Origin of the sequence: Nonomuraea sp. NPDC048901, from assembly GCF_040649695.1 — a bacterium.
Taxonomy (GTDB): Bacteria; Actinomycetota; Actinomycetes; order Streptosporangiales; family Streptosporangiaceae; genus Nonomuraea.
Map to the genome: position 1 here is coordinate 742890 of NZ_JBEZFW010000003.1, position 54985 is coordinate 797874.

Annotated in this window: 57 protein-coding genes, 1 tRNA gene and 1 riboswitch (2 of these 59 only partly in view); of the genes, 27 read left to right on the plus strand and 31 right to left on the minus strand. The window is 69.7% G+C overall.

From position 1 onward, the window contains the following. The 3 genes from AB0C30_RS12920 to AB0C30_RS12930 all read left to right on the plus strand — a co-directional run. Window positions 1-968 carry the 3' portion of an MFS transporter gene (locus AB0C30_RS12920; protein WP_357942741.1) on the plus strand. 559 nt of this gene lie to the left of the window's left edge, so only the last 968 of its 1527 coding nucleotides appear in the window; its start codon lies off the left edge, out of view; it ends in the stop codon at window positions 966-968. Window positions 969-1686: 718 nt separating this feature from the next. Beyond that, window positions 1687-2352: a hypothetical protein gene (locus AB0C30_RS12925; protein WP_357942743.1), complete on the plus strand. Its 666-nt coding sequence runs from the start codon at window positions 1687-1689 to the stop codon at window positions 2350-2352. Window positions 2353-2485: 133 nt separating this feature from the next. After that, window positions 2486-4234, plus strand: coding sequence for a DEAD/DEAH box helicase (locus AB0C30_RS12930; RefSeq protein WP_357942745.1), 1749 nt, complete (start codon window positions 2486-2488; stop codon window positions 4232-4234). Here AB0C30_RS12930 and AB0C30_RS12935 read toward each other — a convergent pair. Continuing rightward, a complete protein-coding gene (locus AB0C30_RS12935; RefSeq protein WP_357942747.1) occupies window positions 4231-4398 on the minus strand; it encodes a hypothetical protein in 168 nt (55 codons plus the stop codon). The two genes, AB0C30_RS12930 and AB0C30_RS12935, sit on opposite strands and share 4 nt — an antisense overlap. A 269-nt stretch (window positions 4399-4667) precedes the next feature. On the opposite strand from AB0C30_RS12935, the gene AB0C30_RS12940 reads away from it, so the two are divergent. Next, window positions 4668-5045: an anti-sigma factor antagonist gene (locus AB0C30_RS12940; RefSeq protein WP_357942749.1), complete on the plus strand. Its 378-nt coding sequence runs from the start codon at window positions 4668-4670 to the stop codon at window positions 5043-5045. Here AB0C30_RS12940 and AB0C30_RS12945 read toward each other — a convergent pair. The 3 genes from AB0C30_RS12945 to AB0C30_RS12955 form a co-directional block, all read right to left on the minus strand. Further along, entirely contained in the window at window positions 5035-5709 is a 675-nt protein-coding gene (locus tag AB0C30_RS12945; RefSeq protein ID WP_357942751.1) for a hypothetical protein, read from the minus strand. The genes AB0C30_RS12940 and AB0C30_RS12945 overlap by 11 nt on opposite strands. Before the next feature lie 208 nt (window positions 5710-5917). Further along, window positions 5918-6487, minus strand: a complete 570-nt coding sequence (locus AB0C30_RS12950) for a nicotinamidase (RefSeq protein ID WP_357942753.1) — start codon at window positions 6485-6487, stop codon at window positions 5918-5920. A 15-nt stretch (window positions 6488-6502) separates the two neighbouring features. Further along, the gene (locus AB0C30_RS12955) at window positions 6503-7786 is read right to left on the minus strand and encodes a nicotinate phosphoribosyltransferase (RefSeq protein ID WP_357942755.1); all 1284 of its coding nucleotides are present in this window, start codon (window positions 7784-7786) and stop codon (window positions 6503-6505) included. 37 nt (window positions 7787-7823) lie between these two features. Here AB0C30_RS12955 and clpS point away from each other — a divergent pair, with 37 nt between their 5' ends. From clpS to AB0C30_RS12980, 5 genes are all read left to right on the plus strand, one after another. Then, window positions 7824-8126 carry an ATP-dependent Clp protease adapter ClpS gene (clpS, locus tag AB0C30_RS12960; RefSeq protein ID WP_219526749.1) on the plus strand — a complete coding sequence of 101 codons (303 nt, stop codon included), beginning with the start codon at window positions 7824-7826 and terminating at the stop codon, window positions 8124-8126. Between the two features lie 10 nt (window positions 8127-8136). Then, window positions 8137-8667 carry a DUF2017 domain-containing protein gene (locus AB0C30_RS12965; RefSeq protein ID WP_357942757.1) on the plus strand — a complete coding sequence of 177 codons (531 nt, stop codon included), beginning with the start codon at window positions 8137-8139 and terminating at the stop codon, window positions 8665-8667. A gap of 10 nt (window positions 8668-8677) precedes the next feature. Then, complete coding sequence (locus AB0C30_RS12970; protein ID WP_357942759.1) at window positions 8678-9079, plus strand: M67 family metallopeptidase; 402 nt, start codon at window positions 8678-8680, stop codon at window positions 9077-9079. A gap of 140 nt (window positions 9080-9219) precedes the next feature. Further along, entirely contained in the window at window positions 9220-9492 is a 273-nt protein-coding gene (locus tag AB0C30_RS12975) for a MoaD/ThiS family protein (RefSeq protein WP_225290416.1), read from the plus strand. 1 nt (window position 9493) lies between these two features. Continuing rightward, a complete protein-coding gene (locus tag AB0C30_RS12980; RefSeq protein WP_357942761.1) occupies window positions 9494-10441 on the plus strand; it encodes a cysteine synthase in 948 nt (315 codons plus the stop codon). A gap of 85 nt (window positions 10442-10526) precedes the next feature. On the opposite strand, the gene AB0C30_RS12985 is transcribed toward AB0C30_RS12980, so the two are convergent. Next, window positions 10527-12353, minus strand: coding sequence for a DUF3352 domain-containing protein (locus tag AB0C30_RS12985; RefSeq protein ID WP_357942763.1), 1827 nt, complete (start codon window positions 12351-12353; stop codon window positions 10527-10529). Window positions 12354-12523: 170 nt separating this feature from the next. Next, window positions 12524-12847: a hypothetical protein gene (locus tag AB0C30_RS12990; RefSeq protein ID WP_357942765.1), complete on the minus strand. Its 324-nt coding sequence runs from the start codon at window positions 12845-12847 to the stop codon at window positions 12524-12526. Window positions 12848-12972: 125 nt separating this feature from the next. Between AB0C30_RS12990 and AB0C30_RS12995 the strand changes: the two genes are divergently transcribed. From AB0C30_RS12995 to AB0C30_RS13005, 3 genes are all read left to right on the plus strand, one after another. Next, window positions 12973-13764: a thioesterase family protein gene (locus AB0C30_RS12995; RefSeq protein WP_357942767.1), complete on the plus strand. Its 792-nt coding sequence runs from the start codon at window positions 12973-12975 to the stop codon at window positions 13762-13764. A 74-nt stretch (window positions 13765-13838) separates the two neighbouring features. After that, window positions 13839-14663 (plus strand): glutamate racemase, encoded by an 825-nt coding sequence (murI, locus tag AB0C30_RS13000; protein WP_357942769.1) that lies wholly within the window; start codon window positions 13839-13841, stop codon window positions 14661-14663. Then, window positions 14660-15412, plus strand: a complete 753-nt coding sequence (locus AB0C30_RS13005; protein WP_357942771.1) for an MBL fold metallo-hydrolase — start codon at window positions 14660-14662, stop codon at window positions 15410-15412. The genes murI and AB0C30_RS13005 overlap by 4 nt, the downstream gene beginning before the upstream one ends. Before the next feature lie 7 nt (window positions 15413-15419). Here the strand turns inward: AB0C30_RS13005 and AB0C30_RS13010 are convergent, their stop codons facing one another. After that, on the minus strand, window positions 15420-16673 hold the full coding sequence (locus tag AB0C30_RS13010; protein ID WP_357942773.1) for an MFS transporter: 1254 nt from the start codon (window positions 16671-16673) through the stop codon (window positions 15420-15422). Window positions 16674-16726: 53 nt separating this feature from the next. Between AB0C30_RS13010 and rph the strand changes: the two genes are divergently transcribed. The 5 genes from rph to AB0C30_RS13035 all read left to right on the plus strand — a co-directional run bounded on the left by rph (window position 16727) and on the right by AB0C30_RS13035 (window position 22430). Then, window positions 16727-17446, plus strand: coding sequence for a ribonuclease PH (gene rph / locus AB0C30_RS13015; RefSeq protein WP_225290424.1), 720 nt, complete (start codon window positions 16727-16729; stop codon window positions 17444-17446). Then, on the plus strand, window positions 17443-18033 hold the full coding sequence (gene rdgB, locus AB0C30_RS13020) for an RdgB/HAM1 family non-canonical purine NTP pyrophosphatase (protein WP_357942775.1): 591 nt from the start codon (window positions 17443-17445) through the stop codon (window positions 18031-18033). Before rph ends, rdgB begins: the two co-directional genes overlap by 4 nt. A 64-nt stretch (window positions 18034-18097) precedes the next feature. Beyond that, window positions 18098-19852 carry a molybdopterin-dependent oxidoreductase gene (locus AB0C30_RS13025; RefSeq protein WP_357942777.1) on the plus strand — a complete coding sequence of 585 codons (1755 nt, stop codon included), beginning with the start codon at window positions 18098-18100 and terminating at the stop codon, window positions 19850-19852. A 1658-nt stretch (window positions 19853-21510) separates the two neighbouring features. Next, window positions 21511-22164 carry a toxin glutamine deamidase domain-containing protein gene (locus tag AB0C30_RS13030; RefSeq protein ID WP_357942779.1) on the plus strand — a complete coding sequence of 218 codons (654 nt, stop codon included), beginning with the start codon at window positions 21511-21513 and terminating at the stop codon, window positions 22162-22164. Beyond that, a complete protein-coding gene (locus AB0C30_RS13035) occupies window positions 22161-22430 on the plus strand; it encodes a hypothetical protein (RefSeq protein ID WP_357942781.1) in 270 nt (89 codons plus the stop codon). Before AB0C30_RS13030 ends, AB0C30_RS13035 begins: the two co-directional genes overlap by 4 nt. A 125-nt stretch (window positions 22431-22555) precedes the next feature. On the opposite strand, the gene AB0C30_RS13040 is transcribed toward AB0C30_RS13035, so the two are convergent. The 4 genes from AB0C30_RS13040 to AB0C30_RS13055 all read right to left on the minus strand — a co-directional run bounded on the left by AB0C30_RS13040 (window position 22556) and on the right by AB0C30_RS13055 (window position 27748). Then, complete coding sequence (locus AB0C30_RS13040; protein WP_357942783.1) at window positions 22556-25057, minus strand: FtsX-like permease family protein; 2502 nt, start codon at window positions 25055-25057, stop codon at window positions 22556-22558. 1 nt (window position 25058) lies between these two features. Beyond that, window positions 25059-25811, minus strand: coding sequence for an ABC transporter ATP-binding protein (locus AB0C30_RS13045; RefSeq protein ID WP_357942785.1), 753 nt, complete (start codon window positions 25809-25811; stop codon window positions 25059-25061). Window positions 25812-25916: 105 nt separating this feature from the next. Next, window positions 25917-26567 carry a response regulator transcription factor gene (locus AB0C30_RS13050; RefSeq protein ID WP_357942787.1) on the minus strand — a complete coding sequence of 217 codons (651 nt, stop codon included), beginning with the start codon at window positions 26565-26567 and terminating at the stop codon, window positions 25917-25919. Beyond that, window positions 26567-27748 carry a sensor histidine kinase gene (locus tag AB0C30_RS13055; RefSeq protein WP_357942789.1) on the minus strand — a complete coding sequence of 394 codons (1182 nt, stop codon included), beginning with the start codon at window positions 27746-27748 and terminating at the stop codon, window positions 26567-26569. Before AB0C30_RS13055 ends, AB0C30_RS13050 begins: the two co-directional genes overlap by 1 nt. 146 nt (window positions 27749-27894) lie before the next feature. Between AB0C30_RS13055 and AB0C30_RS13060 the strand changes: the two genes are divergently transcribed. Next, window positions 27895-28404: a hypothetical protein gene (locus tag AB0C30_RS13060; protein ID WP_357942791.1), complete on the plus strand. Its 510-nt coding sequence runs from the start codon at window positions 27895-27897 to the stop codon at window positions 28402-28404. Here the strand turns inward: AB0C30_RS13060 and AB0C30_RS13065 are convergent. Continuing rightward, on the minus strand, window positions 28401-29423 hold the full coding sequence (locus AB0C30_RS13065; RefSeq protein ID WP_357942793.1) for a helix-turn-helix domain-containing protein: 1023 nt from the start codon (window positions 29421-29423) through the stop codon (window positions 28401-28403). The two genes, AB0C30_RS13060 and AB0C30_RS13065, sit on opposite strands and share 4 nt — an antisense overlap. 154 nt (window positions 29424-29577) lie before the next feature. Between AB0C30_RS13065 and AB0C30_RS13070 the strand changes: the two genes are divergently transcribed. Continuing rightward, window positions 29578-33375: a S8 family serine peptidase gene (locus AB0C30_RS13070; protein ID WP_357942795.1), complete on the plus strand. Its 3798-nt coding sequence runs from the start codon at window positions 29578-29580 to the stop codon at window positions 33373-33375. Between the two features lie 31 nt (window positions 33376-33406). Here AB0C30_RS13070 and AB0C30_RS13075 read toward each other — a convergent pair. Both AB0C30_RS13075 and bcp read right to left on the minus strand, forming a co-directional pair. Continuing rightward, a tRNA-Leu gene (locus tag AB0C30_RS13075) sits at window positions 33407-33489 on the minus strand. 90 nt (window positions 33490-33579) lie between these two features. Further along, complete coding sequence (bcp, locus tag AB0C30_RS13080; RefSeq protein WP_357942797.1) at window positions 33580-34053, minus strand: thioredoxin-dependent thiol peroxidase; 474 nt, start codon at window positions 34051-34053, stop codon at window positions 33580-33582. A gap of 143 nt (window positions 34054-34196) precedes the next feature. Here bcp and AB0C30_RS13085 point away from each other — a divergent pair, with 143 nt between their 5' ends. Continuing rightward, window positions 34197-34529 (plus strand): DUF3618 domain-containing protein, encoded by a 333-nt coding sequence (locus AB0C30_RS13085; protein WP_357942799.1) that lies wholly within the window; start codon window positions 34197-34199, stop codon window positions 34527-34529. A gap of 79 nt (window positions 34530-34608) precedes the next feature. Here AB0C30_RS13085 and AB0C30_RS13090 read toward each other — a convergent pair whose 3' ends face one another. Then, window positions 34609-35802: an amino acid deaminase/aldolase gene (locus tag AB0C30_RS13090; RefSeq protein ID WP_357942801.1), complete on the minus strand. Its 1194-nt coding sequence runs from the start codon at window positions 35800-35802 to the stop codon at window positions 34609-34611. Window positions 35803-35936: 134 nt separating this feature from the next. Between AB0C30_RS13090 and AB0C30_RS13095 the strand changes: the two genes are divergently transcribed. Further along, window positions 35937-36536: a DUF6286 domain-containing protein gene (locus AB0C30_RS13095; protein WP_357942803.1), complete on the plus strand. Its 600-nt coding sequence runs from the start codon at window positions 35937-35939 to the stop codon at window positions 36534-36536. A gap of 58 nt (window positions 36537-36594) precedes the next feature. Further along, entirely contained in the window at window positions 36595-37095 is a 501-nt protein-coding gene (locus tag AB0C30_RS13100) for a hypothetical protein (RefSeq protein ID WP_357942805.1), read from the plus strand. A gap of 5 nt (window positions 37096-37100) precedes the next feature. Here the strand turns inward: AB0C30_RS13100 and AB0C30_RS13105 are convergent, their stop codons facing one another. The 5 genes from AB0C30_RS13105 to AB0C30_RS13125 all read right to left on the minus strand — a co-directional run bounded on the left by AB0C30_RS13105 (window position 37101) and on the right by AB0C30_RS13125 (window position 40687). Beyond that, window positions 37101-37649 carry a MerR family transcriptional regulator gene (locus tag AB0C30_RS13105; protein WP_357942807.1) on the minus strand — a complete coding sequence of 183 codons (549 nt, stop codon included), beginning with the start codon at window positions 37647-37649 and terminating at the stop codon, window positions 37101-37103. 10 nt (window positions 37650-37659) lie between these two features. Continuing rightward, the gene (locus tag AB0C30_RS13110; protein WP_357942809.1) at window positions 37660-38532 is read right to left on the minus strand and encodes an SDR family NAD(P)-dependent oxidoreductase; all 873 of its coding nucleotides are present in this window, start codon (window positions 38530-38532) and stop codon (window positions 37660-37662) included. 78 nt (window positions 38533-38610) lie between these two features. Then, on the minus strand, window positions 38611-38868 hold the full coding sequence (locus AB0C30_RS13115) for a Txe/YoeB family addiction module toxin (protein WP_357942811.1): 258 nt from the start codon (window positions 38866-38868) through the stop codon (window positions 38611-38613). A gap of 234 nt (window positions 38869-39102) precedes the next feature. Continuing rightward, window positions 39103-39702, minus strand: a complete 600-nt coding sequence (locus tag AB0C30_RS13120; RefSeq protein WP_357943108.1) for a transposase — start codon at window positions 39700-39702, stop codon at window positions 39103-39105. A gap of 76 nt (window positions 39703-39778) precedes the next feature. Next, complete coding sequence (locus AB0C30_RS13125) at window positions 39779-40687, minus strand: SDR family NAD(P)-dependent oxidoreductase (RefSeq protein ID WP_357942813.1); 909 nt, start codon at window positions 40685-40687, stop codon at window positions 39779-39781. Window positions 40688-40774: 87 nt separating this feature from the next. Here AB0C30_RS13125 and AB0C30_RS13130 point away from each other — a divergent pair, with 87 nt between their 5' ends. Further along, a complete protein-coding gene (locus AB0C30_RS13130) occupies window positions 40775-41611 on the plus strand; it encodes a helix-turn-helix transcriptional regulator (RefSeq protein WP_357942815.1) in 837 nt (278 codons plus the stop codon). Window positions 41612-41927: 316 nt separating this feature from the next. Here AB0C30_RS13130 and AB0C30_RS13135 read toward each other — a convergent pair whose 3' ends face one another. The 8 genes from AB0C30_RS13135 to AB0C30_RS13170 all read right to left on the minus strand — a co-directional run bounded on the left by AB0C30_RS13135 (window position 41928) and on the right by AB0C30_RS13170 (window position 49618). Next, on the minus strand, window positions 41928-42128 hold the full coding sequence (locus AB0C30_RS13135; RefSeq protein WP_357942817.1) for a hypothetical protein: 201 nt from the start codon (window positions 42126-42128) through the stop codon (window positions 41928-41930). A 45-nt stretch (window positions 42129-42173) separates the two neighbouring features. After that, window positions 42174-43550 (minus strand): L-serine ammonia-lyase, encoded by a 1377-nt coding sequence (locus tag AB0C30_RS13140; RefSeq protein ID WP_357942818.1) that lies wholly within the window; start codon window positions 43548-43550, stop codon window positions 42174-42176. Between the two features lie 52 nt (window positions 43551-43602). Further along, the gene (gcvH, locus tag AB0C30_RS13145) at window positions 43603-43992 is read right to left on the minus strand and encodes a glycine cleavage system protein GcvH (RefSeq protein ID WP_357942820.1); all 390 of its coding nucleotides are present in this window, start codon (window positions 43990-43992) and stop codon (window positions 43603-43605) included. Continuing rightward, entirely contained in the window at window positions 43989-45074 is a 1086-nt protein-coding gene (gcvT, locus tag AB0C30_RS13150; RefSeq protein WP_357942822.1) for a glycine cleavage system aminomethyltransferase GcvT, read from the minus strand. Before gcvT ends, gcvH begins: the two co-directional genes overlap by 4 nt. A gap of 130 nt (window positions 45075-45204) precedes the next feature. After that, a riboswitch (glycine riboswitch) is annotated at window positions 45205-45302 on the minus strand. Window positions 45303-45394: 92 nt separating this feature from the next. Continuing rightward, window positions 45395-46084, minus strand: coding sequence for a gamma-glutamyl-gamma-aminobutyrate hydrolase family protein (locus AB0C30_RS13155; protein WP_357942824.1), 690 nt, complete (start codon window positions 46082-46084; stop codon window positions 45395-45397). Between the two features lie 38 nt (window positions 46085-46122). Next, the gene (locus AB0C30_RS13160; protein WP_357942825.1) at window positions 46123-46887 is read right to left on the minus strand and encodes a 3-oxoacyl-ACP reductase; all 765 of its coding nucleotides are present in this window, start codon (window positions 46885-46887) and stop codon (window positions 46123-46125) included. Between the two features lie 5 nt (window positions 46888-46892). Beyond that, window positions 46893-48236: an aldehyde dehydrogenase family protein gene (locus tag AB0C30_RS13165; RefSeq protein WP_357942827.1), complete on the minus strand. Its 1344-nt coding sequence runs from the start codon at window positions 48234-48236 to the stop codon at window positions 46893-46895. 5 nt (window positions 48237-48241) lie between these two features. Further along, window positions 48242-49618, minus strand: coding sequence for a glutamine synthetase family protein (locus AB0C30_RS13170; protein ID WP_357942829.1), 1377 nt, complete (start codon window positions 49616-49618; stop codon window positions 48242-48244). Window positions 49619-49726: 108 nt separating this feature from the next. Here AB0C30_RS13170 and AB0C30_RS13175 point away from each other — a divergent pair, with 108 nt between their 5' ends. Together AB0C30_RS13175 and AB0C30_RS13180 are read left to right on the plus strand one after the other, a co-directional pair. Beyond that, a complete protein-coding gene (locus tag AB0C30_RS13175) occupies window positions 49727-50431 on the plus strand; it encodes an FCD domain-containing protein (protein ID WP_357943110.1) in 705 nt (234 codons plus the stop codon). A gap of 64 nt (window positions 50432-50495) precedes the next feature. After that, window positions 50496-51251, plus strand: coding sequence for a hypothetical protein (locus AB0C30_RS13180; RefSeq protein ID WP_357942831.1), 756 nt, complete (start codon window positions 50496-50498; stop codon window positions 51249-51251). Here AB0C30_RS13180 and AB0C30_RS13185 read toward each other — a convergent pair. Next, on the minus strand, window positions 51248-51436 hold the full coding sequence (locus AB0C30_RS13185) for a hypothetical protein (RefSeq protein WP_357942834.1): 189 nt from the start codon (window positions 51434-51436) through the stop codon (window positions 51248-51250). The two genes, AB0C30_RS13180 and AB0C30_RS13185, sit on opposite strands and share 4 nt — an antisense overlap. 397 nt (window positions 51437-51833) lie before the next feature. Next, complete coding sequence (locus tag AB0C30_RS13190; RefSeq protein ID WP_357942836.1) at window positions 51834-53264, minus strand: WD40 repeat domain-containing protein; 1431 nt, start codon at window positions 53262-53264, stop codon at window positions 51834-51836. A gap of 544 nt (window positions 53265-53808) precedes the next feature. On the opposite strand from AB0C30_RS13190, the gene AB0C30_RS13195 reads away from it, so the two are divergent. Both AB0C30_RS13195 and AB0C30_RS13200 read left to right on the plus strand, forming a co-directional pair. Continuing rightward, window positions 53809-54027, plus strand: a complete 219-nt coding sequence (locus tag AB0C30_RS13195; RefSeq protein ID WP_357943112.1) for a DUF4232 domain-containing protein — start codon at window positions 53809-53811, stop codon at window positions 54025-54027. Further along, window positions 54024-54173 carry a hypothetical protein gene (locus AB0C30_RS13200; protein ID WP_357942839.1) on the plus strand — a complete coding sequence of 50 codons (150 nt, stop codon included), beginning with the start codon at window positions 54024-54026 and terminating at the stop codon, window positions 54171-54173. The genes AB0C30_RS13195 and AB0C30_RS13200 overlap by 4 nt, the downstream gene beginning before the upstream one ends. A gap of 46 nt (window positions 54174-54219) precedes the next feature. On the opposite strand, the gene AB0C30_RS13205 is transcribed toward AB0C30_RS13200, so the two are convergent. After that, window positions 54220-54985 carry the 3' portion of an FAD-dependent monooxygenase gene (locus tag AB0C30_RS13205; RefSeq protein WP_357942841.1) on the minus strand. The gene runs 449 nt beyond the window's last position, so the window shows 766 of its 1215 coding nt (coding positions 450-1215); its start codon lies off the right edge, out of view; it ends in the stop codon at window positions 54220-54222.

Consider the following 54985-nt stretch of genomic DNA (forward strand, 5'->3'; position numbering starts at 1 on the left):
TGCCTGCCCTGGTCATGCTGGTCCCCGCCCTGAACAAGCCCGCCCACGAGCCGGACGCGTCCCACGCCTCCGGGGACGCGGGCTCGGCCGACTTGCCCGGCTCGTCGGTGCCGTCCGGGTCGTCCGGGTCGTCCAGGTCATCGGGCTCGCTCGGCTCATCCGATTCGTCTGGCTCGTCTGGCGCGGGTGGTGGGTCGGTGGAGGGGGCGCGTTCCAGGCCGTTGGCGATGACCGTGGCCGCCACCGCCTCAGCAGGTGGGGCGGGCGTGTTGCTGTACGGCGTGGACAAGCTTCATGTCTCGCCGGTGCCGAGCGCCGTCGCGGTCCTGGTGGGGCTGATCTGCCTCGGGTACGGCCTGGCCAAGCTGCTGCCGCCGGGCGCTCTGCGCTTCAGCCGGGGGCTGCCGACCACGATCATGATGCGGGGCCTGTTCTCGGCGGCCTTCTTCGGCGTGAACTCCTTCATTCCCCTCGCCCTCCAGCAGGTCAAGTCGTTCGGCCCCACGGCGGCGGGCATCGCGCTCACGACCGGGGCCCTCGGCTGGTCGACCGGGTCCTACCTGCAGAGCAGGCGCTCGGTCGAGCCGCACAGGCGGATCAGGATGGGAGCCGCCTGCGTCATGACGGGGGTACTGCTCGGGCTGCTGTCGGTCCTGCCCGGGGTCACCGGCTGGGTCGCGGTGCCGGCGTGGATCGTGGCGGGGTTCGGCATGGGCATAGGAATGACCACGGTCAGCGTCACGGCGCTCAAGCAGTCGCCGGTCAACGAGCAGGGGGCCAACTCCGCCGCGCTCTCGGTGACGGACATGCTGGGGTCCGCGCTGGCGGTGGGGCTCGGCGGCGCGTTGATCAACGTCATCGGGCACAGCCCGGGGATGATCGCGCGGGGCTTCGTGGTCATCTGCTGTCTGATGTCGGCCATATCCCTCGCGGCGACCCTTCTCGCCTCTCGCACTCGTTCCGACTGACCCGGTTCAAGGGTGATTCTTGTCCCTCCTGTCACAGCGATCACGGAACGCCGGACCCGGGCGGGCAGGAGTGATAGGACAGCGGGCAGGAGGTGTCATGGAGGACGATCGCCGCGTTTGGCCGCCGAGCTCGGGAGCCAGGCACCGCCGTACACCTCCCGCACCTCCACCCGACGACCCCGAGCCCCCGCAGTCGTCCGAGCCCCAGTCCCAACGCTCATCTGACCCCCAGCCCCAGCAGCCATCTGACCCCGAGCCTCAGCGGTCATCTGGCACGGCGTCTCAGCGGCGCGAGGAGGCGCCGAGTCCGGGGCGCAGGGGCGGGGATCCGTACCCGCGGGTCGGGCGGCGGGAGCCCGTACGCGATGGCGGGTCCTCGCGGCGGGGCGCCCCGCGCGATGACGAGGCCGCGCGGAACCCTCTACGCGAGGACGGGACGGCGCGGGACCCTCTACGCGATGGCCGGGCCGCGCGGGATCCCCTGCGCGAGGGCCAGGCTTCACGGCGGGACCCCCTGGACGATGACGGTTCCTCACGGCGGGGCCCCGAGCGCGATGGCGGGGCCGCGCGGCGCGGTCCCCTGGCCGGGGGGCTCGGGTGGGTGCGGCGGGGGTCTGCAAGCGACGATGACGAGGTCGGTGGGGGGTATTCGTGGCACGGGAGGGGCGATCCCGAGGGCGAGGAGGGGGACGAGCCGGAGGATCTCTGGAATCCGCGGTTGCGGCGCACCGCCGGGCGAGGGCTCGAGCGGGACGACGGCGATCCGCAGGTGCCCTGGGAGTCCCTGCCCCCGTCCGCCCGCCACTACGGGGTGCCCGCCGATCCCGGCCTGTCAGGGCGGGTACGGGGGCGCCGGTGGCGGCGGCCTGCCGGGGCGGTGCTCACACTGCTCCTGGCCACCGGGCTGATCGCGGCGCTGGTCATGGTCGTACTGCGGCTGGTCGCCCCAACGCCCGCGACGGCGAGCCTGAGCGACTCTCGGGCGGGGGTGACGATCACGCTGCCGGCGGGGTGGCAGGAGGCCGGGGTGCCGCCTGTGACCGGATTCACTTCGGCCGCCAGGAGCGGAGGCGCGCTCGTCATGGCCAGGCCGGTCCCCGATCCCACGGCCGACGTGACGAAGGCCACAAAGGACGCGGCGGAGCTGTACTCCAGGCTGCTGCTCAAAGGCGACAAGGTCGACATCGTGGAGGACAAAGTTCTCCCGCAAGGGCACACGCGTGCGCTACGAGCGCAATACCAGGATGTGGCGAACACACCCGCCTACCTACGTGTCACACTCCTCACCCGGGACGGCAAGGCAGTGCTGCTCGTTGGCCTGCTCCAACCCGAAGAAACCACCCGAAGGCAGGCGCTCGACGCGGTGATGTCGAGCGTGCGATAAGCCCCGTACGCCCCTTAGCACGCAAGGATGAGCTTGGCCAGGATCCCCGGTGCACGGCACGTCTTGTCGGTGGGCCCGATTACTCTTGGGTCACTGTGAGACAGCGAAGCACACGAACCCCAGAGGTGATGCGGTGAGCACCTTCGCCGCATCCCACCTTTCGCCTTCCTACCCCGACCGCGCCGCATGGGGCACCGCCCCCAAGTTGCGTGCCTGGCAGCAGGAGGCGTTCGACCTGTATTTCAGGCGCGAGCCGCGTGACTTCCTCACCGTGGCGACGCCGGGCGCGGGCAAGACGACCTACGCCCTGCGCATCGCCAGCGAGCTGCTCGCCAATGGGGTGATCCGGGCGATCACCATCGTCACTCCCACCGAGCACCTCAAGCGCCAGTGGGCCGACGCCGCCAGCAAGGTCGGCATCGGCATCGACCCCGAGTTCAAGAACAGCCAGGGCGCCACCTCCCGCGACTACACCGGCGTGGCCGTGACCTACGCGCAGGTCGCCATGCACCCCGCCCTCCACAGGGCGCGCACGGAGGCCCGCAAGACGCTCATCATCTTCGACGAGATCCACCACGCGGGCGACGCCAAGTCGTGGGGCGATGGCATCCGTGAGGCGTTCGAGCCGGCCACTCGCAGGCTCCAGCTGACCGGCACGCCCTTCAGGTCCGACGACAACCCGATCCCGTTCGTCGGCTACGAGGAGGACACCGAGGGGCTCAAGCGCAGCGTCTCCGACTTCTCCTATGGCTACGGCCCGGCCCTCGACGATGGCGTCGTCCGGCCGGTCATCTTCCTGGCCTACTCCGGGGAGATGAAGTGGCGCACCCGCGCGGGCGACGAGCTCGCCGCCACGCTGGGCACGCCGCTCACCAAGGACCAGCTCTCCCAGGCCTGGCGCGCCGCGCTCGACCCCAAGGGCGACTGGATCCGCCAGGTCATGGAGGCCGCCGACCGGCGGCTGACGGAGGTGCGGCGCGGTGTCCCCGACGCCGGTGGCCTGGTCATCGCGACCGACCACGAGGCGGCCCGCGCCTACGCCCGGCACCTGCGCAACATCTCCGGCGAGGGCGCCACCGTCGTGCTCTCCGACGATCCGGGGGCGTCGAACAAGATCAAGCAGTTCGCCGCGTCCAATGATCGCTGGCTGGTGGCGGTCCGGATGGTGTCCGAAGGCGTCGACATCCCGCGGCTGTGCGTGGGCGTCTACGCCACTTCGACCTCCACGCCGCTGTTCTTCGCCCAGGCGGTCGGGCGTTTCGTGCGGGCCCGCAAGCGCGGTGAGATGGCCTCGGTGTTCCTGCCCTCGGTGCCGACCCTCATGGGCCTGGCCAACGAGATGGAGCTGGAGCGCGACCACGTGCTCAACCGCCGTCCGCCGGAGGACGGGCTGGACGACAGCCTGCTCGAACAGGCCAACAGGAAGAAGGACAATCCAGACGTCCTTGGTGACGAGCTGCCGTTCGAGATGATGGAGACCTCGGCGACGTTCGACCGGGTGCTCTACGACGGCGGCGAGTTCGGCACCGGGGCGGAGGTCGGTTCGGCGGAGGAGGAGGACTTCCTCGGCCTGCCCGGCCTGCTGGAGCCCGACCAGGTGGCCACGCTGCTGCGCAAGCGGCAGTCGGACCAGCAGGCGGCCAAGGCCAAGAAGGCCGAGAGCGCACCGCCCGCGCTGGCGCCGCACGAGCAGATCGCCGAGCTCCGGCGGGAGCTCAACGGCCTCGTGGGCGCCTGGAACCACCGCACCGGCCAACCCCACGGCGTCATCCACTCGGACCTGCGCCGGGCGTGCGGCGGGCCGCCCATCGCCCAGGCCACGGCCGCCGAGATCCAGGAGCGGATCGCCAAGATCCGCCAGTGGGCCACCCAGCGGCGCTAGCGCAGCCGCCCGGCGAGGGGGTTCCCTCCTCGCCGGGTGACCAGGCCGACGTGGTCGTCCACAGGCACGTCCTGGACCAAGCCGACCTGGTCGCCCACGTCCACGTCCTGGACCAGGCCGACGTGATTGCCCATGTCCTGGACCAGACAGACGTGATCGTTCATGTCCTGGACCAGGCGGGCGGAGATGAACCCGTCTCGCCGGGTGACCCCAAGCCGGGCGTGATAGGGATCTTCGCGATCCGGTGGCCGTGGGCCCCGAATAGTGTCACGGTTAGGACACGGCAGCGAAGAGCCTGTTCATGGCCGTGCCGGGCGCCGATCCAGAGGTGAGTAACACAGTTGGTCACATCGCGGTGGCCTTTCGGCGGACGCCCAGCCGCATCGGCTACGACCCACGATGGCTGCCTTGGATGAACAGAAGGATTTCTTCCATGTCAGCTGGGGCCACGGGTAAATCGACGTTCGTCGTCACTTCCGGCCTCTCGGGAAACGCCATCGTCACCCGGCTGAACGGCGATCTCGACGCCTCCGCGGTGCCCGTCTTCCGGGAGCACATGGAGCGCGTCTGGGCGCACCCGGCGATGCCCGTCCTGATCATGGACCTGCGGGAGATCACCTTCTGCGACTCCCTGGGGATGAACGAGCTGGTCGAAGTGCTGCAGCGGTGCGAGGCCAGGGGGACCCGGTTGCTGCTGGGCGGGGTTCAAGGGGTCATGGGGCGGGTGCTGTTCATCACAGGGCTGCGGCACGCGTTCGAGGTCTACGCCGATCTGGACGAGGCGCTGCGGCAGGGCTCCGTCATCTCATAGGACGTCGTCTGTCGGTCGCGGCTGGCACGCCAGGATGTCCGTCGGTCGCTGCTGGGGTTCCAGGATGTTCAGCTGAGGTGCCGGGACGTTCCGCGGTCCCGGCTGAGGTGCCCGGACGTTCCGCGGTCCCGGCTGAGGTGCCAGGACGGTCGTCGGTTGCGGCTGGGATGCGGTGGCCGGTGCGGCCGTCGACCGGGCTGAGCCGCGCGGGGGCCGGCGGGTCGAGCGGCACTCGCAGCGAGGCGGCGCCCCCGACAACGTGTACGGGCACCGTACGCGCCTCCTTGCCCTCGCCGACCGTCGGCCCTTCGCGGATCCAGACGCGCAGCCCGCGTCCCTTGGGGCGGAGCGTGACCTGCGCCGTCGCGCACTCGTCGGGCGCGGCGGGCCAGGACAGCGTGAGATCGTCGCGCGCGCCGCTCAGCCGGGCCGTCTGCGGCATCGGCGTACGCGCCGCGCACGCCATCGAGAACACGCTCGGTGGCGCCTCATGGGCGACGACCGCGGCTTCCCGCTCCTCGGCGGTCATCGCGACCGTGGCCGCCTCCAGCAGTGCCAGCGTCACCACGGCCCCGACCCTGGCTCCGTTGCGTCCGCGGACGAGCACCCAGAGGCTGAGCGGGGCGAGCAGCAGCCAGGCGAGGCCGAGGGAAAAGGTGAGCATGGGGAACCTCACACCAGAAAGAAGTCATATCGCTCTCCGTGGCGGGGTGGGCGCGGAGAGCGTTCGCCTTCTGGATATCACATGACCGCAGCGTCGCGCATCGCGTACTCTTCGTGGCTGACGCTCCACGCGGCCTGCGATGGGCGGCACACGAACGGCGCGCGAGAGAAAGTCGCCGCGCGAAAGAAAGTCAGCGTGCGAAAGAAAGTCAGCCCACGGACGGTGTGCCCTGCAGGACGGCGCCCGCGGCCCTCAGTTCCGCCAGCGCGCGGTCCGTGGTCTCCCGTGCCACCCCGGCCGTGAGGTCGAGCAGCACACGTACGGCCAGGCCGTGCTGGACCGCGTGGAGCGCCGTGGCGCGGACGCAGTGGTCCGTGGCGATCCCCACCACGTCCACCTCGCTCACCCCGTGCTCGTCCAGCCAGGCGGCCAGCGACACGTCGTCACCGGAGGTGCCCTCGAACCCGCTGTACGCGGCGGCGTGGGCGCCCTTGGAGAAGACCTCCTCCACCGCCGAGACGTCGAACGCCGGGTGGAAGTCCGCCCCCGGCGTGCCCGCGACGCAGTGCGCGGGCCATGTCGTCACGTAGTCGGGGGTGTCGGAGAAGTGGCCGCCCGGGTCGACGTGGTAGTCGCGGGTGGCCACCACGTGGTCATAGCCGTGGTCGTCCACGTAGCGGGTGATCGCGGCGGCCACCTCGGAACCGCCCGCCACGGGCAGACTCCCGCCCTCGCAGAAGTCGTTCTGCACGTCCACGATGATCAGCGCGGTCCCCATACGAAGCACCATACGTCAGGCGAACTCCGTGGCGATCGCCGCATACCCCCTGCCAAGGTGCAGCGCCTCCTGGGGCAGGTGTGCGATCGTCTCGGCGTGTCGCTCGCGGGCCGCGGTCAACGGCTCCCTGCCGATGACCTCGCCGTCTCGTACGAGCTGGTGCAGCAGCCGCACACCGCCCTCCGGCGCCGGCCCCGACGTGGTGATCAGCTCGGTGTCGGCGTGCCCGCTCTCGTCGAACAGGCGGTAGGACTCCTTGCGTCCCCCACGCGACGGCTTGCCGACCGACCGCTTGGCGACCGGCTCCATGACGCCCGCCGCGGTTTCGCGCGCCACCAGCTTGTACACCAGCGCGGCGGTGGGCACGCCCGAGCCCGTCACCAGCGAGGTGCCCACGCCGTAGCCGTCGACGGGGGCGGCGGCCAGGGCGGCGATGGCGTACTCGTCCAGGTCGGAGGTGACCACGATGCGCGTGTTGAAGGCGCCGAGCGCGTCGAGCTGCTCGCGTACCTCCTGCGCGGCCGCCGCCAGGTCGCCCGAGTCGATCCGCACCGCGCCCAGCTTGGCGCCGGCCAGCTCGATCGCCGTGCGGACCGCGTCGGCCACCTCGTAGGTGTCGACCAGCAGCGTGGTCTCCGGGCCGAGAGTGGCGATCTGGGCCTCGAACGCGTCCCGCTCGGAGTCGTGCAGCAGCGTGAACGCGTGCGCCGCCGTACCGGCCGTCGGTACGCCGTAGACCCGCCCGGCCATCAGATTGGAGGTGGAGGCGAACCCGGCGATGTAGGCGGCGCGGGCGGCGGCCACGGCGGCCCACTCGTGCGTACGGCGCGAGCCCATCTCGATGATCGGGCGCTTGCCCGCCGCGTTCGTCATCCGGGAGGCGGCGGAGGCGATGGCGCAGTCATGATTGAGGATGGAAAGGGTCAAAGTCTCCAGGAGTACGGCCTCCGCGAACGTTCCTTCCACCACCATGATCGGGGAGGCGGGGAAGTAGACGTCGCCCTCGCGGTAACCGTAGACGTCTCCGGAGAACCGGTAGCCGGCGAGGAAATCGAGGGTCGCCTCGTCGACCACCTCGTTCTCCCGCAGATAGGTCAGCTCTTCGTCACCGAAACGGAAGTTCTCCAGCTCGTCCAGGACACGTCCCGTCCCGGCGACAACCCCGTAGCGCCGTCCGCCCGGTAGATGCCGGGCGAACACCTCGAAAACCGCCCGCCGGTGGGCGGCGCCGCTCCGCAGTGCCGCCTGAAGCATCGTCAGTTCATAGTGATCTGTGAGCAACGCAGTGCTCATGGTCATTGCCACGACTCGAAGACTACGGCCGGGGTAGGGCAGGATGGGGGATGTGGGTAGCACTGCTCCAATGGCCGTCGAGCGTCCGTCAACGGACGTCCGGCCCGACCTGCCATGGGTGACGATCGTCTGGAACGACCCGGTCAACCTCATGTCCTACGTGACGTACGTCTTCCAGACGGTGTTCGGCTACTCCAAGGAGAAGGCCGAAAAACTCATGATGGACGTGCACAAGAAAGGCAAAGCCGTCGTGTCCAGCGGCACCCGGGAGGAGATGGAGCGCGACGTGCAGATCCTCCACTCCTACGGGCTGTGGGCGACGGTTCAGCCGGATTCGGTCAAGTGAGGCGGCACACGTGAACTCGGGGTTCTCGACGCGGGACGGCGGTGGCGTCATCGCGGAGTTCGAGGCGGCGGAGGTGTCGATCCTGCGCTCGCTGGTCACCCAGGTGCTCGGTCTGGTGGCGCCGGGCGAGACGGGCGACGACCCGCTGGAGCGGGCGCTCGGGATCGGCGTCGGGGCCGGGGCGGCGCCGTCCGATCCGGTGCTCGCCCGCCTGTTCCCCTCGGCCTACCAGGATGAGAAGGAGGCGGCGGAGTTCCGCCGCTACACCGAGGCGACGCTGCGCGACGGCAAGCGCGCCGACGCGCAGACCATGCTCGACAGCGCCAGGCCGGGCCGCAGCGAGCTGTCGCCCGAGCAGGCCCAGGCGTGGCTGCGTTCGCTCAACGACGTACGGCTGGCCCTCGGCACCAAGCTCGAGGTGACCGAGGAGATCCACGACGAGATCGCCACGATGTCCGAGGACGACCCTCGTTACCCGGCCTACGTCACCTACGACTGGCTGACCTACCTGCAGGACACCCTGGTCCGGGCCCTCTGGTAATTTCCCCGACATGCTGACCATCTCGCAGGAACTCGTGGACAAGATCATTGCCCACGCGCGGGCCGACCACCCGGACGAGGCGTGCGGCGTGATCGCGGGACGGGGCGGGGTGCCCGAGCGGTTCGTCCCGATGGAGAACGCCGAGCGCTCGCCCACCTTCTACCGCTTCGACTCGCTGGAGCAGCTGCGCGTCTGGCGCGAGATGGACGACCGCGACGAGGAGCCCGTCGTGATCTACCACTCCCACACGGCGACCGAGGCCTACCCCTCGCGGACCGACGTGACCTACGCCTCAGAGCCGGACGCCCACTACGTTCTGGTCTCGACCAGGGACGAGAACGAGACGGAGTTTCGCTCGTACCGGATCCTCGATGGGGCGATAACAGAGGAAGAGGTAAGGTTCGTACCATGATGGTCCGGCCGGTGCAGAGCTACCTCTTCGCGCATACCCCGGCTGTCGTCGTCTACGACTGTCGCTGATCAGGAATCCGTGTTCAGCCGTCGGCGTTGCTGCCGATGGGACGACGACCTGACCCGAGGAGACTGACCGCGATGGCCATCGAGGTTCGCATTCCGACCATTCTTCGTACGTACACCGCCGGCGCCAAAGCCGTCGACGCCGAGGGCGCCACCCTCGACGAGCTGATCAGCAACCTTGAGTCCCTGCACCCCGGGATCAAGGACCGCCTGGTCGACCAGGGCAACCTGCGCCGCTTCGTCAACGTCTACCTCAACGACGAGGACGTGCGCTTCCTCGGCGGCCTCGGCACGCCCGTGTCCGACGGCGACACGGTGACCGTGCTGCCCGCCGTCGCCGGCGGGTGACATGCGCTTCGAATCGTTGATCGACTCGGTCGGTCGCACGCCGCTCGTCGGCCTTCCCCGGCTCTCGCCGTCGGCCGAGGTACGCCTCTGGGCCAAGCTCGAAGACCGCAACCCGACCGGGTCGATCAAGGATCGGCCCGCGCTCTGGATGGTCGAGCAGGCCGAGAAGGACGGGCTGCTCACACCCGGCTGCACGATCCTGGAGCCCACCAGCGGCAACACCGGCATCTCCCTGGCGATGTCGGCCAAGCTCAAGGGCTACAAGCTGATCTGCGTCATGCCGGAGAACACCTCCGAGGAGCGCCGCCAGCTGCTGCGCATGTGGGGGGCGGAGATCATCTCGTCCGCAGCGGCCGGGGGCTCCAACGAGGCTGTACGGGTGGCCAAGGAGCTCGCGGCCGAGCACCCGGACTGGGTGATGCTCTACCAGTACGGCAATCCGGCCAACTGGCGCTCCCACTACAAGTCGACCGGACCCGAGATCCTTGAGGACCTGCCCACCGTGACCCACTTCGTCGCCGGGCTCGGCACGACGGGGACCCTCATGGGGGTGGGGCGCTTCCTGCGCGAGCGCGTGCCCGGCGTGCGGATCGTGGCCGCCGAGCCGCGTTACGGCGAGCTGGTCTATGGGCTGCGGAACGTGGACGAAGGGTTCATCCCGGAGCTCTACGACGAGTCCGTGCTCACCACGCGGTTCTCGGTGGGCTCGGCCGACGCGCTGCGCCGTACCCGCGAACTGCTCGCCGCGGAGGGGATCTTCGCCGGGGTGTCCACGGGGGCGGCGCTGCACGCCGCTCTGGGCGTGGCCGCCAAGGCGGTGAAGGCGGGGGAGAGCGCCGACGTCGTCTTCGTGGTCGCCGACGGTGGCTGGAAGTACCTGTCCACGGGCGCCTACGAAGGCACCCTGGACGAGGCCGAGCACCGCCTCGAAGGCCAGCTCTGGGCATGACAGCGACCGCCTGACAGCGACCGCATGACAGTGGCCGCATGACAGTGGCCGCCCCCCAGGTAGGGGGCGGCCACTCGTGTTCGTGCTAGTTGAACAGGACCCGCAGCGAGAAGGTGGCCTCGGTGGCGGTCTGCTTGCCGCTCATACCGACCGCCTTCAGAACCTGGGCGTTGGCCTTGTCGTCGCCCTCCATGCTCTGCAGGTAGTACTTCTCGACCTTGTCGAGGTCCACGAACAGGGCGAAGGTGGCATCGTCGCCGTCCGGGATCGCGGTCTTGAAGGTCTCGCTCTCGCCGAGCGTGCCCTCCCCGCCCAGAGCCTTGGCGTACTCGTCGGTGGTCGCCACCGTGAACGTGCCGTCACCCGCGACCTTGGCGAGCTGGGGAGCGGGCTGACCGCTGGACGTCATGGCCTTCTGGATCTTGTCGTAGACGGCCTGCGCCTTGGCCGGATCCGTCGTGATGCGGAGGCCGCCCTTGATCTTGTCACTGTCCAGGCCCTGGGCGTCGACCGCGAGGGTCAGGTTCTTGCCGAGGATCGTGGCCAGATCGTCGGGCAGCTGCAGGCCGTAGGTCTGCTTGGCCTGGTCGATGAACTGCTTGAACTGGGCCCCCGCCGGCGACGCCGCGACGGACTGCTCGATCTCGGCCCACTTCTTGGTGATGATCTGGTCGAGGCCCGAGTAGGACAGCGCGCCCGCGGTCGAGGCGGGAAGCGTCGACAGCTTGCTGGGCTCCAGGTCACCGTCGATCATGCCCTCGGCGCCGCTGACGATACCGGCCAGCTCGGCGTAGGAGCTGTCGAAGCGGAGCGCTCCGGCGAACCTGGCGTTCTTGACCTGCTCGAGCGCCTTGGCCTCTTCGCTCGACTTGTCGGTCACGGCCAGCTCGCCGACCTTGCCGAGGTGCGCCCAGTACGACAGCACGCCCTGCTCACCGAGCGCGTTCACGTCGTCGTTGAACTCGGCGTTGTCGGCGAGGCTGGTGGTCTCGGCGGCGTACTTGTCGGCCAGCGACTGGCTGGAGGTCACCAGCGCGTAGTCGTCACGGAAGGCCAGGCCGAACTTCTCCTTGCCCATCAGCTTGGTGATGCCCGCCTTGGCCTGCGCCTCGTCCTTGACCTGGACGGCCACGGCGTAGTCGGGCTCCTTGCCGCCCGACGGGACGATGGCCAGGCCGATCCTGCTGCCCAGCCAGGGGTCGACGTCCTTGGCGAAGTCGACCTTGGAGAAACCGCTGTCCTGCGTCAGGTCGAAGAGCGCCTGGCGCGGGTCGTCACCCTTGAAGGTGTCCTTGGTGACGGTGAACTTCCTGGCGATCTGGAACAGCGCCACCTTCTGGTTGGCCGCCGGGTCCAGGTCGAGCCGTACATAGGCGATCGAACTGGCGGGCAGCACCTCGTGCGGCTGCGTGCCGCCGCCGCCGATCGCGCCGACCGCCCAGACCGCGCCGCCGCCGAGCAGGACCACGGCCAGCGCGGAGGCGATGGCGATGATCCAGCCCTTGCGGCTCTTCTTGGCGGGCTCGGCGGGGCCGAAGCCCTCGGGGCCCTGCTGCTGCCAACCGGCCTGGCCGTACTGTTCCTGCTGGCCAAACGCCTGTTGCCCAAAGCTCTGCTGCCCGTACTGGGGGGACTGCTGCCCGTAGGACGGCTGCTGTCCTGTCGGGGCTTGCTGGCCGTACGTGGGGGCCTGCTGGCCGTACGAAGGCGGCTGCTGCCCATATTGGGGCTGTTGCTGGCCATATGGCTGCTGGCCGTATGAAGGCTGTTGCCCATACTGGGGGCCCTGCTGCCCGTAAGACGCCTGCTGCCCATAGGACGGCTGCTGCCCTGTCGGGGCTTGCTGGCCGTACTGAGGCTGCTGGTAGGACTGCTGCGGAGGATACGGCTGGCCCTGTGATGACAATGGCATTGTCGGTGGGTTCTCGGGCTGCTGCTGCTCCTGGTTCCAGCGGTATGCCGTCGTCCGATTCGGATCCTGGCCACTCGGGGGATTATTAGCAGACATCACTCAACTCACAATGTGGACTTATGACCACAGAGACGGTAGCTGATGTTGCTAGACGGACGCTTGCAATGTACTTAGACCCGTGAGAGTTCCTTTCGAGAAGTGCTGATGTGCACCTCTCCGCCGTCGTGATCGGTGACGCTCGACCATGGGACGAAAGTGGATCCCACATAAAGCACCCGCGCCAACGCCCGGGAGAACCAGCCCCAGCGGCCGTGCAAGTCGCGAGTCAGGCAGAGCAGGGGCCTGCGGTGGGCCGAGACCACCAGGCCGTAGACGGTGGCGCTCTGTTGCAGTTCGCCTTTGTGCTTGATCACGCGGATGTCGACGACGTGGCCGACCCACACCCCGTTGGGGTCCCAGACCGACTGCCCGATGAGTTCGGTAACGCTTCCCATGATCGAACTGTCTCAGCGAGAGGGCGTTTTCGCAGGTAGGCACGCTGATGGCCCGATGTTCTGGGTCTGCAATAGACTGTGTGGCTACTAGAATATAGTTCCAGATTGATTCGAGGGCGGCACCGATGACCAAGTTCGACGAGGCCACGCAGGCGATCCGGGTCGACGAGACCACCTACGACGTCTGCCTCGACCCCGGCTATGTGATCGGTGGCCCGCTCAACGGCGGCTACCTGCTGGCGGTGATCCTGCGCGCGGTCGTGGACGCGTCGCCGTTCGAGCACCCGGTGAGCACGTCCGCCCAGTTCCTCAAGGCGCCCGTGCCCGGCCCCGCCCGGGTCCGGATCGAGCAGCTCAAGGCGGGCAGGACGGCGGCCTTCACCCGGGCGACGCTCGTCCAGGACGGGGTGGCGCAGATCGAGAGCCTGATCACCACGGCCACGTTGCACGACGTCGAGCCCACTTACGCTGATAAATCCATCTATGTCATGCCGCGGCCGGAAGAATGCGCCAAGCTGCCCGAGCCCAAGCCCGAGTCCAACATGACGCTCAACGCCCGGATGGAAATGCTCTTCGACCCGCCCACGATCGGCTGGCTGACCGGCGAGCCCAGCGGCCGGCCCGAGTCCAGGGCGTACTTCAGGATGGCCGAGCCCCAGGACCCCGACCCCTACGTGCTCGCGCTGGCCGTGGACGCGCTGCCGCCCGTGGTGTTCTCGGCCGGAGCGCGGGGCTGGGCGCCCACCGTGGACCTCACCTGGCACCTGCGGGCGCTGCCCGCCCCCGGCTGGCTCACGCTGATCGGCAGCGGCCGCCTCATCTCGGACGGCTGGTTCGACGAAGAGGTCGAGGCGTGGGACTCCGAGGGCAGGCTGGTCGCCCAGTGCCGCCAGCTCGCGCGGGTGGGCCGCGGCTGACGCGCTGACTGTGAGCATTCAACTGTGAGCATTCTTACGCAGTGAGAATGTCGCAGGTCGCCTACCCTCTAAAGGTGCCGGACGCGAGCATTGGGATCTTCGACAGCGGGGTGGGCGGGCTGACGGTCGCCAGGGCGATCATCGACCAGCTGCCCCATGAATCCATCACCTATGTGGCCGACACGGCCCGCCAGCCGTACGGGCCCAAACGCCTGGCCGAGGTCCGGGCCTACGCGCTGGAGGTGATGGACCACCTCGTCGAGAACGACGTCAAGATGCTCGTGATCGCGTGCAACAGCGCCAGTGCCGCCGTGCTGCGCGACGCGCGCGAGCGTTACGACGTGCCGGTCGTCGAGGTGATCCAGCCCGCCACCCGGCGCGCGGTGCGCGCCACCCGCACCGGCAGGGTCGGTGTGATCGCCACCAGGGCGACCATCGAGTCCATGGCCTATCACGACGCCTTCACCGCGGCTCCCGACGTACAGCTCACCGGCGTGGCCGCCCCACGCCTGGTGGAGTACGTCGAACGCGGCGAGACGGCGAGCGAGGAGCTCATCGAGGTCGTGCGCGACTACCTGGCCCCCATCAGGGCGGCCGGGTGCGACACGCTGATCCTCGGCTGCACCCACTACCCGCTGCTCACCGGCGCGATCTCCTATGTCGCCGGTGACGGGGTGACGCTCGTCTCCAGCGCCGACGAGACGGCCAAGGACGTCTACCGCATCCTGCACGACCGTGACATGGCGGCAGGAAGCGAGGCCACCCCCCGGCATCGCTTCCGCGCCACAGGCGACTCCTTGCTCTTCGCCCGGCTCGGGCGACGCTTCCTCGGCCCGGAGATCGATGCGGTCGAAGTCACACCAGTGGGGGGTACTACCTCTAACGGGAGGCCCGCATGAAGGTGACCATCATCGGCTGTTCGGGGAGCTTTCCCGGCCCCGACAGCCCCTCGTCCTGCTATCTCGTCGAGGCCGAGGGCTTCAGGCTGCTCCTCGACTTCGGCAACGGGTCCCTGGGAGTGCTGCAACGCCATATCGGGCTCTACGACGTGGACGCCATCTGCCTGAGCCACCTGCACGCCGACCACTGCCTCGACATGTGCGCCTACCACGTGGCCCGGACCTACGGGCCGGCCGCGCCGTACCCCAAGGTGCCCGTCCACGCGCCCGCCGACGCGCCGCGCCGCCTGGCCGCCGCCTACGGCATGCCGGAGGAGCCGGGCATGGAGACGGCCTTCGACTTCGTACCGCTCGCACCGGGCCCGTTCGAGGTCGGGCCGTTCACGGTGGTCGCCGGTCAGGTCAACCACCCGGTCGAGGCGTACGGCTTCCGCGTCACGCACGGCGGCCGGAGCCTGGCCTACTCGGGCGACACCGGCGAGTCCGCCGAAGTGGTGCGGCTGTCCGCCGGCGTCGACCTGATGCTGTGCGAGTCGTCGTTCCTCGACCAGCCGGAGCTGCCCACTGACCTGCACATGTCGGGCCGCCAGGCCGCCGAGCACGCCGCCAAGGCCGGGGTGGGCCGGCTGGTGCTCACCCACCTCGTCCCCTGGAACGACCAGCAGCGGATCCTGGACGACGCCTGCCGGGGCGGCTACAGCGGCCCGATCGACCTGGCCCGCAGCGGGGCCGTCTACGACCTGGCCTGAGCCTGTCTCACGACTTGGCTTGAATCTGCGAGAAGTCCCGCAGCCGCGGCAGCGGCGAGAACATCAGCGGCAGGAACGACAGCAGCCGCGCGCCCATGAAGACCCACAGGGCCTCTCGCACCCCGATGTGCTGAGCCACGATGCCGCCGAGCAACGCGCCCAGCGGCATCGTGCCCCAGACGATGAACCTGACCGTCGCGTTGACCCGCCCCAGCATGCGCTCCGGCGTGACGGTCTGCCGGTAAGTGAGCTGGCCGACGTTGTAGATGATCGCGCCCCATGACAGCGCGATCGAGGCGATAGCGAAGAAGGCGACCCGCCAGTCGGCCTGCGTCATGGGCAGCAGCAGGCCGAAGGGCGAGGTGACGGCGATGGCCAGCCAGGTCACCCTCGCCGTGCCGTACCTGCTGAATAACCGGCTCCCGGTGAGGCCGCCGAGCAGCCCGCCGACCGCGCCCGACATGAGCATGACGCCGATCAGGCCGGGCGGCAGCCGGACCACGTCAGCCAGGAACAGCACGGACAGGCTGATCACACCGCTGAGACTCAGGTTCGTCGCCGCGGTCGTGACGACGATCGCCCGTAACAGCCGGTCGCGCCAGACGAACCCGAGCCCTTCGGCGATGCCCTGGCGCATCCGCGGGCGTTCCTCGGCGACCGGCGCCTGGTCGGGCGTCTTGATGGCGCTCAGGAAGACCAGGGAGCCCAACGCGGCCAGCGCGGTCGCCAGCATCGTGCGCGAGGCGCCGATCAGCTGTACGAGCGCGCCGCCCAGGCTGGGACCGGCGAGCGAGCCGCTCGACCGGACGAACTCGAGCTTGGAGTTGCCGTCGCTCAGCCGGTCTCTGCTCACCAGCTCCGGCAGGTAGGTCTGGTCGGCGACGTCGTTGAAGACCTGGGCGGTGCCGGCCAGCAGCGCGACCACGTACAGCATGCCGACCGACAGCAGCCCGAGCGCGTCGCTGACCGGGATGCTCGCCAGCAGGAGGCACCTGACCAGGTCGGAGGTCACCATCACGCGGCGCCTGCGCAATCGGTCGACCCAGACCCCCGCGGGCAGGCCGATCGCGAGGAACGCCGCCGTCTGCAGCGCAGAGAGCACGCCGACCTCAAGGGGTCCGGCGTGCAGAGCCAGCACGGCGACCAAAGGGAGCGCCACGCGGGAAATGTTGGCTCCGAGTTCGTTGGCCACGTGCGAACTGAGGAACCGGAGAAAGTCAGGGTTTCGCAACACCCCCGTTGTCATTGCGTAAGGATCCATGTGTCGGACACATTCGGTCAAGAGCGTTGCGGCGCGGAGATAGGGTGATCTGCATGTCGCGACAGGATGGCCGAAACCCCGATCAGCTCCGCCCCATCACCATTACCAGGCAATGGATTACCCATGCCGAAGGTTCGGTGCTGGTGGAGTTCGGCGGCACCCGGGTCCTGTGCGCCGCATCGGTCCAGGACAGCGTGCCGCGCTGGCGCCGGGGGAGCGGCCAGGGCTGGGTCACGGCCGAGTACGCGATGCTGCCGCGCGCCACCAACACCCGCAATGACCGCGAGTCGGTCCGCGGGAAGATCGGCGGGCGCACGCACGAGATCTCCCGGCTGATCGGCCGCTCACTGCGGGCCTGCGTCGACTACAAGGCTTTGGGCGAAAACTCCGTCCTGCTCGACTGCGACGTCCTGCAGGCCGACGGCGGCACCAGGACCGCCGCGATCACCGGCGCCTACGTGGCGCTGGCCGACGCCGTCGCGTGGATGCGCGAGCGCCGGATGTGCCCCGGCGAGCCGCTGGTCGACTCCGTGGCCGCCGTCTCGGTCGGCGTGGTCGGCTCGGTCCCGATGCTCGACCTCTGCTACACCGAGGACGTGGCGGCCGAGACCGACATGAACGTGGTGATGACCGGCGCCGGCAGCTTCGTCGAGGTGCAGGGCACCGCCGAGGGCGCGCCGTTCGACCGCGCCGCGCTCAACCAGCTCCTCGACCTGGCCGTCACCGGCTGCGAGGAGCTCACCCTGATCCAGCAGGAGGCGCTGGGAGCATGAAAATCGTCCTGGCCACCCGTAACGCGGGCAAGATCGCCGAGCTGCGCCGGATCCTGTCGGGGTTCGACATTGTCGGGCTCGAGGAGTTCCCCTCGATCGGTGAGGTGGCCGAGACCGGCGTCACCTTCGAGGAAAACGCCCTGCTCAAGGCGCACGCCGTGGCGCAGGGCTCGGGGCTGCCCGCGGTGGCCGACGACTCCGGCCTCTGCGTCGACGTGCTCAACGGCATGCCCGGGGTGTTCTCGGCGCGCTGGTCCGGGCGCCACGGTGACGACAAGGCCAACCTCGACCTGCTGCTGGCACAGATCTCCGACGTGCCCGCCGACAAGCTGGCCGCCCACTTCGCGTGCGCGGCCGCGCTGGCGCTGCCATCGGGGGAGTGGCGCGTGGTCGAGGGCACGCTGGCGGGCCACCTGGTCACGACGCCCCGCGGCACCAACGGGTTCGGCTACGACCCGATCCTGGTGCCCGAGGGCGAGACCCGCACCGCGGCAGAGCTCTCCGCCGACGAGAAGGACGCCATCAGCCACCGGGGTCGCGCCTTCCGCGCCCTCGCCCCGATCGTGCGCGACCTCATCGCGAGCTGACTGTGCGAGCTGACGTAACCATCGTGTAAGAACCACTGGCCGTCAGAGGCGTAGCGTCAGAATTGTGCAGAAGAACGATGTGATGCCGGCCTGGGCCGGGGCGCTGGCGGGAGTGGTGGCCGGGGCTGTGGCGCTCGGCGTCGCGCAGCTCGTCGCCGGGGTGCTGAAGCCCGCGGCCTTTCCCGTGGTGGCCGTGGGCAACGTGGTCGTGGACAACACGCCCGCGTGGCTCAAAGAGTTCGCCATCAGCAACTTCGGCTCGAACGACAAGACCGTGCTCATCGCGGGTGTGCTGGTGGTGCTCGCGGTGGTGGCGGCGGTCATCGGCGTGCTGGCGCGGCACCGGGTGGCGTACGGGCTGGTGGGGCTCGGGGTGTTCGGCGTCGTGGGCATCGCGGCGGTGGTGACCCGGCCAGGCGCGGGAGCGCTCGACGTGGTGCCGACCGTGGTGGGGGTCGGTGTCGGGGCTTGGGGGCTCACGTGGCTGCTGGCGCGGGGCGTGCGGGAGTCGTACGAGGGCGCGGGGGCGGCGGTCCCGGGCTCGTCCGCTTCGGGCGCTTCGGGCGCTTCGGGCGTCAGGGCGGCGGCTCGGTCGGCTTCGGGCGCGACGGCGGCTTCGGGAGTCAAGGCGCCGGCTTCGTCGGCTTCGGATGTTGAGTCTGGCAGCGGCGGATCCCCCACTGATTTTTCGGGGGCTCCCGGCGATGAGGCTGAGCGGCCTGCCGTGATGCGGACCGGGGCGGAGCCGTACTCGTTCGACCGGCGACGGCTGCTCGGCGGCGTCGCGGGCGGTGTGGTGGTCGCGGGAGCCGCCACGCTGGCCGGGCGGGTGCTCGGCGGGCGGCAGACGGCGGAGACCGCCCGGGTGGCGGTCGCGCTGCCCAGGCCCAGGGTGGCGGCCAAACCACTGCCCCAAGGAACGGATTTCGGTATACGCGGCCTTTCCCCATTCGTCACGAAAAATCAGGACTTCTATAGGGTCGATACCGCGCTCATCGTGCCGCATGTCGATCCCCGGCAGTGGACGCTGCGCATCCACGGGATGGTGGACCGGCCGGTCGAGATCACGTACGCCGACCTGTTGAAGCGCCCCCTCACCGAGTCGTACGTCACGCTGACCTGCGTGTCCAACGAGGTCGGCGGCGAGTACATCGGCAACGCCCGCTGGCTCGGCGCCCGGATGGCCGACGTGCTGCGCGATGCGGGCCTCCAGTCCGGCGCCGACATGCTGCTGTCCACCTCCGACGACGGCTTCACCGCCGGAACCCCGGTCGACGTGGTGATGGACGGGCGCGACGCGCTGTTCGCCATCGCGATGAACGGCGAGGCCCTGCCCGTCGAGCACGGCTTCCCGGTACGCCAGGTGGTGCCCGGCCTCTACGGGTACGTCTCGGCGACCAAGTGGGTGGTGGACGTCAAGGTGACCCGGTTCGACAGGGACGAGGCGTACTGGACGCCGCGCGGCTGGTCCGCCAAGGGGCCCATCAAGACGGAGTCCCGCATCGACCTGCCCAAGCCGGGCGCGTCGGTGACGGCCGGCCGTACCACGATCGCGGGGGTGGCCTGGGCGCAGCACACGGGGATCGACGCGGTGGAGGTACGCGTCGACCGGAGTGAGTGGCGGCAGGCGAAGCTGGCCCAGGTGCCGGGCCCCGACACGTGGCGTCAGTGGTCGCTCGACTGGGACCTCACTGCCGGCAAGCACACGATCGAGGTCCGGGCCACGGACGCGGCCGGCCGTACCCAGACCGAACAGCAGGCGCCGCCGGCGCCTGACGGCGCGAGCGGCTGGCACTCCATCCAGGTCAACGTCGCCTGAGCGCGGCCCTTCTCCCTGTTTGCGCAGGTACGGGGGCTGGTTGGGACCGCCAAAACTTGCTGACTTCCCCTCCTCGAGATGGCTCGTCGCCCTACGATCGGTCGTCGAGCCATGACAGGAGGCAGGACGTGTTCCGCGACCGCAAGTCCAGCGTGCGGGGGGTCCTTCCCGAGGGGCATTACGACCCTGTGGTGGGTGACGGGGTCAGGTGGCGCGACTATGAGCGCGCCGCCGACTCGGACCTACTCGCCTCCCCCCTCTCGACCCCGGCCCCGCCCTCTTCTGCCCACCCATCGCCGTCTTCCGCCCACGTATCGCCCAGCTCGCCCTCTCCCGCCCACTCATCGCCCGACCCGCTACCCGAATGGCCGGGGACTCCGTGGGGCGCCTCACTGACCGCGCTATCGGGTCCGTCCGTCGGGAGATCGGCCGCGCGATGGCCGGCCCCGCCGGAGCGGTCGGCTGTGGTTGGCGGGTCGACCGTAGCTGGGACGTCGGCTGCCCACCCACCCACGCCCTCGGCTGGTTCCGTGTCCGCATGGTCGGGGGCCTCGCGGGGCGCCTCGTCGGTCGGGCGACACGGTGCGCCTGCCATCCCCCGGCACAAGGCGTCGAGCGGTGTGCCGGGTGACACGGCACAAGTGGGGGAATCAGCTGTGGCCCCCGGGCCCGCGCCCGCGAGCGGCTCGGTCTCCGGGAGCGGCAGAGTGTCTGGGAGCGGCTCGGTCTCCGGGGGCGGCTCGGTGTCCCGCAGCGGCTCGCTGCCCGGGAGCGGAGCGGTGCCTGGGAGCGGCAGGGCGTCCGGGGGTGGCGCGGTCTTCGGGGGCGGTTCGCTGCCCGGGGGCGGCGCAGTGTCCCGGAACGGATCGGTGTCCGAGGGCGGATGGGTGGCTGATGGCGGCTCGGTCTCCGGGAATGGCCTGGCCTCCGGGAGCGGTGCCGTCTCCGGGCGTGGCTCGGTGACCGGAGGCGGCTTGGACTCCGGGGGTGGCTTGGACTCCGGGGGTGGCTTGGACTCCGGGAGTAGGCCGGGCTCAGCAGGTGGCTCGGCGTTCGTGGAGGGCGCGGGGATTACCGGCGGCGGGATCAGCGGCGGCGGGGTTAGCGGTGGTGCGGATGGGCCGGGCGCTGGGGCGACGGGTGGGGCAGGGATGTTCGGGGGGTCGGCGGCGGCCATTCTGGGGCTCCCGCCGGACAGCGTTTCGCCGGGATTGGGCGTTGCGGCGGTTGGGTCCCAAGAAGGTGGGGTTGTGGCGCCTGTTCCGCGCGGAGCCGGGGTGGGGTCGGCGGCGGCCATTCTGGGGCTCCCGCCCGACAGCGCTTCGACGCCCTCGGGCGCTGCGGCGCTTGGGCCTCAGGGAGGTGGGGTCGGGCCGGCCGCCCTGAGCGAAACCGGGGTCGGGACAACTGGGCGGCACGGGGCCGGGACCAGCGGTCCTGGTCGGCAGGAGGCCGGAACCAGAGGCTCCGGGTGGCACGGGGCCGCCAGAGGTTCTGCTCGGCAGGAGGTTGGCGCCGGAGGCTCTGGGTGGCAGGGGGACGGGGGTGCTGGTCCAAAGGAGGTTGGTGCCGGAGGCTCTGGGTGGCAGGGGGCCGGGGGCGGGGGTGCTGGTCGGCAGGAGGCCGGAAGCGGAGGCTCTGGGTGGCAGGGGAATGGGGTGGGGGCGGCTGGGCGGCAGACGGTCGCTGAGCGGGACTGGTTCGAGCGGTCGCATCGGCCGCCGAGGTTGGCCGGTTACCGGCCCTACGGGGTGCCCGGAGGGCTGGCGAAGCCCGATGCGCAGGTGGAGCACGATCTGGCGCTGGCGATTCCGCTCGGTACGCGGTTTCCCGATCCGCGTGGCACGTGGGTCAGGCTGATCAACGGTGGCGGTCCGGCCGATGACCCGTTTCGTGCGTCCAACGCCGCCGACTGCGCGCTGGCCGTACTGTCCACCTGGCACGGCGAGCCCGCTGCGGCGGCGCCGAGGGTGGCGGAGTACGACCGGATCGGGCGGCCGCAGGTCACCGGTGAGGTCGGGGGCACTGCGCGGATCGAGCGGTGGGTGGGGCAGCGGTTCCAGTACCTGGGGCAGGGGCGGCACGCCTATCCGATGGTGGCGCGGCGGCTGCTGGAGGCGGGGCACGGGGCGGCGGCCGTGATCGTGGTGCGCTGGCCCGGTGGCGGGTCTCATGCGTGGAACGCCGTCAACTCGGGCGGCGAGGTGATCTGGATCGATGCCCAGCGGGGCCACATGGCCGTCGAACCGCCCTATACAACCGTGACCGGGGTGTTCTGCGTGATCGTCGACAGGCAGGGGCAACCGCGATGAACCTCGACCAGGCCAGGGCATTGGCGGAGGAGTACTTCAACGGGGTGCGGCGGGCGGACGACTCCGTCTCGGTGGGGATTCATGGGTTCAATGAGGGTTATGTCGCTTGGGTGCGAGAGCCTGAGCTCGATGACCCGGCGACCCTGCCCAGTACGGTCGGCGGGGGCTGCATCGTGATCGACAAGGTGTCCGGTGAGGTGGTCACCCGGCCGCTTCTCGATCCGGAAACGGTCGCCGAGCTCTGGCCCGGCCGTACCCCCCGCTGATCGGCCGTACCCCTCGCTCACCAGAGGAGCGGCGGAGGCGGGGTGCGGGACGACGAGGGATGCGGCTCGCCGTCCCGCATAGTTCCTTTCCGGAAGTTGCCGTTTTTATCGTGATTTGTCGGGGTTTATCCGGTTGCTAGTGAGCCCACGATCGACGCCCGAGCCGCCCGCCGCGCAGGCAGTACCGCGGCCAGCACCCCGGCCAGCCCCGACAGCACCACGAACAGCACGATCTGCCCCACCGGCAGCACGAACCAGGCGCCGTCGATCATCGCCCGCATCGCCGCCCACCCGAACACGCCGCCGAGCACCACCCCGACCACCGCCCCGATAAGCCCGAGCACCAGCGCCTCCACCGAGAGCATCCGCCGCAGCTGTGGCCTGGTCAGCCCGAGGGCCCGCAGCAGCGCCGATTCCCTGGTCCGTTCATGTACCGACAGCGACAGCGTGTTGGCGATGCCGAGCAGCGAGATCAGGATCGCCAGGCCCAGCAGCCCGGTGATGATCATCAGCAACATGTCCAGCGTGTCGTCGAACTGCCCGCGTACCTCCGTCGCGCTCGTCACCTGGACCATCGGGTAGGCCGCCGTCGCCGCGTCCACCGCCTTGCGGGCCTGCGCGGTGGGTACGCCGTCCTTGATGTTCACCATCACCCGCGTGTCGGGTATCTGGCCGAAGTACTCGTCGAAGGGTCGTTCGGCCACGGTGAACATCGGCAGGGACGCATCGCCCGAGAGAACGGCGACCACCCGCAATGTGACGGTCCCGGCCTTGGCGGTCCGCACCGCGACCGTGCCGCCGACCCGTAGCCCGAACCGGCCGGCCGCGGGGGCGGTCACCGCGACCTGCCCCGGCTCAAGCCGGTCCATCGAACCGGACCGTACCTCCGGCTTGAAGGGTCCGTTGAAGGTGCCGACCTGCACCGAATTGCCGGAGTCGGAGATCTTGGCCTTGGCCGCGCGGATCTGTACGACCGAGGACAGCTCCGGACTGCGCCGCAGCGAGTCGGCCACCGACCGGGGGACAGCGGCGTCGCGCTCCTGGGTGGCCACCAGGTAGTCGACGGGGAACTGGTTGTCGAGCTTGGTCGTCATCGTCACCCGCGTCGAGGCGGTGACCACCGAGATCAGCGTCATGAGCGTCACGCCGATCGTCAGCGCCACGGTCGTGGTGGCGGCCCGGCGGGGGTTGCGTCCGGAGTTGTCCACGGCCAGCCGTCCCGGTACGCCGAACAGCCTGGCCGGGATCCAGCCGATCAGCGCGCTCAGCGGCTTGACCAGCACCGGTCCGAGGATCAGTACCGCCAGGAAGGTCAGCGCGCCGCCGCCCATGACGACGAAGAGCGGCACCATCTGGCCCGGCTCCATCACCAGCGCCCCGTAGCCGGCCGTGCCGAGCCCGGCGACGAGGAAGAGCGTGGCGAGCAGCACGCGTACGACGCCGGTACGGAACGTCTGCTCCTCCACCTGCGTGCGCAGCGCCGCGATCGGCGCGACCCGGGTGGCGGCCCGCGCGGGCAGCAGCGCCGCCCCCACGGTGACCAGCAGGCCGAGGCCCAGCCCGCTGAGCATCGTGACCGGCGTCAGCGCGATGGCCGCGTTCGTGGGCAGCGGGGCGTCGAGCGCGCCGAGTACGGCCAGCGTGGCCGCGCCGAGGCCGTAGCCCGCGAGCAGGCCGAGCGCGGACGACAGGAGGCCGACGGCGGTGGACTCCAGGATGATCGAGCCGAACACCTGCCCGCGAGTGGCGCCGATGCAGCGCAGCAGCGCCATCTCCCTGGCCCGCTGTGCGACGAGGATGTTGAAGGTGTTGTAGATGACCAGCGCGGCCACGAGCATGGCCACCAGGCCGAACAGCAGCAGGCCGGTGGTCAGCGACTCCATCTGGATGCCGGACTCGGCCGCCAGGCCCTTGGCGAGCTCCGCGCCCGTCTTGACCACCGCTCCCGCTCCGGCGGCGGAGGCGGCGGAGGTGACCGCCTGCTTGAGCGCCGCGCCGTCGCCCGCGATGTCGATCTCGGCGAAGCCCTTGGCGCCGGTCATCCGCTGAGCCGTGGCCGGGGTGAAGCCGATCGCGCCGGTGTAGGCCAGCATCTGGTCCAGGCCGGTGTCCATGATGCCGACCAGCCTGAACCGCTGCTCGCGGTGCCGGGAGTCGAGCACGGTGATCGTGTCGCCGAGCTTGAGGCCCTGGGCCTTGGCGGTGTTCTTGTCGAGCACCGCCACCTGGTCGTCGGATCCGGGGCCGGTGCCGCTGATTATGGTGGTGCGGTCGAGGCGGCCGGTCACGATCGAGACGGCCGTGGTCGGCGCGTTCCCGACCACCTTGCCGTCCTTGCCCAGCAATGGCGCGCTGCCGCGGATCAGTCCTTGCGCCTCCAGTACGCCGGGCAGGCCGCGTACCTGGTCGAGCAGGTGTTCCGGTAGAACCGCCTCGCGGTCCTCGGGCAGTACGGCCAGGCCGACCTTGTCCGCCTCGGCCGTGGCCTGCTGCGACAGGCCGGCTTTCATGGTGTCGGTCAGCACGAACGTACCGGCGATGAAGCCGACCCCCAGCGTGATCGCCAGTGAGGTGAGCAGCAGCCGCAGTTTGTGCGCGCGCAGCCCGGCCAGAGTCGTCCTCAGCAACTCAGGCCTCCAGCTTCATCAGCGTGTCGAGCACCGACTGCGGTGAGGGCGCGTTGATCTCGCTGACCAGTTCGCCGTCGCGCAGGAAGACCACGCGGTCGGCGTACGCCGCGGCCACCGGGTCGTGCGTGACCATGACGATGGTCTGGCCGAGCTCGCGTACGGAGGTGCGCAGGAACGACAGCACCTCGGCGCCGCTTCGCGAGTCGAGGTTGCCCGTCGGCTCGTCGGCGAAGATCACCTGTGGCTTGCTGATCAGCGCCCTGGCCACGGCGACGCGCTGCTGCTGGCCGCCGGACAGTTCGGTCGGCTTGTGGGCGAGCCGGTCGCGCAGCCCGACGGTCTCGATGACGCGGTCGAAGAGCAGCCGGTCCGGCTGGCGGGCGGAGATCTCCAGGGGCAGGCGGATGTTCTGCTCGGCGGTCAGCGTCGGCAGCAGGTTGAACGCCTGGAAGATGAAGCCGATCCGCTCGCGGCGCAGCAGCGTGAGCTGTTTGTCGTTGAGCCCGGTGAGCTCCACGTCGCCGATGTGCACGGTGCCGGAGGTCGCGGTGTCGAGCCCGGCCAGGCAGTGCATCAGCGTGGACTTGCCGGAACCGGACGGGCCCATGATCGCGGTGAACGCGCCCGTCGCGAAGGCGACGTCCACGCCGCGAAGGGCGTGGACCCGCGCGTCGCCTTGGCCGTACACCTTGGTCAGCGCTTTGGCCACCACCGCCTCAGGGGCCTGTCGCCGGATATCGGTGAGGGTCACGTTCACTCCTTGTCGTCTGCGGGAACGTGACCAACCTAGAAGCGGAAAATGCAGGAAATATGGGCCCCGAGGAGGGGTTTCGTGTAGGTCCTGAGATGACCCGGGTCAGCCTTTCGGCTGACGTGACGGGACCACCAGGCCCGCCTCGTACGCGTAGACCACCACCTGGGCGCGGTCGCGCAGCCCCAGCTTGGCCAGCACCCGGCCCAGGTGGGTCTTGACCGTGGCCTCCGCCACCTCCAGCTCGGTGGCGATCTCCAGGTTGGACAGGCCGCGGGCCACCATGAGCAGCACCTCGCGCTCGCGTGGCGTCAGCTCCGACGCGGCCGCGAGCTCCTCCGTCGGCAGTTGCGCGGCGAACTTGGCGAGCATCCGCTTGAGCGTGCTCGGCGCCACCACGGCGTCGCCCGCGTGCACCGACCTGATCGCGGTCAGCAGGTCGGCCGGCGGCACGTCCTTGAGCAGGAAGCCCGAGGCGCCCGCCTTGACCGCCGCGAAGGCGTACTCGTCGAGGTCGAAGGTGGTCAGGATGAGCACCTTGGGGCCGTCGATGCGCCGGGTCGCCTCCACGCCGTCCATCCTCGGCATGCGTACGTCCATGAGCACCACGTCCACCTCGACCTCGCGCAGCACCTCCAGCGCCCGCACCCCGTCACCGGCCTCGGCGACCACCTCGATGTCGGGCTGGGCGCCCAGCACCATCCGGAACCCGGCGCGCAGCAACTCCTGGTCATCGACCAGCATCACCCGGATCATCAGGCCGCCCTCGTGCCCGGCACCGGCAGCCTGGCCAGCACCTCGAACCCGCCACCCGATCTCGGCCCGGCCGCCACCTCTCCGCCGTACATGCCGACCCGCTCGCGCATCCCCACCAGCCCGTGCCCGTCGGGGCTGCGTGGTGCCGCCGCGCCCCTGCCGTCGTCGGTCACCCGCACGACCAGCTCGCGCCCGGCGTACCGTAGCTCGACCAGCGCGCGGACGCCGGGGCCGCCGTGCTTGAGCGCGTTCGTCAGCGCCTCCTGCACGATGCGGTAGACCGCGAGCTGCTGCCCCTCGGGCAGCTCGCCCGGTGGGCCCCCGATCCGCAGCCGCGCGGGCACGCCCGCGCCGCGCACCAGCTCCTCCAGCTGGGCGAGGCCCGGCTGCGGGGTGTAGTCCGTCCCGTCGGACCCGTCTTCCCGCAGGACGCCGACCAGCCTGCGCATCTCGGCGAGCGCCTCGCGTCCGGTCTTGGAGATCGCGTGTACGGCCTGCCGCGCCTGGTCGGGGTCGCTGTCGATGGCGTACCCGGCCCCGTCGGCCTGGACCACCATCACGCTGACGTTGTGGGCCACCACGTCGTGCAGCTCCCTGGCGATCCTGGTGCGCTCGGCGGCGGCCGCCATCCGGGCCTGCTGGTCGCGCTCGCGCTCGGCCCGTTCCGCCCGCTCCTCCAGGCTCTCCAGATAGCGGCTGCGGGTCCTGGCGTACAGGCCGGTCAGCCAGACCGTCACGACGAGGATCGAGCCGCTGAAGAAGAGGCTGAACGTCGGCGCCTGCCAGTGCACCATGACCAGCAGCACGCCGACCTCGGCCACCGCGCCCGCGGCGACCGCCCACGGGAACCTGCACCGGAAGGCCACCGAGTAGAGCGCCACCAGCACCGCGATGTTGGCCGGCATCGGATCGATCTTGGCCAGCCACTGCCCGAAACAGGCCAGTGAGAGGATCGCGAAGACGGTCAGTGGCCGGTCCCGCCGCCACAGCAGCGGGACGATCAGCACCGCGCAGAGCCCGAGGTAGCCGGCCACCCCTATGTACAGGTTGCCGTTGTCGAACGGGCCGTTCTGCCCGTACGGCACGGCCATGAACAGGCAGAACACCGCCAGCGGCGCCACCCGGAGGGCGTCCATGAGCCTGCCATGGCGTCCCGACCATCCCATTACCCTGCCGAACACATCATTACGATACGGAGGCTTCGGCATGGGTTTGTCAGTCTGTAGGGGGAGGTTTGGGTACGACTCAGGTCTTACATCAGCCTTACGGGACGTAGGGCACTCTTGTCTTTGGGAGCGCCCTGAGGGGCGAGTAAAGGGAGATCGTGATGGCGGATCATGATCGTGACGCCGGGTCGCGTGGCGAAGAGGAAGCGCCACGCGACCCGACCCCTGGAGACCGGCCCGCCGCTCCCCCCGAAGCGGAAGCGGCGACCACCCGAGTCTCGGGTCCGCCGCCCGGAGGCAGTTGGGCGACAACGGCTCCACATCCGCGCTCTGACAGCTTCCACGACTTCTTCCGGCTGAAGCCCACGCAGATCATCGGTGCGGGCCTGATCGGGCTGATCATCGGCGGCGTGCTCGGGGGCGGCGCCGTGGCGGTGATCAGCGGCATGGTCCACCGAGGCGACACCGCCCGCGTCTACTGGCAGGACTGGGAGCGCTATCCCGGCTACCAGGACTGTCGTCCGGGCCCTGGCGGGAGTTACTGCCGGCGGCTGCCGCCGTACCCCGGCCCGTATCAGATGCCCGCGACTCCGTATCCGTTGCCCACGGCGGTGCCTACGATGATGCCCCCCAGCGTCATGCCCACGCCGATGCCCACCAAGACCGGTTAAGGCGCCCGCAGGCCAGGCCCGCGATCCAGGACCAGCAGATCGTGCTGCGCGGCCAGGAACCCGGCGTGAAACCGCGTACGGGCCCCCAGCCGCTCGCACAGCTCCTGCACCCGCCGCTGCACCGTACGCGGGCTGAGACCGAGCTGCCGCGCGATCGCGTCGTCCTTCATCCCCACCGCCAGCAGGGCGAGGACTTCGGTGTCGCCCGGCTGTGGCCACACGTCCCGTTCGATGTGCGCGGCCGGGTCCGCTGACAGCCGCAGTGGCACGGCCGCCTGCCACAGCACCTCGAACAGCCCGACGAGCGCGTCGAGAAGCGCCGACGGATGGACGACCAGCGCGCTCTCCACCGCCCGGTCCTCGTCGGACACCAGCGGCAACATGGCCGTGCGGCCGTCGGCGATGGCCAGCTTGACGGGCACCTGCCCCAGCCGGGCCTGCTCGCCGTCGGCGATGGCCTGCCGCGTGTGCTCCAGCATGCCGGGCTCCTCGAACGCCAGCGGCCCGTAGATGCCCCGGACGACCGGGCCCTGGTGGGCGGCGCGCTGCTGGTTCTCCTGATCGTCCAGGATGTCGACCGCGTACGGCGGGCGCACCAGCACGAGCATCTCGGCCGTGACGCTGCGTTCGAGCTGGAGGTAGCGGCGGGCGACGGCGTAACGGCCGGTCACCACCTCCAGCACCTCCTCCGGATGCGGTCCGGTGCGGTCGGCCACCTCGGTGGCGAGCAGTGCCGCGGCGGCCCGGCTGTGCGTGATCTCCTCCTGGCGGCGGGCCACCAGCACGTCGATGGCGATGTTCGGCGGCGTGGCGATCAGCCGCAGGGGCCGGCCGGCCACCCGGGAGATCAGCCCGAGGTCCTCCAGCCGGGGCAGCATCCGGCGGATGGCGGCGGTGGACGTGCCGGTCTCGGTGGCCAGCTGGCTCAGCGTCGCGGGCCCGTGGCGGAGCAGCGCACGGTAGGCCGTCTCCTCGGCGACGCTGACACCGAGGCCCTCCAGTAACCGCCGTTGCGCCATGCCAGCCCCCCGCTGTCCTGTCGTCTCGAACGCGAGCGTAGCCCAGGCGGGTTTACGACAAGTCGGGATCTCGCCAGACGAGACCTATGGACCGGAACGCCCCCAGATCACTAGGAATTGGGTCGGCACATTTCTCGCCTTCTGGAGGTGGCCGATGAGGCCCAGGCGTTGGACAGCGGTGGCCGCCTCCCTGGCGGTGGCCGCGGTCACCACGATCACCGGTACGGGCGCGCGGGCGGACGCTCCGGCGCTCGCGCGGACCGACCGCGCTCCGGCTCTGGCGCCGGACCCCGCCAAGCACGGCTACGACATCACGCTGATCACCGGCGACCAGGTGCACGTCGCCGTCGCCGCCGACGGCCGCCAGAAAGCGAGCGTCACCGCCGCCCCGCGCGGGGACGGCCCGCCGGCCCGTTTCCGGATCACCGAGGACGCCGGGCAACTCACCGTGCTGCCCAGCGACGTGGAGGGGCTGGTCCCCGGCCGCCTCGACCCCGAGCTCTTCAACGTGACCGCCCTGGCTGCGCAGGGCTACACCGACGAGCGGTCGGACGCCATCTCCCTCATCGTCACGTACGGGAAACAGAGCGCGATGCCGGCCGTCCCCGCGCTGAAGGCGGTCCGCACGCTGGAGAGCATCGGCGGTTCGGGCGTCCGGTTGGCCAAGAGCGCGGCGCGGGGCTTCGGCGGTGAGCTGTCCGCGCTTGCCACGGGCCGTACGAAGAGCCCGCTCGACGGCGTCACCAAGATCTGGCTGGACCGCAAGGTGGAACCGGCGCTGGACCGCAGCGTGCCGCAGATCGGCGCGCCGGCCGCGTGGTCGGCGGGCTACGACGGCGCGGGCACGACGGTCGCGGTCCTGGACACCGGCGTCGACACCGGGCACCCGGACCTGGCGGGGAAGGTCGCCGACGAGCGCGATTTCACCGACAGCGGCAGCGCCACCGACGAGTTCGGGCACGGTACGCACGTCGCCGACATCATCGCGGGCAGCGGCGCGGCCTCCGGCGGCTCGCGCAAGGGCGTCGCGCCCGGCGTCAAGCTGCTCAACGGCCGGGTCCTGGACGCCAACGGCGAAGGGCTCAGCTCCTGGATCATCGACGGGATGGAATGGGCGGCGGGGGAGAAGCACGCCGACATCGTGAACATGAGCCTGGGCGACCCCAGCCCCGGCGGGCCGCTCACCGACGCCCTGGGCGCGCTGTACGCGGGCTACGGAACGCTGTTCGTGGTGGCGGCGGGCAACAGGGGCTGCGAAGCCTGCGTCGGGAGCCCGGGAGACGCTCCCGCCGCGCTGACCGTGGGCGCGGTCGACGGCCAGGACCGGCTGGCCGAGTTCTCCAGTTTCGGACCCGTCGGGCTGGAACGCGCGGTCAAGCCCGACATCACCGCTCCGGGCGTCGGCATCGTCGCGGCGCGGGCGAAGGGCACCTCGCTCGGCGAGCCGGTGGACGAGCACTACACCCGCCTGTCCGGCACCTCCATGGCCACTCCGCACGTCGCCGGGGCCGCCGCGCTCCTGCGGCAGTCACGCCCCGGCATCTCGGCCGGGGAGCTGAAGGCCCTGCTCATGGGTACGGCCAAGCCCATGCCCGACACCCCGGTGGACAAGCGGGGCACCGGCCGGGTGGACGTGGCCACGGCGCTCGGGGAGCCGGTGCTGACCGCCGAGGGCGCGGTCGACTTCGGGCTGTCCGAGCTGTCCTCCGGCCCGCCGGTCACCCGCGAGGTCACCTACCGCAATCCCGGCAAGACTCCGGTCACCCTCGGCCTGGCCACCGGCGGCCCGTTCAGCGTCTCGCCCGCCGAGCTGACCCTGCCCGGCGGGGCGCAGGCGACGGTCCGGCTCACCCTCGACCCGGCCAAGGCGCAGGCCGGGCGGCAGCGCGCGGAGCTCGTCGCGACGCCGCGCCAGGGGCCGCCGATCCGTACCTCGCTGACCGGCAACGTCGAGGTCAAGCGGGTCCGGCTGCGGGTGAGCGGGATCGCCAGGGACGGCCGCCCCGCGCAGGCGTACGCCGCCGCGCTGAACGTGGACGACGGGACCCGCGACGGCCGCGAGATGCCCGGGGATCCGGTGCGGCGGTGCGAGAGCGACCCGGGTGCCTCGTGCGTGCTGGTGCCGCCCGGCACCTACTCCGTGCTCGGCGTCATCAACACCCTGCGCCCGTCGGTCGACAGCATGGCCTACGCCGACCGCGGCACCGTGCTCAACCTGAGCTTCACCGGTGAGCCCGAGCTGAAGGTCACCGGTGACACCAAGGTCGTGCTCGACGCCCGCAAGGCGGTCGAGATGCGGGTCGACACGCCCGACCACGTGACCAAGCGGAACAGGGGCACCGCGACCAAGCTCATCTGGACCCGCGCACCCGTCAAGGGCACGCCCCTCACCGAGACGGTCCTCCAGGACGAGAGCGCCGACGAGACGTACTACCTGCAGCCCACGAAGCGCGTCACCAAGGGCCGGTTCGCCCTCGCCACCCGCTGGCACCTGGAGGCCCCCGCCATCACCCTGCGGACCGCCGGGCTGGAGCTGAACCCCGACTACGTGGACCCCGTCTGGTTCAGCGACGTGTCGGCCGACTTCCCCCGCCTCGACGGCTCCGCGCTGCTCCTGGCCGTGGACGCCGGGACCGGCACACCCGCGGACCTCAAGGGCCGCGACCTGCGCGGCCGGCTCGCGCTGATCCGCCGCACGGCCGACCTGACGGTCGCCGCCCAGTCCAACGCCGCCGCGGCGGCCGGGGCCCGGATGGTCGCGGTGTACGGAGACCTGCCGGTGTCCGAGAGCGGGGTGAAGCTGAAGGTCCCGACCGTCGCGCTCACCGGCAAGGAGGGCGCCCGGCTGGCCGAACGGCTGCGCAGACTGCCGGTGCCGGTCCTGGCCAAGGGCGTCGTGGCCAGTCCGTACGTGTACGACCTGTACCTCAGCGAGGAGGGCGGGATCAGGGACCGGCCCGACCACACCCTGCGGACGAAGTCCCTGGCCCGGGTGGACTCGGACTTCTTCAGCCAGCTCGCCGACGACGTGACGCTCTCCGAGAACCGCTTCGGCTGGCAGCCTTGGGAGACCACCTCCTGGGACACCGGCCGGCCCGTCCCGCGTACGCCGCGCGACCGGGTCGACTACCTCACCGCCGGTCCCGAGGTGCGCTGGAGCAGCAGCATGGAGACGCCGGAGCGGCCCTACAACTACACGTGGGAGCACGACCAGGCCCACATCGGCGTCGCGGGCCCCGACGACGCGCCCTTCCGGGCCGGGGAGCGGATCGGCCGCACCTGGTTCAAGCAGCCGCTGCTGCCCGGCCCGGGTAAGGTTCGGCCGCTGCGCAGGGAGGGCGACCTGCTCCAGGTCGACATGTGGGGGCTCATCGACGCGGGGCGGAACACCGGCGTCGCCCAGACCGACAACTTCGAGACCGGCATGAAGACCGGCTGGCGGTTGTACCAGGGGGACACGCTGCTGGCGCAGACCGAGCGGCGCCCCCAGGGGATACTGCTCCTGCCGGCCGCCGCCGCCACGTATCGGATGGAGTACGACGTCGAGAACCGCGCCACCTGGGCCCGGCTGTCGACCAGGACGAAGACGGCGTGGACGTTCCCGTCACAGCACGACGCCGGGTCGGGCACGACGGTCCCGCTGCTGCTCGCCGACTATGACGTGGCGACGGACCTGAAGAACCAGGCCACCTCGCCGCGGCTCGGCCTGACCCTGCGCCACCAGGACGGCTCGGCGGCCGCCCCGATCAAGGACGTGTCGCTGGAGGTGTCGTACGACGACGGCGCCTCGTGGCGCGCGGTCCGGCGGCTCACCTCGAAGGGGAACGGCGCCTACGAGGCCACGCTGGACCGGCCGCGGTCCGCCGCAGTCGTCTCGTTGCGCCTCAAGGCCACCGACACGCGCGGGGCGAGCCTGTCGCAGGAGGTGATCAGGGCGTACGCGCTGAGGTAGCCCGAGGAGGCTGCGGTAGCCGAGGAGGAGGTGCGGGCGGGGGGACTCGAACCCCCACAGTGTCGCCACCAACAGGACCTAAACCTGCCGCGTATGCCATTTCGCCACGCCCGCGCAGCCCCTGCCAGAGCGGGCCTGAGCCGAGTTTAGCGTCCCGGCAGTGCGCTGGGGGCCCGTCGCATGACCGGACGGGCCCCTGGCCTATCAAGCCAGGCCGAGCTTCTTCTTCAGGCTCGCCACGTGGCCGGTCGCCTTCACGTTGTAGAGGGCCTGCTCGATCTTGCCGTCGGCGTCGATGACGAAGGTCGAGCGGATCACGCCGACGACCTCCTTGCCGTACAGCTTCTTGGTGCCGTAAGCCCCGTACGCCTTGTGCACGTCGAGCTCGGGATCCGACAGGAGCGGGAAGGTGAGCGAGTCACGCTCGGAGAACTTGACCAGCTTGGCCGTCTTGTCCTTCGACACGCCGAGCACCACGAAACCCTCGGCGGTCAGCTGGCCGAGGTTGTCGCGGAAGTCGCACGCCTGCTTGGTGCAGCCCGGCGTCATCGCGGCGGGGTAGAAATAGAGAATCACCCGCCGGCCGCGGTAGGTCTCGAGGGAGACGGTCTCGCCGTCGGCGGCGGGAAGGGTGAACTCGGGCGCGGCGTCGCCGGGCGCGAGCTTGGTTTCGGTCATGGGGCCCTCCAGAGTTCGTCGTGCAAAACCTACCGGCCTGCCCGGAGTGCCGGGCGGGTCGCCGACCTGACAGACTGATCAGCGAAGAGCGCTTCATCGATCACCGGGCGGAGCTCGCACGGAGCGCGGCCGAAAGGAGAGCCATGGCTGACACCGATCCCGACGAGCTGGAGCGGCGGATCGCGCGGACGCGCGCGGAGTTGGCGGACACGGTCGACGCCATCGCCGACCGGGTGAGCCCCAAGCGGGTCGCCGAGCGCACGGTGGCGGATGTGAAGACGCGGGCGAGCAATCTGGTGACCTCGGTCGGCGACGCGCTCGGGGTGACGCAGCGCCCCGTCGAGTACGCCGACGACCCCGACCAGCTGTGGGCCGAGGAGCGTCCCAGCCTGGCACCGGTGCTGATCGGCGTGGGGGTCGTGCTGGTGGTCGGCGCCGCCATCACCCTCTGGCGCCGCCGTCGCCGCCGCTTCTAACCCCCGGAGGACGCCGGCCACGACGGACCGTCTTCTTCCGCTCCCCCGGAGGGGGTGTCCCGCAGACCCAGAGCCGGCGTCAGAGGAACGTCCGCCCCTCGCCCCGATACGTCGGGGCGGTCTCCACAACGGTGTCCCCGTCGACGAGGTGCAGCTCGCTGAAGCGCTCGCACATCTCGCCCGCCTTGGCGTGCCTGAACCAGACCCGGTCGCCCACCCGCAGATCCCGGGCCGCCTGACCGAGCAGCGGCGTCTGCACCTCACCCGCACCCTCGTCCCGCGTGTAACGAAGCCCGGCGGGCAGGTACGGCTGCGGCAGCAGACTCGTCCCCGGCCGCCCGGAGGCCAGATAGCCGCCCCCGAGCACCGTCACCGCGTCCGGCCCCGGCCGCCGCACGACCGGGAGCGCGAACAGCGCGGCCGGCCGGCCGGTGAAGGCGCGGTAGAAGTCGAAGAGCCGCGGATGGAAGAACCCGGAGCCCGCCGCCACCTCGGTGATCGCCTTCTCCCGTACGGTCCGCTCGACGGAGCCGGTGCCGCCGCCGTTGACGAACTCCAGGTCGCAGACCTGCCGGACGGCGTTCACGAGGCGGCCGCGGCGCAGGACCAGCTCGCGGGCCGACAGGCTCTGCATGATCCGGATGGCCCGGACATACGCGGCGTTGCCCGGCTGGTCATCGCCGACCCCCGCGATCTGCCCCTCGTACGCCATCAGACCCGCCAGACGGAAGCCGGGCCGCTTGGCGATGTCGGCGGCCAGGTCGGCGGCCTGCTCGGGCTCGCGGATCGTGGAGCGCAGGGTCCCCGCCCGGAATCTGCCGCCCAGGGCGACATATCCCGCGTCGAGGTCCATCGATAACCGGATCTCCGCCCGTGAACGGACCGCCGCCACCGCGTCGTCGACGTAGTCGAGATGCTCGGCGGCGTCGATGGTCAGCGTGATCTCACCGGCCGCCCGCGCGTCGCCGGCCAGCGTCGCGAGCGCCTGCCTGTCGGCCGTCGGGTAGGCCACGAGTACGTCGGTGAACCCCCGCTCGACCAGCCAGAGCGCTTCGGGCAGCGTGAAGGCCATGATGCCCTGGAAGCCGTCCATGGCCAGGATGCGTTCCATGACCGAGCGGCAGCGGATCGACTTGCTCGCCACCCGGATCGGCTTGCCGGCCGCCCGCCGTACGAGATCGGCCGCGTTGGCGCGCATAGCCGCGAGATCGAGGATCGCCAACGGCGGCTCGAGCGCTCTGGTAGCGCTGTCATAGCGGCGGAGATCGTTCATAAAGGCAGCTTAACGACATATCGGGCGAATGAATATGAGGGCAGTTCATCTTAATTGCGGCCCTCGTAATGATCCTGCAAACCGGCGGCGAGGGCATGGTCCGGACCATGCCCTCGCCGTGTACCTGTGGCGTTGTGACCACCCTCCAGCAGATACTGTCCGGCGCCGGGATCGTCGCGCAGGAGAGCCCGCTGCGCAGGTCGGGCCGGGTGCTCAGACCGGCGCGTACGCCCGCCGGGACCGTCGTGGCACTCACGCTGACCGCCGGGCTGTGGCTCGCCGCCGCCGAGGTCGTCTCCGCCTTGCTGGGCCGGCCGCTCGGCTGGCTGCCGGTGTCCGACCTCCTCGACCTCGCGGCCCATCGGGCGTGGGGGCAGCTGTCCCTGCCCGCCGTGGTGACCATGGCAGTGGGGGTCGTGATGTTGCTGCTGGCCGCCGTACCCGGCCGGTGCAGGCTCGTGCCGGTCGAGACGTCCGACCCGCTGATCGTCATCGGCATCACCCGGGCCGGCCTCCGCCGTACGCTGCGGGCCGTCGCCCAGGAGGTCGACGGCGTGCAACGAGCGCGGGTACGGCTGCGCAGGCGGACGATCGAGGTCGTGGTCATCACCGGCCCGGAGAGCTCCGGTTCCATGCTCAAGCAGGTCGGCACCGCGGTCGGTGACCGGTTGGCGGGCGTGGGCACCCTGGCCGCGGGCGAGGTCGTCGTACGGCTGCGCCGGAGAGGGCTGTGATGCGGCCGTACGTGGGCAACCGGATGCGGCAGTGCGTGGGCAACCGGAGGGAGCTGTGATGCGGCAGTACGCGGGTAACCGGATCGGCCTGGCCGTGGTCGGCGGGCTGCTGCTGCTCCTGGGCGGCTACGCCTGGCTGCGCGGTAAGGACAAGCTGCCGGGCATGTCACCGCGCGCCAAGGTGCTGCCGGACCGGACCGCCCAGACGATCGCCGACCAGACCTGGGCCTTGTGGCTGGTGGCGCTGGTCATGCTGGTACTGGCGTTGGTGACGTTCCGCTGGCTGCTGCTCTGCCTCGGGTGGGGCCGCCGCGGCACCCGTAGCGGCACGGGCACGGCCATGCTCTGCATCGGCCTGAAGGACGTGGAGGGTCTCACCGGGGTCAGCGCCCGCGTGGTCGGAGACGCCGCCCGCCTGCGCATCTCCCTCTGCTGCCCCGCCTCGGCCGACGTCGGCGCGGTGGTCCACAAACTGGACCGGGAGATCGTCAGCCGGATCCGCCGAGAGGTCCGCGACGACGAGGTCGGCACCGTGGTCCGGGTCCACGTCCGCCGCTGACGGCGTCAGTCCGCCGGTAGCGTCCGTCGCGGCGGCTCGTGCGGCAGCGCGGTGCGGTCCGCGCCGGCGATGGCGTCGAGGGCGTGGACGTCCGGCCCGGTCGAGCCCCCATACGTGGCGATCTTGTACTCGACCGCCGTGAGGGAGAGGGTCAGCTCACGGATCCGGCGGCGGATGGTGTCGCGATGCTCGATCAGCAGGTCGAGCCGCTCGGGTGTGGTGTGCTGCCCGGCGTCGACGAGCGAGATGTAGTGCTGCAGGTCGCGCATCGGCATGCCGGACAGCCGCATCCGGGTGAGGAACACCAGGCGCCGCACCGCCTGGGCGTCGTAGACGCGATGACCGTTGCCGTCGCGGGCCACCTCGACCAGCCCGGCCCGCTCGTAGTAGCGCAGCGTGTGGGGCGAGATGTCGAGCAGGTCGGCGAGCTCGGCGATCGTCATCGACTCGGGTACGTCGGCCAGGTCGGTGAGGCGGTGGATCGCCTCGACCGACAGCGGGCCGTCGTCCCCGAGCGTTTCGAGCGCCCTGGTCATCAGTTCGTCGGTGGCCATGACAACCAGCTTAAATCGGTCGTACCGCCGCCGGGACACCCTCGAAGTCGGCGCTGCGGGAGGTCTCGGCCCACCGCTCGACCTCGTCCAGGCCGCGCCGGTACGCACCCGAGATGCGCTCGACCGCCTCGCGCCCGAGCGGCAGCCGCAGCGGCACCTCGTCACTGTGCGCGAGGGACACGATGATCTCGGCCGCCCGCGCCGGGTCGCCCTCCTGGAGGCCGTCGGCCCCGGCCATGTCCGCCCGGACGTTGGCGAGCAGCTCCCGGTAGGTCTCGGACTCCTCGACGAACTCCAGCACGTCGTTGGCGTGGAAGTCGGTCCTGAACCGGCTGGGCTCGACGATCATCACCCGGATCCCGAGCGGTGCGACCTCCCCGGCCAGGGCCTCGGACCAGCCTTCGAGGGCGAACTTCGACGCGGAGTACGCCGACACGCCGGGGAAGGACATCCGCCCACCCTGGCTGCTCATCTGCACGATCGTGCCGGTGCCCCGCGCGTGCATCGCGGGCAGCGCCGCGCGGACGAGCGCGGCCGGGCCGAACAGGTGCAGGTCCATCAGCTCACGCAGCTGCGCGTCGCCGATCTCCTCGACCGCGCCGACCATGCCCCGGCCCGCGTTGTTGACGAGCACGTCGAGCTGTCCGAAGTGGTCGAGGGTGTCCCGTACGAGGTCCGCGGCGGCGGTGGTGTCCCGGACGTCGAACGTGGCGATCAGGCAGGCGTCCGGGTAGGCGGCCTTCAGGTTGGCCACGCTCTCGGGCCGGCGTACCGCCGCCACCACGTGGTCGCCCGCCGCGAGCGCCGCCTCCGCGAGTGCGCGCCCGAGCCCGCGGGACGCGCCGGTGATGATCCAGGTCTGTGTCTGTGTCTGTGTCGTCATGTCGGCGACGCTATGGCTTTGAGCGCGCTCGAACGCAAACTCGCTTCCAGACGCGCGGTCCGCACGGGAATCGGCTTTCTACTCGTAGCGGTAGCGGGCCTGCAGGACGACGATCTCGTCGTCCATGGGCAGGTACACCAGGCGGTGCTCCTCGGTGATGCGCCGCGACCATGCGCCAGCGAGCGCGTACTTGAGCGGCTCAGGCTTCCCGATCCCCTCGAAGGGGTCGCGCGACGCGTCCTCGATGAGCCGCTTGATCCGCTTGAGGAGCTGCCGGTCGGCAGTCTGCCAATGGACGTAGTCCGCCCAGCCCTGGCTGGTGAAGGCGACCTTCACCGGGGAGCCTCGTCGTCCAGTAGCTCGTAGCGCTCGTGGCGTCCAGTGACCGCCTCCTGGTACGACTCGATCAGCCGACGGGCGTTGGCGGGGGAACGTAGCAGGTAGGCCGCCTCGCGAGGTCTCCTGGTACTTGTCCAGTATGTCCGCTCCGGTCTGGCGCATCGTCTTGATTGGCCTTGTCCATTCATGTGGTCGGTACACCCCGCCGATCGCCGTCTGTTGTGGGGCTCTTCACAGCCGAGGGTGTAGTTGCGGTCTGAAGCCGCCGGTTTCGAGCAGGGATCTGGCGATGTAGTTGGTGAGGTTGCGGAATCCGAGGGCGGAGCCGCGGAGGTGTTCGAGTCGGCCGTTGATCGCTTCGGTCGGGCCGTTGCCGCGGATGGGCGTCAGGTCGGTGATCACGGTCACGTACTTGTCGCCGCGGCGGGTGTGGCGCCACACATGTTCGTCCACCCCGATTACCGTGACGCCGTCGAACCGGCCGGGATCATCGATCAGCACCCGCTTGCCCTCGGCCAGGGCAGCATCGTTGGCGGTGTTCCATGCGACTCCGAGGCCCTCGGCGACACGGGCGACAGTGAGGTGCTGGACGAGGGTCGTGGGGCGCCAGCCCAACGGCTCGTGCGCCAACCGCCGGGTCACGGTGTCACGTGGCGTCCCTTCGCATCCGCAGCGCCGGCACCACTGGTCAGGCTCGACCACCCGACACGCCAGCACCGCGCGATCCGGTTCGAGCCGCTGCCCGATGACTTCGAGGCCGAGCACGTCGAGCCGGCAGAAGGTGGTCAGGTCAGGGCAGCCGAAGCTTCGGTCAGGGGCAGCGTCAGGCACGGCGAGTAGTCGCGTCCGGGCCCGCCGCCGAAGGTCGCTCACGTGTGCTTCCACTGGGCGTTGGGCCTTTGCGAGGCTAACCTTGATGACCGGCATCTGGCGCTTCGTCCCTGTCGTTGCCGGCGGGCATGCCGACAAGGCGTGCGCTCTCGCGCCACAAGGCTTCGATGCGGACAGGATCGGTTGTGTGCGAAGCGGTGCTGGTAGCCGTGCGATCCACGAAGAACGAGCCGGTGACTCCCTCGACCGCGGGGTCCGTCGCAAGCCAGAGCGGGGTCTGGGCGCCAGCCTCGCTGGCGGGCGTAAACAGGTTCAGCGTCGAGCCGAAGAGCTTCAGCGCGCCCCGATCGTGCCGGCTTAGGCCGGTTCCCTTGATGATGCCCGGGTGGGCTCCGTTGATGGTCGTGGAGGTGCCGGCGAGGCGCTGGGCCATCGCATAGACGAACATCGTGTTCATGTTCTTGGTCCGGGCATAGGCTACGAACGGCCGGAAGCTGGGCGGCCAGCCGAGTCCCCGTCGAGTCTCGGTATTCAGGTCATCCAGGTCGACCGGCACCCGCGCGAGCGCGCGCGGCGATGCGCCCACGACGATGAATCGCCGCGCAGCTTCTGGCAGGTTCGCTGCGAGCAGGCGCAGCAGGAGGTACGGCGCCAGGTGGTTCACCGCAAGGGTTCGGTGCAGGCCAGCAGGCGTGCGGTCGTCCAGCGGTGCGATCACCGCGGCGTTGCTGACCACCACACTCGGTTGGCGCGGGATCAGTCGCTGGGCCAACGCGCGCACCTCGGCCAGGTCGGCAAAATCGACCGGGTCGATCTCGATGCTCGCCCCGGGGACGGAGTGTGCGACCCGCTCCGACGCCCAGCTCAGGCGCTCCAGGCTGCGCGCGACCATGATGACCGTGGCGCCCGCATCAGCGAGACCGACCGCGATCTGCTCGCCGATGCCTCCGCTTGCCCCGGTGATTACTGCGACTGGGTTCGACATGCCACCAGCGTCCGTGCAACGACCTGGGTCGTTCCAGGTACTACCAGTACCACCCGGTGATCATGCTGCGGGTGCGACAGTGAGGACATGAGTCCCGAACTGTCCCGTGCGTTGCGCTCCTGGCGCGAGCGGGTGACACCGGCCGAGGTCGGAATACCCGACGTTGGGCTTCGGCGGACGCCCGGGCTGCGCCGAGAGGAGCTGGCATCACTCGCTGGGATCTCGGTCGACTACCTCGTCCGGCTCGAGCAGGGACGCGCGCGACACCCCTCACCGCAGGTACTGGGGGCGTTGGCCCGGGCACTGAGGTTGTCCGCTGCGGAACATGACCTGCTCTGGCGCGCGGCCGGCGCACAGACGCCGGCGTCCGGATGCGTCCCGCAGCACGTCGGGCCGGGTGTCGCACGAATCATGGACAGTCTTGCCCACACACCAGTGGCCGTGTTCACCGCGAGCTGGGACCTGGTCGTGGCAAACGCGCTGTGGGTCTCCTTGTTCGAACTAAGCGAGCGGCTACCGACCCGAGAACGGAACTTGGTCTGGCGCCACTTCCGAGACCTGCCGAACCACGTGGTCCACACCAAGGAGGAACACCAGCAGTTCGGACGACAGCTCACTGCCGACCTTCGGCGTGCCACCGCCGTGTACCCGAACGACCGCACCCTCGCCGAGCTGGTCCGAGACCTCCGAGAGAGCAGTCTTGAGTTCGCTGAGCAGTACGACACCTTCGCTCTTACCCCGCGCAGATCACAGCCCAAGACGATCGACAGCCCCGCGGTCGGCCTCGTCACGCTGGACTGCGACGTGCTCACGACACTGGACTCGGACCTCCGAGTAATGGTGTACAGCACTCGACCGGGAACCGACGCCGCCAGCAAGCTCGACCTGCTCCGCGTCGTTGGATCGGCACAGTTCGGGAGCTGACTACACCCTCAACTGCGAAGAGCCTGTTGTGGGCGCCTCATGCGGCCATGGATCACACAGGCAATCAGAGATTTGGACGGACCACTTGAATAGTGATCACTTCCGCACCTTCGTGCAAGGTAACCGTGTACCAGATGGTTACATCGTCGCGGACGAGATTCAGCTCGTAGGCGTCTGGGACGCCGTCCATGGGTCGGCGAGCGTAGGTCGTGGCTCGTCCAGGAGGGTGAAAATGGCGAGCTGAACGGGTCTCCGCAGCACTTCTGGCAGGGCCTCGATCTGTTCCCACGCACGCTCAGGGAAGGCGATACGCCGGTCAGCCACTGACGCCCCACTCGGCGGCCAGCTCGTCGCGCGTGAACGTTCGCAGCCGGCCTGGGTTGGCGGCGTTGTCCATGATGGCTAGCAAGGCCTGCTGGCGTCCCAGCTCTCGGCGCAGCCGCCTGACCTCGGCCTTGAGCGCCTCATATTCGTCACGAGGGACGGTGATGACCTCGTCGCGGTGATGTGCCGTCATGCTCTCACGCTACCTGCTCTCTGCGACGTTCTCAGGTGCCGAATGTCAGCACTCGATCACGTTGACGGCCAGGCCCCCGCGCGAGGTCTCCTTGTACTTGTCGAGCATGTCCTTGCCGGTGTCGCGCATCGTCTTGATGGCCTTGTCCAGGGCGACGAAGTGCCGGCCGTCGCCGCGCAGGGCGATGCGGGCCGCGGCGATGGCCTTGATGGAGGCCACGGCGTTGCGCTCGATGCACGGGATCTGGACCAGACCGCCGATCGGGTCGCAGGTCAGGCCCAGGTTGTGCTCGATGCCGATCTCCGCCGCGTTCTCCACCTGCTCGGGCGTGCCGCCCAGGACCTCTGTGAGGCCCGCGGCGGCCATGGAGCAGGCCGAGCCGACCTCGCCCTGGCAGCCGACCTCGGCGCCCGAGATCGAGGCGTTCTCCTTGAACAGGACGCCGATCGCCGCCGCGGTGAGGAAGAAGCGGACGATGCCGTCGTCGTCGGCGTGCGGGATGAAGCGGGAGTAGTAGGTCAGAACGGCGGGGATGATGCCCGCGGCGCCGTTCGTGGGAGCGGTGACGATGCGGCCGCCCGCGGCGTTCTCCTCGTTGACCGCCAGCGCGAACAGCGACACCCAGTCCATGGCGTGCAGCGGGTCGGTCTTCGGCGACTCGGTCTGCAGGCGGCGGTGGAGGCGGTTCGCGCGGCGCTTGACCTTGAGACCGCCCGGCAGCACGCCCTCCTTGGCGATGCCGCGTTCGACGCACTCGCACATGACCTGCCACAGGTGCAGGATCCGCGCGCGGATCTCGGCGGCGGAGCGGCCGAACGCCTGCTCGTTCTCCAGCATCAGCGCGGAGATGGACAGACCCGTGTTGGAGCAGTGCTTGAGCAGCTCGTCCCCGGTCGTGAAGGGGTAGGGCAGAACGGTGTCGTCAGGCTTGATGCGGTCGGCGCCGGTGGCCTGCTCGTCCACCACGAAGCCGCCGCCGACCGAGAAGTAGACCTTCTCGCGCAGCTTCTCGCCCGATGCGGAGAAGGCGGTGAAGCGCATGCCGTTCGGGTGCTCGGGCAGGGAGATCTTGCGCTCGAAGACGAGGTCCTCGCCCACGACGAAGGGGATCTCGTGCGTGCCGTAGAGCCGGACCGTGCCGGACTCGCGCATCGCGGCCAGGCGCGCGTCGATGGAGTCCACGTCGACGAGTTCGGGCTTCTCGCCCGACAGCCCCAGCAGGACGGCCTTGTCGCTGCCGTGGCCCTTGCCGGTCAGGCCGAGCGAGCCGTACAGGATCGCCTCGACGCGGGCCGTACGCGCGAGCAGGTCGTCGTCGTGCAGACCGCGCGCGAACTTGTGCGCGGCGGCCATGGGACCGCCGGTGTGCGAGCTCGACGGGCCGATGCCGATCTTGAACAGGTCGAAGACGCTGATCGCCATTGATGGGCGCCCTTCAGAAGGGCCGGGGTCCGGCAGGACCCCGGCGGGTGGGTCAGGACTCGCCTGAGGTGAGCGCCGAATACTCCTCGGCGGTGAGCAGGTCCTCGGGGTCGCCTTCCACGCGCACGCGGAACATCCAGCCGTCGCCGTAGGAGTCGCTGTTGGCCAGCGACGGATCGTCCACGACGGCCTGGTTGACCTCGACGATCTCGCCGCCGACGGGGGTGTAGATCTCGCTCACCGACTTGGTCGACTCGACCTCACCCACGGAGTCGCCCGCCTCGACGGTCGAGCCGACCTCCGGAAGCTGCACGAAGACGACATCACCCAGCGCCTCGGCCGCGTAGGCCGTGATGCCGATGGTCACGGTGATGCCGTCGTCGAGCCCGGCCACCCACTCGTGCTCCTTGGTGTAGCTCAGGTCGTCTGGGATGTTGCTCACTTGTTCCTCCTGTAAAAGGGCAGCTCAATGAGGTCCATAGGTTCATGGCTGCCCCGGATGTCCACGGCCAGACCTGCGTCGGCCCCATTGTCGACGTAGGCCATGGCGATGGGCTTACCCAGGGTCTGGGAGGGTGCCCCGCTGGTGACCTCGCCGACGACGGCGCCGTCCTTGGTCACCGGGTATCCGTGGCGCGGCACCCGGCGACCCCGCGCGACCAGTCCGACGAGCCGGCGCCGCGGCGGCGTGTCCTTGACCGCCTCCAGCGCCGACCTGCCGACGAAGTCGCCCGGCTTGTCGAATTTCACCACTCTGCCCAGCCCCGCGTCGAACGGGGTCAGCTCGACGCCGAGCTCGTTGCCGTACAGCGGCATGCCCGCTTCGAGCCTGAGCGTGTCACGGCTGGACAGACCCGCCGCCCGCAGCCCGTACGGCCGGCCGGCCTCGGTCAGCGCGTGCCAGAGCGGGACGGCGTCCTGGTTGGCCACGAACAGCTCGAACCCGTCCTCACCCGTGTAGCCGGTGCGCGCGATGAGCGCCTGCCGCCCGTCGACCAGACCGGGCAGGCCCGCGTAGTACTTCAGCCCGGCGAGGTCGGCGTCGGTGAGCGTGGCGAGGATCTCCTGCGCGCGCGGCCCCTGCACGGCGATCAGCGCGTACTGCTCCGAGCGATCCTCGACCACCGCGTTGTACGACTTGGCGCGATTTTTCAGCTCTTCCCCGACTTTTTCATAGTTGGAGGCGTTAGCCACCACCATGAACTCCTCGTCCCCGAGCCGGTAGACGATCAGGTCGTCCAGCACCCCGCCATGCTCGTTCACGATCATGGTGTAGCGGGCCCGGCCGGGCGCGAGCGCCGACAGGTGTCCCACCAGCGCGTAGTCGAGTGCCTGACCCGCCTGAGGCCCGGTCACGAAGATCTCGCCCATGTGGGAGAGATCGAACAGCCCGGCCGCCTGGCGCACGGCGTTGTGCTCGGCGGACTCGCTGCCGTAGCGGAGCGGCATCAGCCACCCGGCGAAATCGGTCAATGTCGCGCCGAGGCTCTCGTGGACCTCTCGGAGCGGTGTAGGACGTGACATATGCGCACCTCAGGGCAGGATCGGATGCCAGACATCCTCCCCCTCTGTCATGGGTGCCTGAGAGCTTCGCCCGTAATTTGCCGGACTTTCACCTTCGGCGAGGCCGCCAGGCCTGCTTTCCAGAGGACACCTCGTCCGTGCGGTCCTTTGCCTTGAGAGGTTCGCGGGGAGGGCTTGCTCCTTCAGGGGACCTGGCCGGATGCCAGGACGCTCTCCCGCACGGTTTCGACGGTGATGTCCGCAAGCCTAGTGCTGTTATGGGGGAGTTGTCGCGTGCGGATCTGGCCGCTTGGGGCCAAAAGGGCTGTACCGGGGGCGGCTCAGCAGGCGGCGACGAGCGCCTCGAACAGCGCGCAGTCCTTCGCCGCCTCCGGATGCCACTGCACGGCCATGGCGAACGTCCGGGAGTCCAGCTCCACCGCCTCGATCGTGCCGTCGTCGGCCACGGCGGACACGGTCAGGCCGGGCGCGAGCCGGTCGATGGCCTGGTGGTGGTAGTGCGGCACGGCCACCGGCTCGGCCCCGAGCGCCTTGCCGACGAGAGTCCCCGCGACGGGCCGGACGGGCAGGTGGCCGAACTCGCCGGGGGCGGGGGAGTGCCCGGTGTGTCCCACCACATCGGGCAGATGCTGGTGCAGGGTCCCGCCGAGCGCGACGTTGAGCACCTGCATGCCCCGACATATCCCGAGATAGGGCAGGTCGGCCTCAAGAGCCGCCTCGATCACCGCGAACTCCGCCGTGTCCCGAAATTTCCGGATGTAGCCGGTCTGGTCGTGTGGCTCCTGGCCGTACCGCTCGGGCGAGACATCACCACCACCGGCCAGGATCAACCCGTCCAACCGCGCCACCAGCCGGGCGGGCGACCCGGCGGGCGGCAGGATCACCGGCTGCCCGCCGGCCCGGACCACGTGCTCCACGTACATGTACGGCAGCAGGGCGACCGGCAGCTCCCACACGGTGTAGCGGGCAGGCTCGACATAGGACGTGATCCCGATGACGGGTCGCTCCACAACTTCCCTTCCTAAAGTTCCCTTCCTAAAGGTCCTTCCTAAAGAGGCGTGACGTACGCGCCCGAGATGCCGCCGTCGACGAGGAACTCCGAGCCCGTGATGAAGGAGGCGTCGTCGCTGGCCAGGAACGCCACCGCCGCCGCGATCTCCGACGCCTCGGCGAAGCGCCCCACCGGCACGTGCACCAGGCGCCGCGCGGCCCGCTCCGGGTCCTTCGCGAACAGCTCCTTCAGCAGCGGCGTGTTGACCGGCCCCGGGCACAGCGCGTTCACCCGGATCCCCTCGCGCGCGAACTGGACGCCGAGCTCGCGCGACATCGCGAGCACCCCGCCCTTCGAGGCCGTGTACGAGATCTGCGACGTCGCCGACCCCATCACCGCCACGAACGACGCGGTGTTGATGATCGAGCCCTTGCCCTGCCGTTGCATGTACGGGATCGCGTGCTTGCAGCACAGGTAGACGCTCGTCAGGTTCACCTCCTGCACCCGCCGCCACGCCTCGATGCCGGTCTCCAGGATCGAGTCGTCCTCGGGCGGCGAGATGCCCGCGTTGTTGAAGGCGATGTCGACGGAGCCATAGGTGTCGTACGCCGTCCGGAACATCCGGACGACGTCGTCCTCGCTGGTCACATCGACCTTGACGAAGAGCCCGCCCACCTCGGAGGCGGCCTTGGTGCCCGCCTCCTCGTCGACGTCGGCGCAGACCACCTTGGCGCCCTCTTCGGCGAACCGCCGCGCGGTGGCCAGGCCGATGCCGCCGCCCGCGCCGGTGATCACGGCGACGCGGTTGTGCAAACGCTGCATGTGTGTCACTCCGTTGAGATGAAGACGTTCTTGGTCTCGGTGAACGCCATGAGGGCGTCCGGGCCCAGCTCCCGGCCGAGGCCGGACTCCTTGAAGCCGCCGAACGGCGTCCAGTGGCGGACCGAGGAGTGCGAGTTCACCGACAGCGCGCCCGCCTCCACGGCCCGCGCGACGCGCAGCGCCCGGCCGACGTCGCGGGTCCAGATGGAGCCGCTCAGGCCGTACGGCGTGTCGTTGGCGATCCGCACCGCCTCCGCCTCGTCCGCGAACGGCACCACCGACACCACCGGCCCGAAGATCTCCTCGGTGAACGCCCGGTCGGTGAGCGCCGGCGTCAGGACCGTCGGCGGGAACCAGAACCCCTTGCCCTGCGGACAGTCGCCCTGCCAGTACGACGGGCCGTCGATAAAGCCGCGCACCCGTTCCAGATGTTCGGCGCTAATCAGGGGGCCCATCTCGGTGCTCTCGTCGAGCGGGTCGCCGACCCTGACATTCTGTACGGCCGGCAGCAGCAGCTCCAGGAACGCGTCGTAGACCTCCGCCTGCACCAGGATCCTGGATCGGGCGCAGCAGTCCTGCCCAGAGTTATCGAAGACGGCATACGGCGCCGTTTTCGCCGCTTTTTCCAGATCCGAGTCCGCAAACACGATATTTGCGGATTTGCCGCCTAGTTCGAGGGTTATCCGCTTTACCTGGGTTGCTGCCTTGGCGGCGATCTCCTTGCCCACCTCGGTCGAGCCGGTGAACACGATCTTGGCCACCTGCGGATGCTCGACCAGGCGGGCCCCCGCGACCTCCCCTGCCCCAGGCAGCACCTGGAGCACCCCCTCGGGGAGGCCCGCGGCGAGGGCCAGCTCGGCCAGCCTCAGCGCGGTCAGCGGGGTCCATTCGGCGGGCTTGACGATCACCGTGTTGCCCGCGGCCAGGGCCGGGGCGACGCCCCAGCTCATGATGAGCATCGGGAAGTTCCAGGGCACGATCACGCCCACCACGCCCAGCGGCTCCTGGAAGGTGATGTCCACGCCACCGGGCACCGGGATCTGCTTGCCGTGGTTGCGCTCGGGGGCGCCGGCGTAGAAGTGCAGCACGTCGCGTACCGCGCCCGCCTCCCAGCGGGCGTTGCCGATCGGGTGGCCGGAGTTCGTGAGCTCCAGCAGGGCCAGCTCCTCCCGGTGCTCGTCCACCAGGTCGGCGAAGCGGCGCAGCAGCCGCGCCCGGTCGCCGGGCGACACGTCGCGCCAACCCTGGTAGGCCCGCCTGGCACGCTCCACGGCCCGGTCGACCTCGGCCGCGTCGGCCAGCTCCACGTCGGCGAGGATTTCCTCCGTCGCCGGATTGATGATCTGCATCGTGCTCACATCCGCTCGAAACCCCGGAACAGCTCCCAGTCCGTGACAGCCGCGTCGAAGGCGGCCAGCTCGATCCGGGCGTTGTTCGCATAGTGCGCCACCACGTCGTCGCCGAACGTCTCCCGCGCCAGCTTCGACCCCTCGAACAGCGCCAGCGCGTCCCGCAACGTGTGGGGCACGGTCTCGGCGCCGGAGTCGTAGGCATTGCCCCCGAACGCGTCCTCCAGCGGCAGCTCCTCGTCGATGCCGCGCAGCCCGGCCGCGATCAGCGCCGACACCGCGAGGTAGGGGTTCACGTCACCGCCCGGCACCCGGTTCTCGATGCGCAGCGATTCCCCGTGGCCGACGAGCCGGAGCGAGCAGGTGCGGTTGTCCACGCCCCACTTGACGGCCGTGGGGGCGAAGCTGCCGGGGACGTAGCGCTTGTAGGAGTTGATGTTCGGGGCGTAGAAGAGGGTGAGCTCGCGCATGTGGGCCAGCTGCCCGGCGATGAAGCGGGCGCCGAGCTCGGACAGCCCGTGGGGGCCGTCGCCCGCCATCACCGGGTCGCCGTCCACGCTCCGCAACGAGATGTGGATGTGGCAGGAGTTGCCCTCGCGCTGGTTCGGCTTGGCCATGAAGGTGATCGACTTGCCCTCCTGAGCCGCGATCTCCTTGGCGCCGTTCTTGTAGATGGAATGGTTGTCGCAGGTCTTCAGCGCCTCGTCGTAGCGGAAGGCGATCTCGTGCTGGCCCAGGTTGCACTCGCCCTTGGCGGACTCGACGTACAGCCCAGCTCCCTCCATGTCCCGCCTTATCCGGCGAAGGAGGGGTTCGATGCGGGCCGTACCGAGGAGGGAGTAGTCGACGTTGTAGAGGTTCGCGGGGGACATGTCGCGGTACGCGCGCTTCCACGCGTCCTCGTAGCTGTCCTCGTACACGATGAACTCCAGCTCGGTGCCCACGAAGGCGGCCAGGCCGCGGTCGGCGAGCCGGGCGAGCTGCGCGCGCAGGATCTGCCGCGGCGAGGCGGTCACGTCGTCGCCGTTCTCCCAGGTCAGGTCCGCCATGAGCATGACGGTGCCCTCCTGCCACGGAACCCACCGCAACGTGGAAATGTCGGGCTTCATCACGAAATCGCCGTAGCCGCGCTCCCACGACGACATCGCGTAGCCGTCGACCGTGTTCATGTCCACGTCCACGGCGAGCAGGTAGTTGCAGCCTTCGGAGCCGTGCCCCAGCACCTCGTTCAGGAAATAGCGCGCCGACAGCCGCTTGCCCTGCAACCTGCCCTGCATGTCGGCGATGGCGAGCAGCACGGTGTCGACCCGTCCGGCGGCCACCTCGTCACGCAACTCGTCGACGGACAGCGCTCCGGGCTGTGGAAGACCTCGCTCGCTCACAGAAGTTCGCTCGCTTTCCCGCTAATTGGGCTACTCTTAGACCATTGATGTGCATATGGGGATCGCTTGTCAAGACCTGAGGACACGTTGGACGACTCGGCGCGGTTGATGACGGTGTTACGGCCGGTCAGGGCAGGAAACGCCTTCGAGGAGACGGTAGAACGGCTGCTCCAGGCGATCAAGCTCGGCGTGGTCGCGCCGGGCCGGAAACTGCCCCCGGAGCGTGAACTGGCCGTTCAGCTCGGCATCAGCCGGGTGACGCTGCGCGAGGCGATCCGGGCGCTCCAAGATGCCGGTTACCTCGACGTACGGCGCGGCCGGTACGGCGGCGCGTTCGTCACCTACGCCCCGCCCCCGCCGGAGAGCGGCGACCTGCGCAGGGTCGTGGCCGACATGGGCACGGCCGACCTCACCGACGCGCTGACCTTCCGCATGGCGGTCGAATGCGGCGCGGCGGCGGTGCTGGCGGCGGCCACGCTGACCGACGACCAGCGCTCCCTCCTGCGCGGCCGGCTCGCGGCACTCAACAAGGCGGGCATCGGGGACTACCGGCGGCTGGACACGGCCTTCCACCTCTCGATCGCCGAGCTGACCGGCTCCGCCCTGCTCGCCACCGCCTGCGCCGACGCGCGCCTGCGGGTCAGTGACCTCCTCAACGCCATCCCGATGCTCCAGGTGAACCTCGACCACTCCGCCCGCCAGCACGAGGCGATCGTGGCGGCCATTCTGGCGGGCGACCCGGAAGGGGCCCGCCGAGCAGTGGCGGAGCACCTGGAGGGCACGGCGGCGCTGCTGCGCGCGTTCCTGTCTTGAGTCCGTTTCCCGGTCCAAATGGTCAAGGGATGACGATTGGCCTCGTAGCATCGTTTTCAAGGTCATGGGGAACTGGTTCGAGCTGAGCATTGTCGACACGGGACGGCTGCCGCTGTTCTGTTTCTTCGTCGCGCTCATCGGGGCCTTCGTGGCCACCCGCGTCAACGTGCGGCTGATCAGGGCGAAGGTCGGCTGGTTCCGCAACGTCAACGTGGGCGAGATGCACATCCACCACGTGGTGTTCGGGGTCGTGCTCATGCTGGTCGGCGGGGTCAGCGGGCTGATCGTGTCCTCGGCGTCGCAGGTGGCCTACGCCGCGGCGGCCGCCGTCTTCGGGATCGGATCGGCGCTGGTGCTGGACGAGTTCGCGCTGATCCTGCACCTGCACGACGTGTACTGGGAGGAAGAGGGCCGCACCTCGGTCGACGCGGTGTTCATCGCGGTCGCGATGACGGGGCTGCTGCTCACCGGGCTCCGGCCGCTGTCGTTCGACTACGGGACCCCGGTCAACCCGGGTGCGCTGCTCGTGGCGAACATGGTGCTCGCCGTGATCACCCTGTTGAAGGGCAAGATCTGGACCGGGATAGTGGGTCTGTTCGTGCCCGTACTGCTGCTGGTGGGCGCGGTGCGGCTGGCCAGACCCGGGTCTCCGTGGGCCCACCTGTTCTACCAGAAGCGGCGCCCGCGGAGGCTGGCCACGGCCGCGCACCGGGAGGAACGGTGGCGCCGGCCGGTGATCAGGGCCAAGATCGCGGTCCAGGAGTTCGTCTCGGGGCGGCACGACCTGCCCTCCACCCGGCGCGGACGTCGGCAGCTCTAGCCCGCGCTGTGGAGGGGTTCGTTCCAGTCGATGTGGTGTTCGTAGATCCACCGGCTGGGGTCGTTGCCGGTGCGGGCCATCTGTTTCATGGCCAGGCTCATGATCAGGTCGTGCGGCACCCGGGCGACGGGACCGAGCGTCTTCCAGCCGCCGGTGCGATTGCCCTGCGCTACGACGCGTTCCACGCGCTCGCGCCGTAGCGAGCCGCAAACCCCCAGCCAGTGGGAACCGTGGCTCAAGGTAACCCGCACCGCGATCCGCAAACACGCGATCACCGCTGATGCGGGCAACGGCAAGCCGGACAAACCCGCCGCCTCACGCCTGATCCACACCCACTGCCACCGTCGGCCGACCGCCGACACCGGCCAGCACTTCTGGCAGCCCGCGAGCCCACGGAGCTTGCTTGAGCCGGTTGCTCGGAAACGGGCATGGCCGGTGCTGAGGCCCGCTGCAGCAATGCAGCGGGCCCAGCGGCGACGGCGGTCGGCAACTTCCCGAAGGGCACAACAGGCTCAACTACCGCAAGCTGGCCTTTACCGGCTCATTCATCTCCCGATTCTGCCGCTTTACTGAGCGACAGGCTCACTTCCCTGACCTGCCGCCAAGAGGACATATGGCAAACGGCCTCTTGCCCAGTACGTCGGGAGGTGACTCGGTACTTACGGACTCCCAAAAACCCGGCACGGGCGGAAGGGGTGGAGACTCTCTACAAGCGTCCTCCATGAAACCCTTGCGCAGGTTGGGCAGTAGCCACGAATAGGCACCTCCCGTTCTCGTCCCCACGGCTAATGTTCTTCCGTCCTTGCTCATGGCCACCTGCCAGCTCTCGGACTCGGGCGTTCTGAGCGTTGCCAAGCTGACCGGGCGGTAGCCGTCCTTCAGTCCCCACACGATAACTGGGTCAGAAGTCGCCGGACCGCCTGGCTCATCATGCACTGTGAAAGCAATAGATCCGTCATAGGAGATTGCCACCGGAGTCGCCCGTTCGGGGATAATAGACAAATCACCCAGATGAGTTGGCGACTGCGGATTGGTCGTATCCCACACTCCTCGTCCGATTATCGCCCTCTTGCCATCTGCGCTAAGCGCGCCACTGCTCCATTGGCGCACCTCCGGCTCGAGAGTCGCGCTTTTGAGCTCCGCAATCTTGGTGGGCCGGCTCGGATCAGTCATGGACCAGAAAATTGCAGAATCATCGCTGACAGTAAGCAGCGTTTTACCATCTGATGTCCCGGATAAAATACGAACTCCAGACGCATGTTCATGCCTGCGCGCCAGCTGCCTTGGCTTCCGTCCGGCACCCAGATTCCAGATCTCAATGGAACCGTCCTCGAACCCTGCGAACAGGGTCGTGCCGTCAGCGGTCAACGACAACTCGAGAAGCTGTTCGCGGTAGTCACCTTTACGCACGGGCGTCCTGGACGGCCTATCAGGATCGCCCAGATCCCACACATCGATGCCGCCGCTCACGTCTTCGCCTGTTACCGCCCTCCGCCCATCCGAGGACAGGGCTATCGGCCCAGACCCAGCACCAAGGGTGCCCGTTCTGGTGGCCTGAAGATTCTCTCTGCCTGACTCAGGACCCTTTCCCTGGAGGTGCCAAATTCCGTAGCCCTCCTGGGCGTCAGAGATAAGCGCCGTTCTGCCGTCGGCAGCCAACGCGACATCGACAATGGTCGCACTGCCCGGAAATAGGCCACGACGCTCTATGGCGAGCGTATCCGCAAGTGCAGATTTAGTGTAATCATCCGAGTGGATCCCCACGGCAACGTAGCCTAATAGCTTTGCGGCATACCAATCGTGATCGCGTTGTTTGACGCCGTCGAGGGCAATCGCCCGTGCTTGAGAGACCAGCAAATCTTGCTGGTGCACATATATGGGCACGGCCGCCACCAGCGCAACACATACCAAACCGATGACGACGCGAAGCCACAGCGAGCGGCCTCGCCCTTCCCATGGAGATGGTTCGTTGCCAGTACTTGGACTCGACGGGTGTTCGCTGAAAGTCTCCATCAGATCAAAGCTATCTCCCTAAGGGGCTTCATGAGAGACTGCGCGAATACCAGCGAGCCGGCTGTCGTTCGCCGCTTGTGCTGATCCAGTGACAGTCGGGGAGGATTCCCATGTCAGCGGCGGCGGAGTGTTCAGCCCTTTCGTGGCCGGCTCGTCCACCACCTCGCGCGGTGTCTCTAGCGGAAGCGAACCCTTGGGCCGCTTGCTATCGTCACGAGTCTTGCCCTCGCCCTGCGGCTGAGTGGCGGCCGGGCCGACGAGGTGCGGCAGTTTTTCCGCGGACCCGGAATCCTGGACTGGAACACCACTGACGGAGCCTGAAGATGGAGAACCGGGGAATCTGACAGAGAGGGCATCGCCAAGGTGGTCGGCGTCGAACGGCAACGATCGCCATCCCACCCGGCGGTTCTTTCCTCGGCGGTCCGGCAAGATGGGGTCGATGACCGTCATGTCCGCCGTCCGGGCGTTCTCCCTTTTTGCGCTCTTCCTCGCCGGCTGCGGCGTAGACGGGCCAGGCGCCGCGCCGGTCGGCCCGCACCACACCATGACTGCACCGCGGCCGACGTCGTGGTCCCCTCCCCCCACGCCGTCCTGCCCCGGCTCGGGGACGTCATTGACCGCCGAGGAGCCGAACGCCGCCATGGGGCTCCGCGTCCAGACCGTGACCCTCACCAACTGCGGCAACAAGATACGCAGCGTCTACGGCTACCCCCGCGTCCGCCTCTTGGACAAGGCCGACGCGAGGCCCAGGCCGACGCCATGAGCGATGACCGCGTTCTTGAACCCGGCGTCGGTCCACGCTTTGGTCACGCTGGGGTTGTCGGCTGCGACGACGCCGCACGTGACGTCGCGTTCGCCATGCTCGCCGGCTATGCGGCGGCCACCGAGACGGGGGTGCGGCAGCCCTGAAGCGCCGACCTGCCCACCGATCCTCGGTAAGAAGTGGTCGAGACGCTCAACGGGCTTCGGAGGGCACCTCTTGGAGTGGTTTGTCCCAGTCGATGTGGTGTTCGTAGATCCAGCGGCTCGGGTCGTTGCCGGTGCGGGCCATCTGTTTCATGGCCAGGCTCATGATCAGGTCACGCGGCACCCGGGCGACGGGACCGAGCGTCTTCCAGCCGCCGGTGCGATTGCCCTGCGCGACGACGCGTTCCACGCGCTCGCGCCGTAGCCGTTCGTAGGCGGCGAACGCGGCGGCGATGTCCGGGCTGTCCCGCAGGCACTTGGCCAGCACGACGGTGTCCTCGATGGCCATGGCCGCGCCCTGCCCGATCGAGGGGGCGGTCGCGTGGGCCGCGTCGCCGATGATGACCATCCGGTCGTCGTGCCACTTCGGTACGGTCGGCACGTCGTAGGTGCTCCAGCCCGCGAAGATCTCGCCGGTCGCCGCGATGATGTCCGCGGCGGGCCCGCGATCGTGCCGGAACAGGTCGATCAGCCGGGACCGCCACTGTTCGGGGGTGATCGCGGCCAGTTCTGCGGGGGTGGGCTCGGCGGCCTGGGCCGGATTCGCCGCCCACCACACCTCGCCGCTCGGATGCGTCGTGTGGGTGAAGAAGCAGCGCTTGCCGAAGATCGCGTTCATCGTGCCCGGCTCGCAGCCGGTGGAGACGCCGCGGGCGTAGCCGCCCGTGTTGAGCAGCCCGCCGTAGCGCGCGTCCGGCGCGTGCGGGTCGATGATCTCGCGGGTACGTGACCGCAGGCCGTCCGCGCCGATGAGC

Bases quoted from the DNA above. Each gene is read 5' to 3' on its own strand.
- AB0C30_RS12935 (WP_357942747.1), bottom strand. From the start codon at position 4,398: ATGAACGATCACGTCTGTCTGGTCCAGGACATGGGCAATCACGTCGGC.
- AB0C30_RS12940 (WP_357942749.1), top strand. From the start codon at position 4,668: ATGTCAGCTGGGGCCACGGGTAAATCGACGTTCGTCGTCACTTCCGGC.
- AB0C30_RS12945 (WP_357942751.1), bottom strand. From the start codon at position 5,709: ATGCTCACCTTTTCCCTCGGCCTCGCCTGGCTGCTGCTCGCCCCGCTC.
- AB0C30_RS12950 (WP_357942753.1), bottom strand. From the start codon at position 6,487: ATGGGGACCGCGCTGATCATCGTGGACGTGCAGAACGACTTCTGCGAG.
- AB0C30_RS12955 (WP_357942755.1), bottom strand. From the start codon at position 7,786: ATGACCATGAGCACTGCGTTGCTCACAGATCACTATGAACTGACGATG.
- clpS (WP_219526749.1), top strand. From the start codon at position 7,824: ATGGGGGATGTGGGTAGCACTGCTCCAATGGCCGTCGAGCGTCCGTCA.
- AB0C30_RS12970 (WP_357942759.1), top strand. From the start codon at position 8,678: ATGCTGACCATCTCGCAGGAACTCGTGGACAAGATCATTGCCCACGCG.
- AB0C30_RS12975 (WP_225290416.1), top strand. From the start codon at position 9,220: ATGGCCATCGAGGTTCGCATTCCGACCATTCTTCGTACGTACACCGCC.
- AB0C30_RS12980 (WP_357942761.1), top strand. From the start codon at position 9,494: ATGCGCTTCGAATCGTTGATCGACTCGGTCGGTCGCACGCCGCTCGTC.
- AB0C30_RS12985 (WP_357942763.1), bottom strand. From the start codon at position 12,353: ATGCCATTGTCATCACAGGGCCAGCCGTATCCTCCGCAGCAGTCCTAC.
- AB0C30_RS12990 (WP_357942765.1), bottom strand. From the start codon at position 12,847: ATGGGAAGCGTTACCGAACTCATCGGGCAGTCGGTCTGGGACCCCAAC.
- AB0C30_RS12995 (WP_357942767.1), top strand. From the start codon at position 12,973: ATGACCAAGTTCGACGAGGCCACGCAGGCGATCCGGGTCGACGAGACC.
- AB0C30_RS13005 (WP_357942771.1), top strand. From the start codon at position 14,660: ATGAAGGTGACCATCATCGGCTGTTCGGGGAGCTTTCCCGGCCCCGAC.
- AB0C30_RS13010 (WP_357942773.1), bottom strand. From the start codon at position 16,673: ATGGATCCTTACGCAATGACAACGGGGGTGTTGCGAAACCCTGACTTT.
- rph (WP_225290424.1), top strand. From the start codon at position 16,727: ATGTCGCGACAGGATGGCCGAAACCCCGATCAGCTCCGCCCCATCACC.
- rdgB (WP_357942775.1), top strand. From the start codon at position 17,443: ATGAAAATCGTCCTGGCCACCCGTAACGCGGGCAAGATCGCCGAGCTG.
- AB0C30_RS13035 (WP_357942781.1), top strand. From the start codon at position 22,161: ATGAACCTCGACCAGGCCAGGGCATTGGCGGAGGAGTACTTCAACGGG.
- AB0C30_RS13050 (WP_357942787.1), bottom strand. From the start codon at position 26,567: ATGATCCGGGTGATGCTGGTCGATGACCAGGAGTTGCTGCGCGCCGGG.
- AB0C30_RS13060 (WP_357942791.1), top strand. From the start codon at position 27,895: ATGGCGGATCATGATCGTGACGCCGGGTCGCGTGGCGAAGAGGAAGCG.
- AB0C30_RS13065 (WP_357942793.1), bottom strand. From the start codon at position 29,423: ATGGCGCAACGGCGGTTACTGGAGGGCCTCGGTGTCAGCGTCGCCGAG.
- AB0C30_RS13070 (WP_357942795.1), top strand. From the start codon at position 29,578: ATGAGGCCCAGGCGTTGGACAGCGGTGGCCGCCTCCCTGGCGGTGGCC.
- bcp (WP_357942797.1), bottom strand. From the start codon at position 34,053: ATGACCGAAACCAAGCTCGCGCCCGGCGACGCCGCGCCCGAGTTCACC.
- AB0C30_RS13085 (WP_357942799.1), top strand. From the start codon at position 34,197: ATGGCTGACACCGATCCCGACGAGCTGGAGCGGCGGATCGCGCGGACG.
- AB0C30_RS13090 (WP_357942801.1), bottom strand. From the start codon at position 35,802: ATGAACGATCTCCGCCGCTATGACAGCGCTACCAGAGCGCTCGAGCCG.
- AB0C30_RS13100 (WP_357942805.1), top strand. From the start codon at position 36,595: ATGCGGCAGTACGCGGGTAACCGGATCGGCCTGGCCGTGGTCGGCGGG.
- AB0C30_RS13105 (WP_357942807.1), bottom strand. From the start codon at position 37,649: ATGGCCACCGACGAACTGATGACCAGGGCGCTCGAAACGCTCGGGGAC.
- AB0C30_RS13110 (WP_357942809.1), bottom strand. From the start codon at position 38,532: ATGACGACACAGACACAGACACAGACCTGGATCATCACCGGCGCGTCC.
- AB0C30_RS13125 (WP_357942813.1), bottom strand. From the start codon at position 40,687: ATGTCGAACCCAGTCGCAGTAATCACCGGGGCAAGCGGAGGCATCGGC.
- AB0C30_RS13130 (WP_357942815.1), top strand. From the start codon at position 40,775: ATGAGTCCCGAACTGTCCCGTGCGTTGCGCTCCTGGCGCGAGCGGGTG.
- AB0C30_RS13135 (WP_357942817.1), bottom strand. From the start codon at position 42,128: ATGACGGCACATCACCGCGACGAGGTCATCACCGTCCCTCGTGACGAA.
- AB0C30_RS13140 (WP_357942818.1), bottom strand. From the start codon at position 43,550: ATGGCGATCAGCGTCTTCGACCTGTTCAAGATCGGCATCGGCCCGTCG.
- gcvT (WP_357942822.1), bottom strand. From the start codon at position 45,074: ATGTCACGTCCTACACCGCTCCGAGAGGTCCACGAGAGCCTCGGCGCG.
- AB0C30_RS13160 (WP_357942825.1), bottom strand. From the start codon at position 46,887: ATGCAGCGTTTGCACAACCGCGTCGCCGTGATCACCGGCGCGGGCGGC.
- AB0C30_RS13165 (WP_357942827.1), bottom strand. From the start codon at position 48,236: ATGCAGATCATCAATCCGGCGACGGAGGAAATCCTCGCCGACGTGGAG.
- AB0C30_RS13175 (WP_357943110.1), top strand. From the start codon at position 49,727: ATGACGGTGTTACGGCCGGTCAGGGCAGGAAACGCCTTCGAGGAGACG.
- AB0C30_RS13180 (WP_357942831.1), top strand. From the start codon at position 50,496: ATGGGGAACTGGTTCGAGCTGAGCATTGTCGACACGGGACGGCTGCCG.
- AB0C30_RS13190 (WP_357942836.1), bottom strand. From the start codon at position 53,264: ATGGAGACTTTCAGCGAACACCCGTCGAGTCCAAGTACTGGCAACGAA.
- AB0C30_RS13195 (WP_357943112.1), top strand. From the start codon at position 53,809: ATGACTGCACCGCGGCCGACGTCGTGGTCCCCTCCCCCCACGCCGTCC.
- AB0C30_RS13200 (WP_357942839.1), top strand. From the start codon at position 54,024: ATGAGCGATGACCGCGTTCTTGAACCCGGCGTCGGTCCACGCTTTGGT.